The organism is Cellvibrionales bacterium, assembly GCA_016713115.1.
Lineage (GTDB): Bacteria > Pseudomonadota > Gammaproteobacteria > Pseudomonadales > UBA7239 > UBA7239.
This window is the reverse complement of the sequence record JADJPU010000001.1, coordinates 2,072,972-2,130,162: the sequence shown is the minus strand read 5'-3', so window position 1 is coordinate 2,130,162 and position 57,191 is coordinate 2,072,972. Positions and strand designations below refer to the sequence as shown.

Here is a 57,191-nt window from a genome sequence, read left to right as displayed (position 1 = left end):
GTCGGCTCATCCAGAATCAACAAATCCGGTTCGTGAATTAAAGAACAACACAAACTGAGTTTTTGTTTCATGCCGCCCGATAATTTTGCCGCGGGGCGATCAACAAAACGCGCCATGCCAGTGGCTTGCAATAAATGCGCGATGCGCTGCTCGCGCTCTGCGCCTTTTTCACCAAATAAATCAGCAAAAAAACTGATGTTTTCCATCACCGACAGCGTGGGATACAAATTCTTTCCCAGCCCTTGCGGCATGTAAGCCACGCGGCGACACATGCGCGCCCGCGCGGCAGCACTGTGCATGTCTTCGCCCAGCACTTCTACGCGGCTATCTTTTTGCACGCGGCGCGCACCGGCGATCAAACTCAGCAAAGTGGATTTGCCCACACCGTCAGGGCCGATGATGCCCGCCAAGCAACCAGCGGGAATGGCGAGATCAATACCGTCCAGCGCCACCACCTTGCCGTAGCGATGGTGCACATGGGTGAGCGTGGCAATGGCCACAGGGTTCATCGCCAGCCCCTAGCGCGGTGGCTGCTCAGACCACGCGGCACTGGCATCGGTGCGCAGCCAGCCCAAGCCGGGCATGCCGCTTTTGAGCCAGCTCTGCTCTGTCAACACCGCCGCATCAATACCGATGCGCGCACGAAACACCAAATTGCTGCGCTCAGTGGCCGTTTCTACCGATTTGGGGGTGAACTCCGCCTCCGCTGCCACAAAGGTGACTTTGGCCGGCACCCACTCCTCGGCTTTGGCATCCATCTGCAAGCGCGCTTCATCGCCCAGCGCCACTTTGCCCGCCACATCCGCTGGCAGGAAAACGGTGAGGTAAACATCGCTGTCGCTCACCAGCGTAAACAAGGGTGAACCGGCGGCGATCATTTCACCCGGCTCCGCCAAGCGGTAGAGGATGTAGCCGGAAAACGGCGCGCGGATGCTGCTGTCGGCCAAGTCCACGCTCAGGCGATTGCGCCCCGCTTGCGCCACTTTGCCTGCCGATTGCGCGGCGGCAACGGCAGCACTCGCGGCATTCACCACTGAGCCGCAACTGGTGGCGCGGGTGCGGGCGCTGTCGAGTTGATCTTTCGATACAAAGCTTTGTTTGCTAAGGGATTGCACGCGAGATAGCTGCGAGCGAGCGTAGTTGCACTCCGTTTCCGCTTGCACCAACTGCGCCTCAGCCAAACGCACCTGGTCATTGGCCTGCGCAATGGCGGCATCCGCGCGCACGATTTCTGCTTGCAGCGGCTGGCTGTCCAGCTCCGCCAACACTTGCCCTGCTGCAACACGGTCGCCCTCTTTCACCTTCACCGTTGCCAGCAGCCCCGGAATGCGCGTGGCGACGCGGCTCTGTGTGGCCTCCAAGCGACCATTGGTGTGAAAGAATCCGCGCTCACCCTGTTGTTGCCAATGCTGCCACAGCAAAAAACCGCCGCCAGCTACTGCCAACACCACAACAGCCACTCCCAACTTCGCTTTCATGATCCGTTTTCCTGCTACTTTTCCGCACAAACATTACAGTAATTGTCTGCATGAAACGATCAGCAATTCCTAGCACAAGCGCGGCTATCGACAGCACCAGCGAAAGCCCGCAACATAGCCAACTCCTTCGCTGTGACTATTTTGCAGAATCGCATGCAAGTCATTATCCCCGTCAAAGATTTTCGCAGTTGCAAAAGCCGCTTGGCGCATGCGCTGCCGCTGGAAGCGCGTCAAAGTTTGATGGCGGCGCTGCTGGCGGATTTACTGCACACCTTGCAGCACTGCGCAAAAGTTAGCGGCGTGGCGCTGATTACACGCTGCCCAGAAGTTGCACAGCTCGCCGCACAACAGCGCAGCGAAGTCTTAAACCTAGAAGATGACCGCTGCCTGAACAGTGGCATCACCGCCGCCGTTGCAGCAATCAGTGCACGCGGCACAACACAAACCCTGATTCTTCACGCGGATTTACCACTCGCCACCACGAGCGATATTGACGATGTCATTGCCGCACACCAAAACCACACTGCGGCTGTCACTTTAGTGCCAGACAATCAAAACAATGGCACCAACGCCATGCTGCTCACCCTGCCGACGCAAATGCAATTTTTCTACGGCAGCCACAGCTACAGCGCACACAGTGATTTTTGCCGCACGCAGGGTATTGCCATGCAAACCGTTTACAATGCACAACTGGGTAGCGACATTGATTTATGGCAGGATTTTGCACCGCTGTTGTCGCTGCGCACCGCAGGCACCAGACCCCATCTTTCACACTGGCTGGAACAGTACGGCGAATTGTTTGATTGGCCGCTCACCGCAACACGCTAAAAACTTTTTGATCGACAGCATGCAAACATCTGAAGATTTTTTATCACTGGCAGACTGCAATGACACCGCCGCCTTGATGGCGCAAGCACGCGCACTGCGCGATGCCGGTTTTCACAATGTCGTCACTTTTTCCAAAAAAGTTTTTATTCCGCTGACGCATTTGTGCCGCGATGTCTGCCACTACTGCACCTTCGCGCAGACACCAAAGAAAATTGACAGCGCCTACATGACGCGCGAGCAAGTATTGGAGATTGCACGCGCCGGTGCCGCCGCAGGCTGCAAGGAAGCGCTGTTTACCCTCGGTGAAAAACCGGAGTTGCGCTACAACGCGGCGCGCAAAGCCTTGGATGAAATGGGCTACGCCAGCACGGTGGATTATTTATACGCCATGGCCAAAGCCGTATTTGAAGAAACTGGATTATTTCCGCATGTGAATCCGGGCACGCTCACTGCCGATGAAATGGCCAAACTGCGCAGTGTTTCGCCGTCTATGGGCATCATGCTGGAAAGTTTGTCGGCGCGCCTGTGTGAAAAAGATATGCCGCATTACGGCTCGCCCGACAAAGTACCGACGGTGCGGCTCGCCACACTGGAAGAAGCCGGCAAACAAAAAATACCGTTCACCACCGGCATTTTGATCGGCATCGACGAAACGCGGCGCGAGCGCGTTGAATCCCTGCTCGCCATCAAAGCCCTGCACGCGCAGTACGGTCACATCCAAGAAATTATCGTGCAGAACTTTCGCGCCAAACCCGACACCAAAATGGCGCAAGCACCCGAACCGGATTTAGAAGATTTATTGTGGACGATAGCTGTCGCGCGCATTATTTTTGGCAGCGAGATGGCAATACAAGCGCCGCCCAATTTATCGCCAGGGGTGTTAGAAAAACTGGTGGATGCCGGCATCAATGACTGGGGCGGCGTTTCACCGCTCACACCGGATTTTGTCAATCCCGAAGCGCCGTGGCCGCACCTGCAAGACCTAGCAGAAGCCACCGCCAACGCAGGCAAATATTTGCAAGAGCGTTTGACCATCTACCCCGCTTTTGTGCGCCAGCTCGACATGTGGACCGACAAAGTTTTCCACACGCCTTTATTGCAACAAACCGATGGCGACGGTTTTCCGCGTATCGACACCTGGCAAACCGGCAGCAGCGAAACGCCGCCGCCAGAAATGCTGTCGCAGATACACAAGCCCGTGCGTACACAAACTGCTTCGCAAGATGTGCGCGATATTTTGACTGCTATTCATCAGGGGCACACGCCCAGCGAAGCAGAAATTGTGCGCCTGTTTCGCGCGCGCGGCGACGATGTGGGCGCAATCTGTCACGCAGCAAATGCGCTGCGAAAAAATCTGAATGGCGACACCGTCACTTATGTGGTCAACCGCAACATCAATTACACCAATGTCTGCTATTTCAAATGCCAGTTCTGCGCGTTTTCTAAGGGCAAAACGCATGAAAACTTGCGCGGCAAACCTTACGATATTTCATTAGAAGAAATTCAACGCCGCACCACCGAAGGCTGGCAGCGCGGCGCCACCGAAGTGTGTATGCAAGGCGGTATCCACCCCGATTACGATGGCAACACCTACATAGAAATTTTGGATGCGGTAAAAGCCGTGCAGCCAGACATGCACATCCACGCGTTTTCACCGCTGGAAATTTGGCAAGGCGCAGCCACACTCAATTTGCCGCTCACCGATTATCTGCAAACACTGAAAGCGCATGGCTTAGGCACGCTGCCGGGCACCGCCGCCGAAATTCTCGACGACGAAGTGCGCGCTACGCTGTGCCACGACAAGATCAATACCTCGCAATGGCTTGAGGTGATGCAAGCCGCGCACGCCGTGGGCTTGCGCTCCACCGCCACCATCATGTTTGGTCATATTGAACGCTACGAACATTGGGCGCGCCATTTCTTGCGCGTATTAAATTTACAAAAACAAACTGGCGGCTTTACCGAGTTTGTGCCGCTGCCGTTTGTGGCGGAAGAAGCGCCGATGTATTTGCGCGGTCGTGCGCGCAAAGGCCCCACCTTCCGCGAAGTGATTTTGATGCACGCCATTGCGCGTTTAGTGTTGTCACCGCACATCCACAATATCCAAGCTTCGTGGGTGAAATTGGGCAACGAAGGTGTTGTCGCCTGCCTCGCCGCTGGCGTAAATGATTTGGGCGGCACGCTAATGAATGAAAGCATCACACGCGCTGCCGGTGCCACACACGGACAGGAAAACTCACCTGAAAATCTCGACGCGATGATTAAAGCTGCGCAACGTCAACCACAACATCGCAGCACGCTGTACGGCGCAGTGGACGCAGCGCATATCCAACAATCTTATGGCGCGGAAGAATTACTGCCGCTGATTAACGACCTGGTAACACGCAGCAAAGTGGCGTAATTGGCTTAACTGTTTCGCACAATCCCGCTGCGACAATATGCCGCATTCTCTCCTCCGCTCCTCCCAACTAGAATCCGCGCCCGATACAGATCTGTCTGGAGAAAACAGTTCATGAAACGCGGATTAAATACACTGTCTTTGGCAATGGCCGCCGCCCTGTACGCAACGGCAACGGCACCGGTACTGGCCAATGAAGATGCAGGAGAAAGCCAAGACAACACGCGCTTAAAAACTGTTGTGGTTACTGCTGAAAAAACCAGCAAACCTCTGACCGTGGTGACAGACCCCAAAGCGCCACGTCAACCGCTACCCGCCCATGATGGTGCCGATTATCTGAAGGCAATCCCAGGGTTTAGCGTCATCCGTAAAGGCGGCACCGATGGTGACCCCGTTTTTCGCGGGATGGCCGGATCACGACTGAATATCCTACTGGATGGCGAAATGCTGTTCGGTGGTTGCGGCAGTCGCATGGACCCACCTACCGCGTACGTGTTCCCAGAAAGCTATGACAGCATCAGCATCATCAAAGGACCACAGACCGTACGCAATGGACCGGGCAACTCAGCCGGCACTATCCTGTTTGAGCGCCAGCTCCAACGCCTGCCAGAGACGAGCTTCAATGCTCACATCAGCACATTAGTAGGCAGTTTTGATCGCAACGATGAAATGGTCGACGTGCTGGCTGGCACGCCGGACTTCTATATACGCGGCACAGCTACCAACGCTCACCAAGGCGACTACCGCGATGGTGATGGTAAAAAAGTGCATTCTCAGTACCAGCGCTGGAGCGCCAATGCTGCCGCAGGTTGGACACCAGACGAGAACACCACACTGGAGTTGTCTATGGGGCACAGCGATGGCGAAGCTGCTTATGCCGACCGAGGTGTAGACGGCTCTCTGTTCAAACGCGACAACCTTGGCATCAAGTTGATAAAGGAAAATCTCACCGAGCGTTGGAAAAAACTGGAAGTGCAGGCGTATTACAACTATGTCGATCATGTAATGGACAACTACAGCCTTCGCACACCAACCGGCATGATGGCAACGCGCATGGCCATGAACCCTGACCGTGAAACGCTGGGCGCTCGTTTGGCGAATACCGTACTGCTCGGCGAGCGCACAGAACTGGTCTTCGGTAGCGATACGCAACAAAACCAGCACAGCAACCGCACGACCATGAACCAAGACATGATGCGTTTTCAGGACAAAGATCGCGTGGAAGATGCCAACATTGAGCAAGTGGGTGTCTTTGGTGAGATAACGCATCATTACAACGACAAGCAACGCATCATCAGCGGCTTGCGCCACGACCACTGGCATGCCGAAGACAAGCGCCAAACCGTCATGTTGAACATGATGATGAGCGCACCGAACCCGACAGCCGGTGACGAACGCGTGGAAGAATTAACCAGCGGCTTCATGCGCTACGAACATGACATTGCGGATGACACTGCTTATGTCGGTCTAGGTCGCAGCGAACGTTTCCCCGATTACTGGGAACTGATTTCCAAGGAAACAGCGGATTCCGTCAGCGCCTTCAACGCAGACCCTGAGGAAACCACACAACTGGATCTCGGCTATCTGTTTGCTCGCGGGCAATGGACAGGCAGTGTGTCCGCGTTCTACAACCACATCGATGATTACCTGCTGATCCAGTCCGGTGTCGTAAAGCCGATGGGCATGATGGGAAGGCGCACCACCACCATCACCCGCAATATCGAGGCGCACAGTTGGGGCGGTGAGGCAGAGCTGGGTTATGCAATCAACGACAACTGGAGGGTGGATGCGAGCCTCGCCTATGTGCGTGGCGAAAATGACACCGATGACAAGTCGCTGGCGCAGTTGCCACCGCTCGAAGCCCGTTTCGGACTGCATTATGACGACGGTACTTGGTCTTATGGCGCTTTGTGGCGTGCAGTAGCAAAACAGACACACGTCAGCGTCAACCAAGGCAACATCGCAGGGCAGGATATTGGCAATACACGTGGCTTCGGCGTGCTCTCATTGAACGCAGGCTGGAAAGTCATGCCGAATTTACAACTGACAACCGGCATCGACAATCTTCTCGATAAAACTTATGCCGAACACATCAGCCGTCGTGGAGATATGGTCGCGGGTTTTGATCAACTGGATCGCGTGAACGAGCCGGGGCGCACAGTGTGGTTAAAAGCACAATTTGATTTTGACTAACAGAAGGTATCGCCTAACGCCGCGCTCTATTTTCTACCAACTCGGCCGCAATCGCTTTGAGCTGCGCTAATTTTTCAGCGCCGATCAGTGCTTGATATTCGGCTTCCAGTTCATCGTAGGCGCACATGGAATCCTGTATTAGCTGTTTGCCGCGCGCGGTGAGTGCTATTTTTTTGGCGCGACCGTCTTCGGGGTCTTCCTGCTTGGTGATGTAACCCTGCTTCTCGATTTCCGCCACGATCTGACTCATCGCCTGCTTGGTCAGCCCATTCGCCTGAGCTAAATCCACAATGCGCGAGCCGTCGCGAAAATCCAAATTCAGAAACACGGTATCCCAATTCAGCTTCAGCCCTTTGTGCCCTTTCGCTGCACTTTTCGCCATCAAACCCCGACTCAAATCGCGGCTGAGAAAAGATAAATCGCGCCCCAAATTATTTTTGAAGGCGTGCTTCCCGTTGCCCGACACTTTGTTCATGCTCCGCTCCAACGGCTTGCTGTTCTATGCCGCAGATTAAACAAACTTTAGATAAATAGTAAAGCATTCTTGACCAAATCCCTGCGGCTCGCTAGTGTGAAGCATCTTAAAAAACGCACAGAGGCAAAGGGCATGACACAGCGCGCAGGCTTTATCGGGCTAGGCAACATCGGCAAACCCATGGCCGTTCAACTCGCCAAAAGTGAATTCTCCACCGTGGTGTATGACATCAATCCAAAAGCCTGCGAAGAGCTGGCTGCCGAGGGCGCGGCGATTGCCAGCAGCCCCGCCGAGCTGGCCGCGCAGTGCCATTACATCGGCATTTGTGTGCGCGACGATGCCGACACCTTTGCCGTGCTCAACGGTGAAAACGGCATTCTTGCGCGCGCGCAACCCAACACCGTGGTGGCTATACACAGCACGGTGAAAATCGACACCATTCAAAAACTCGCCGCCATTGCCGCAGAAAAAAATGTGCATGTATTTGACGCGCCCATCACTGGCGGTGCGCACGGCGCAGCCAGCAAGCAGCTCTACTACATGTGCGGCGGCGATGAAACGGTGATACGCAGCGTAGAAAAATACATGCTGACTTCTGGGCAAAAAGTGGTGCACGCAGGCGAACTGGGCAGCGGCATGAAATTAAAACTGTGCAACAACTTGATGACTTATATCGAATTCATGGCGGTACACGAAGGCATGAAGCTCGCCAAAGCCTCCGGGCTGAGTTTGGATGTTTTGAAAGAAGTCACCACCGGCAACGGCGTGCTCACACCGTCCATGAAAATGATTTTCGACACCAAAAAAGGTTTTGACGAAGAAACATTCGCACAAATCATGACTGGCTTTAAAGCGGTTGCGATTAAAGATTTATCCAGCGCACTGGATTTTGCCGATTCGTTGGATATTTGTTTACCCGGCACCGGTACCTGCCGCGAAGTGGTTAAGCAAGTGTTTGGGCGCGGTTAAAACAAATCGACAAATTAGTAATAAGAATGACTGCGGTCGGTGTGATCCGTCACATCGTGCACACCTTCCAACTGCGGCAGTTTTTCCATCAGGGTGCGCTCAACGCCGTCTTTCAGCGTGACATCCACCGAGGCACAACCTTGGCAGCCGCCGCCAAATTTCAGCACCGCGACATTGCCATCCATGTGATCTAAAGACACTTCACCGCTGTGCGCTGCCAGTTGCGGGTTGATGTCGTTGTACAACACATAATTCACTTTCTCAGACAGCGGACTGTCATCGCTCACTTGCGGCATTTTGGCATTCGGCGCTTTGATGGTGAGCTGCCCGCCCATGCGATCCGGCGAATAATCCACTTTGGCATCTTTCAAATACGGAATACTGCGCGCATCGAAATAGCAGCGAAACTGCTTGAACTCGACAAACTCGTCGCCCTCTTTTTCTTCACCAGGGCGGCAGTAAGCAATGCAAGTTTCGGCGCGCGAGGTACCCGGATCATTCACAAACATACGCACGCTGATATCCGGCGTATTTTGTTTGGCCAGCAAACCCGCCAAATAATCTTGTGCAGATTCGGTGATATCAACTTCCAACATGGTGTGTACTCACAACAGAAAACAGTAGGCGTTCATTGTAAAACGATCGCCTCATCAGATATACAGACAAAAAATCAGGGTATAAAAAACGCGGGCATCTATGCGTCAGGCGGTTGCTGGTTCTTCAAGCGCGTGGCGGCGCTCAGCAGGAATTTAAGCAATCGATCGCGGTCGTAGTTTTTGACTTTCTCCAGATCCAAGTGCATGGAGAAACCTTCCGCGCGCTGTTCAAAATAGGTCTGCTTGGCACCGAGGTTTTTACGGAAATCGATCACCGTGTAAACCTTCACTGGTTGGCTAAAGCCTTTGACATTGATCGTGCCCTTCTCTTCACACAGCACGATATCTTTGATCAGCGAATAGGTTTCGTGCGAGATCAAAATTTCGCCCGCCGGTGCCGCAGTTTCCAAGCGGCTGGCCAAATTCACTTCCGTCCCCAACACGGTGTAATCCAAGCGCTGCTCCGTGCCAAAGTTGCCCACGGTGCAGTAGCCGGTATTGATACCCATGCGAATTTCTAGCGGCGTTTCTATGCCTTTGCTGCCCCAGTGTTTTTGCATGATGCGCATGTGTTTCTTCATTTCGATCGCCATCGAAATACAGGCCAAACAATCGGTCTGCGCACCGCGCGTGGTGGGGTCGCCAAAAAACACCATGATGGCATCGCCAATAAACTTGTCGATGGTGCCACCGTATTTGTGGATGATCTGCGACATCTCGCTCAAATAGTGGTTGAGCATGTCGGTCATTTGATCGGCTTCCAAACTCTCCGACAGTTCAGTGAAACCTTTTATATCGGAGAAAAATACCGTCAAGCGTTTACGGCTGGTCTCTAACTTCACTTCACTGCCGGAATACACCGAACGCCAAATCTGCGGCGAGACATAGCGCGACAACTTCCACAATTTCATGCGCATGGCTTGGTGTTCGCCCGCCGTTCTTTCAACACGCAGCGTCAAATCTTTGGTGCGGCGATACATAAAGAACGAGAGCAAGCCAAAATAAATACTGACGCCAATCATCACCGGCAAGCCCGCGCTGACATGCCCCTGCCACAACCACAACTGCTTGTGAAACAGCAAGCTGACGAGAAAGCCTATTGCTAACGAGCCCACCGTTTGCGCCCAGTAGCGCACACCGTTATTCATTAAAGACTGCGCTTGAATCAGCGTGAAAAACATAAAGGCAGGCAGCAAATTGAAATCGATCACGCCGATCATCAGGCCCACTAAAAAGGCATCGCTATAACCCGCGTAATGAATCACATCCTCCACACGCTTTTCTAAATAGCGCGTAGCTAAAAAATAAATACCGTGTGGATACACCAACCAAAGCGCGGCGAGGAAATGCTGTTGCGTAAAAGTTTGCCAAGATGAATTGAGCAACAAAGTACCAAACGCCGCCAATGCCAATAGCAGACGAAAATAATAGTCATTCAACGGATTTGGCGCGTGCAGATCATCTTCTGCAGCGACAGGGGTATTTTGTTCGACAGGGCTGGACATCGCGTCTACTTACCGCATCTCTATATTTATTGTGTATGGCGCAGCGAGCGCGCCCATCAGGTTAGCCGCTGCATCAAGGCTTGGCAATGTCTATCCCGTATTTACCCCAAAGCCAGTCCAAGCTTCCCGCGGCTTCTGCTGCTAGAATCTTGCGCCTATAGAGCGCCGGCTCACACCTCCACACAGGGACAAAATAAAAGCCAAGGCGCAGCCCGATTTCCTTTCCAACTACTCGCAAGAGGTCACTATGCAACTATCGTTTACACCTGAACAGGAAGCGCTGCGCCAGCAGTTGCGCGACTACTTCAAAACGCTGATGACGCCGGCACTCAAAGCCGAACTGAATCAGGATTTCAAACACGAAGGCGGCGGCCCGCTGTGGCGCGCAGCCATGAAGCAACTGGGCAGCGACGGCTGGATCGGTCTAGGCTGGGAAAAGGCCTACGGCGGGCAAGAAAAATCCGCCATCGAGCAATACATTTTCTTCTCGGAAATTATGAAAGCCGGTTTTCCATTTCCTTTTCTGACCTCGGAATCCGTAGGGCCTGCCCTCGCACAATTCGGCAGCCCAGACCTGAAAGCCGAGATCATTCCCAAAATCCTCGCCGGCGAAATTTGTATTTGTATCGGCTACTCCGAGCCAGGATCCGGCACTGACCTGGCCTCCATGAAAACCCGCGCGGTAAAAGATGGCGATGACCACTACATCATCAACGGGCAAAAAATGTGGACCTCGCTGGCCGAGTTTTCTGATTATGTGTGGCTGGCCTGTCGCACCGGCGATGTGGAAGAAAAAGGCAAACACGGTTCTATCTCCATGTTTTTGATTCCGATGAATCACCCAGGCATTTCTATCACGCAAGTGAAAACACTCGGCTCGGTGCGCACCAATGCCACTTACTACGAAAATGTGCGCGTACCAAAAGAGTGGATGATCGGCAAAGAAAATCGCGGCTGGGGCGTCATTATGAGCCAGCTCAACCGTGAGCGTCTTGCACTCGTTACGCACGGCCCTATCGTCGGCATTTTTCGCAAAGTGTGTGAATACGCAGAAAAAACAAAATTGGCGAATGGTCAGCGTTTGATCGATCAAGATTGGGTAAAAATGAAACTTGCCAAAGTGCGCGCCGGTGCCGAAGCCATCAAATTGATTTGCTACAAACAGGCTTGGTCGATTGCGCAAGGCGGTTTGGATATGGCGGAAGCCTCGGCCGCAAAAGTGTACGGCTCGGAATACATGATCGAAGCCTGCCGCGACATGATGGAAATTCTCGGTCAATCCTCCACTTTGCACTCGCACTCCGAAGCGATAGTGCTGGAAGGCGAACTGGAGCGCTTGTATCGCACGCTGTCGATTCTGACATTCGGCGGCGGCACCAACGAAATCCAACGCGACATTATTTCCATCTTCGGCCTCAACATGCCGCGCCCACTGCGCGCTTGAGCCTATAGGAGAACAGTTTATGAATTTTGGTTTAACTGACGAACAGAAAGATATTCAAAATTTGGCGAATGAAATTCTCGGCAATGAAGTCACGCCCGATGAATTGCATCAATACGATATGTGGGCCAAAGAGCGCTACAACAGCGCACTGTGGGCGCAATTGGCAGACGCCGGCTTACTCGGTATTGCTGTGCCTGCTGACAACGGCGGCATGGGTTTTGGTTTTGCAGAACTCGCGCTATTTCTCGAAGAATGTGGTCGTGTGCTGGCTCCTGTGCCTGCTGTGCCTTCTCTCGTTTCTGCACTCGCTGTGCAAAAATTTGGTGATGCGGCACTGCAAGCCATGTTGGGCGGCGTAGCCACGGGCGAAGTGGTATTAACCGCCGCTTTCCACGAAGAACACACTTACGATGCCTTTGAAGCACAACTGTCTGCCAAAGACGGAAAATTGCACGGCACAAAACTGTGCGTGCCTTACGCCAATATCGCCACGCGCATGTTGGTGGTGGCAAAAGAAGGCAATGAAGTCGCGCTGTTTGTTGTCGACCCTAAAGACAGCAGCGTCACTCTCACCGCACTGAAAGCCACCACTTACGAGCCGCAATTTATTGTGCAGTTCAACAACACGCCCGCGCAAAAACTTGGCGGTCGCGATGCGGTGAAATTTTTGGTGGATCACTACACCCTCGCACTGTGCGCCTACCAAACTGGCGCGCTGGAAAAAATGGTGCAGATGACGGCGCAGTACACCTCAGAGCGCGAACAGTTCAATGTCAAAATTGCCACCTTCCAAGCCGTTGGGCACCGCGTTGCCAACTGCTATATGGATGCCAAATGTTTGAAGCTGGTCACGCTGCAAGCGATAGATCGCCTCGCTAGCGGTGCTGATGCCAGCGCAGAAATTCACGCGGCAAAAATGTGGTTGGGCGATGCCGCACACCGCACCAGCTACGCCACGCAACATTTGCACGGCGGCATGGGCGTAGATCGCGACTACCCACTGTGGCGTTTTGCACTGTGGGCGAAACAAAATGAATTGACCTTGGGTTCCAGTACGCAGCACCAAATCAAACTCGCGGAGTTGATTGCTGCCGGTGATTACGACATTGACTGGTAACCCCCTCTCTCTATTTATTCATTTTTTATCTTTTTTATTTTTTAACTTGAGGAAACTTTAATGGCAACAGAACTCGATATCAGCACTAAGAATTGCACGATTGAAAAAGACGGTCATGTTTTGATCGTCACGCTCAATCGTCCAGAAGCCAAAAATGCGCTGTCCTCACAAATGTTGGTGGGCATGTACCGCGCGTGGCGTTTGCTGGACAGCGACCCAGACCTGCGCGTTGCTGTACTCACTGGCAAGGGCGACACCTTTTGCTCCGGCATGGATTTGAAATCCGGTACTGACGGCGATGCCGATGCAGAATTGATTCAAAAAATGATGCAAGAAGTGCCAGATTTACACTGGCAAGCTCTGTTGCGTCACAACCAACCCATGAAACCGATTGTGATGGCGGTGGAAGGTTATGCACTGGCTGGCGGCACAGAAATTCTGCAAGGCACGGACATTCGCGTAGGCGCAGAAGATGCCATTTTTGGCGTCACCGAATGCAAACGCGGCCTGTTCCCACTCGGCGGCTCCACCATTCGTCTGCGTCGTCAAATTCCTTACGCACTGGCGGCAGAAATTTTGTTGCTCGGCCGTCACATCACCGCGCAAGAAGCACTGAGCTGGGGCTTAATCAACCGCGTAGTGCCGAAAGGCACCGCACTGGAATCCGGCTTAAAAATCGCACACGAAATTGCCGATGAAAATGGCCCTATCGCCGTGCAAGCAATTTTGAAATCGCTGCGTGAAAACCAACAACATTTGAGCGAAAAAGAAGCACTGGCCAATGAAGAACAACTCGGCTGGCCCGTGTTCGCTTCGGCCGATGCCAAAGAAGGCATGAAAGCGTTCAAAGAGAAACGCAAACCGGTTTTCACTGGCCAATAATCACCCTACTGCACCGAGGCCAGTTTTACACTGGCCTTTTTTTACACGGACAGACACACAGAGAAAACATCATGGAAACCACATCTGCCCATCAAAAAATAGCCGTCACCGGCGCTAGCGGTTTTGTCGGTCGCTACTTGGTGAAAGAATTATTAGATGCTGGTAAACAAGTGGTCGCCGTGGTGCGCAATCCAAACAAAGTGCCGGAATTAAAACGCGCCGGCATTGAATTGCGTGTAGCTGATTTGTCAGACACCGCAGCCATGACGCAAGCATTTTTCGGTTGCGATGCGGTGATCGCCAATGCGGGGCAAGTGTCTTTCAATCGAGATTACGACGCACTGATTCGTCAAAATCTCGAAGGCACCAAAAACACACTGCAAGCCTGCAAAGACGCCGGCGTTACGCGCGTGGTGGCTATGTCATCGGCCAGCGTGTACCAAAAAGTATTTGCCGAGCATGCGGTTGATGAAACTGCCGCGCTGCGCACTGCGCAAGACAAACGCCATCGCTTCAGTATTTATTCCATTTCTAAAGCCATGGCAGAACAAGAGGCATGGGAGTTGGCGCAAGCGTGGTCATTGCAACTCACCACACTGCGCCCTTATGTGATTTTTGGCGCGTTTGATCAAAACTCTTTTTCACATTGGTTTGATTGGCTTATGCGCTGGCATATCGTCACGCCCTACCCTACTCGCTTAAATTTGCCGATGGTGTACGCCGGTGATTTAGCGCGCGCAGCGATTTTATCGCTAGACAATGCAAGCACCGTGGGCGAGGCGTTTAATATCAGCGGTGACAATCACGACTTCTGGGCGTTTTACGATGCTTGGGTAGCCGCCAACGGCGATCACCCATTTTTTCGCCTGCCACTGCCCGTGCCTTTCAAACGCTTGCTGGATGACAGCAAAATGCGTCGCATAACAGGATGGCAACCGCGCCCGCTGCATGAAACCCTGCAAGAAACCATTCTTGCGCAACAAAATAACGGACACTTTGCATGACTCAAACAGAAAATAATTATGTACTCACTGATATTCATCAACGCATTTGCACTATTACCTTTAATCGCCCAGAAAGAAAAAATGCGTTTAACCGCGCGGCATGGTTGAGCTTGCGCGACACACTAAAAGCCGTGCGTGAAGATGACAAAGTGTCTGTCGTGGTTTTCACTGGCGCCGGCAAAGATTTTTCTTCCGGTGTAGATCTATCCGACTTAACCGGCGAGCCGAATGAAAAACCGCCATTTGAACAGATGATGGACGAGTTAGTGCAACTCGATAAGCCCTTACTCGCCGCCGCCAAAGGCGCAGCCATTGGTTTTGGTGCCACTGCCTTGCTGCACTGTGATGTGGTGTTCGTCGGTGAATCCCTGAAATTGCGCTTTCCGTTTGTCAATTTGGGTTTGGTGCCGGAAGCCGCTTGCAGTTATACCTTGGCGCGCAGCCTTGGCTATCAACAAGCTGCAGAATTACTGTTCACAGCCGAATGGATAAACGCTGAAAAAGCAGTGGGAACCGGCATTGCACGCGCTGTGTTTGCCGATGATGCGCTGCTCGCTAAAACACAGGAAAAAGCGGCAGAAATGGCGCAGTGGCCGCGCAATTCTCTGCGCGAAACCAAACGTTTGATGATGCAGGCACACCGTCAGCACATTCAAGAAACGCGCGACCTCGAATTGGCGGCGATGATGCGGCAAGTCGGCACACCGGAAAACATAGAAGCTGTGACCGCTTTTTTTGAAAAGCGCGCACCGCGTTTTGATTGATGCACGCTAAAAACAACATCCTCACTTCACGCTACTGGTACGCACTGGCAGCGTTAAGTGTTATTGGCTATTTGATCACCGCCTGCTGGCTGACGGACAACACGCCCAAGTTTGATGACCTCAATGATGTTTTTGGTTTTTTCAAACAACTGGCGCTGACACACACGCTGCCAGAAAAAATTGGCGCGTTTTTTTATCCCAATAACGAGCATGTCACTGCATTCAGTCATCTCATTTATTTTTTGCAGTATCAATTACTGGGCGAAGTGCATTTTTACGGTTTAACCCTGATTGGCCATCTCATTATTGTCGCCACCGGCTGCCTGCTCGGATGCTCCATAAAAAGCGAACGCAAGCCGTTTTATCTTGCAGTGATTGTGATTGGTTACATCAATCTGTATTACTGGGATAGCTCCTTCAAAGCCATGACGGCCATTTCCAATCAAGCCGTTATTCTTTTTAGCCTCGCCACACTGTTTACCTTGGCGCGCTGCAAAAACTTTGCGCTAGGTATTTTTTTCGCGCTGCTGGCCACTTTTTCGCAGGGCAACGGCGTGTTGATTTGGCCCGTTGGCGCCGTGATTTTGTTATTCGATACGCAATACCAAACGCAGCGACTTCGCTATGTCATGCTGTGGCTATTAACCGCTGCCTGTGCCGCGTTGCTGTACGCATGGGCAAAACGCACCTACGGTACGCCATCGCCAATCACGCTGGCTGATGTCATCGAACACTGGGAAGCGCATTTTATTGGGCGCATGCTTGGCGCAGTGCTGGTATTTCTCGGCAGCACGGTGTTTTCCACTGCGCACCTTGGTTTAGCAATGACTGTAGGCGCACTGGCACTGTTCGCTGCTTTATTTTGGTTGCTGCGTTATCGCGCAGTAGATTGGCTAATCAGCGGTATTCTGCTGTTTGCACTCGCATCCGCACTTACAGCTGGCGCAACGCGCGGCTTGGCGTTTGGTGCCGCAGGTGCAGTGGAATCGCGTTACAAAATGTATTCCCTACTTGCCACACTGCTGCTGAGTACGGTTTGTATCGAATACTGGTTGCCCGCGCGCTGGCGTAATCGTGCCGCAATGCTTTTGTTAGCTGTAGCAATGAGTATTCAGCTCTCTGCCTTTCGTATGGTGCCTTTTATCCAATCGCAAGCGCAGCGCTTTCAGGAAACTTACCGCCTCTGGATTGAAGATGGCGACTTTCGCCGCCTAGCGATCTACTTCCCGCCAATGAGTGACCACTTCCTGTTTGTGGCCGATCATCTGGGCATCATCAAGCTCATGCAATTTGCGCCCGAGGCGGCTATACTGCCGCGCCTGCCTGTGGTGGCAGGGCAATTTTGCCCACCTACCTCCACCCCTGCAGCCCCCTGTTCCATAGCCATCCGGCACCGCGGCAACGCTCTTGCTGTCGTTGTTAGTGCCGATAGCACGCTGCCTGCCCTACCGGCAACCATCACCTTGTGTGATACGCAGACAACAGATGCGGCTATGGCATTTGCTATCCCGGAAACGGCCGCTGCCTTGCAGACTTGGCTGATTCCCGAAGCAGAGATACCTGCCGGACAGTACCGCGTGATGATTCAGCCCGCCCAACAGGCCGCCTGCGAAACCACGCTGATTAAAAAACCGCGCAAAGTCGCTAGCGAGATGCGCACTCTGTTCAAAGAACAGACTCAAAACTGACATTGGAGTTTTATGGCATTTTCCTCACTTGGCTTGGCCGATACGCTCGTGCAAGCGGTCAATGATCGCGGCTACACCCAACCCACCCCTATCCAACTACAAGCCATCCCCGCCGTACTCACCGGCAAAGATTTACTCGCCGGCGCTCAAACGGGCACCGGCAAAACGGCCGCCTTCACGCTCCCTATCCTGCAGCTGCTCTCTACGAGACCCGCACCTGCCACCCGCCAAGCGAACAGTATTCGCGCACTCGTTCTCACCCCAACCCGCGAACTGGCGGCGCAAGTGCAAGACAATGTGCGCCACTACGGCGCGCACCTGCCGCTGAAATCCATGGTGATGTTCGGTGGTGTGAGCATCAATCCTCAGCTTGAACAGCTGGTAAACATCGATATCCTCGTCGCCACCCCAGGCCGCCTGCTCGACCATGTCAGCCAAGGCACACTGGATTTGTCGCAACTCGAAATTCTAGTGCTGGACGAAGCGGACCGCATGCTGGACATGGGCTTCATTCACGACATTCGCCGTATATTAAAGTTACTTCCAGCAAAGCGTCAGAACTTATTGTTTTCAGCAACTTTTTCCGACGAAATTAAAGCACTGGCTGAAGGTTTACTCGATGAGCCGGTGTTGATTGAAGTGGCGCGTCGCAACGCCGCTGCTGACACCGTGGCACAGAGCGTGTACTTGGTCGATCGCGAGCGGAAACGCGAGCTGCTGATGAAGCTCATCCAAGACAACAACTGGTATCAGGTGCTGGTGTTCACGCGCACCAAGCACGGCGCCAACCGCTTGGCCGAGCAACTGGACAAAGCCGGCATCAGCGCGATGGCCATCCACGGCAACAAAAGCCAAGGCGCACGCACCAAGGCGCTGGGCGATTTCCGCCTCGGTAAATTGCAAGTGTTGGTAGCTACCGATATTGCCGCGCGCGGTATCGACATCAGCGAGCTGCCCCATGTCATCAACTTTGAGCTGCCGCATGTGCCGGAAGATTATGTACACCGCATCGGCCGCACCGGTCGCGCCGGCGTGGAAGGCGAAGCGCTGTCACTGGTCTGCATCGACGAACATAAACTCTTGGTTGGCATCGAGCGCCTGCTGAAACGCGAGCTGGAAAAGAAAACTGTTGAGGGCTTTGAGCCAGACCCCTCCATTCGCGCCGAGCCCATCCCCAACGGCCGCCAGCAAAACATGCGCCCACACCGCCCGCAGCAGCAAGGTCAGCGTCCGCAGGGTGAACGCCCACAAGGCGAGCGCACACAGAGAGAAAGACCGCAGGGTGATCGCCCGCGCAGCAACAACAATGGTCAACAGCAACAAAATCGCCGTCCGCAACAGCAGCGCGACGGCGCGCCGCAAGGCCAAAACCGCCAGCAGCGCCCTTACGGCCAGCAGCAAGCACAGCCGCAACAGCAACAGCGCCGCCGCACCGGCGACGAACAGCCGCTTACCAACGAAAACCGCAATCCGTTTGAAGGCGTGAAAGCCGCACGCCCTTATCGCCACAAACGCCCACAGCAACAAGGACAAGGCAACGGCGGCGGTGGCAGCTATTGGCAGAACAACGGCAGCAGTAACAACAACCGAAACCGCAGTGGCAGCGGAAGTGGCAACGGCAACCATCACCACAGCGGCTCGCGCGGCAACAGCAACAGCAATCGCCACCGCAACGACGACTTCGGCAATCGTTAATCCGCCGCTAATACGCGTAAAAGCGTTTGGAAAAACACGGCCGCATCGTTACAATGCGCGCCTGTTTTTCACCACAGCAAAAACACCGGAGGGGTGGCAGAGTGGTTGAATGCACCGGTCTTGAAAACCGGCGAAGGTGAAAGCCTTCCGTGGGTTCAAATCCCACCTCCTCCGCCAGATGCCTGTTCACCACTGTTCGTGAACGTTCTAAAACCAGCCTAAGTGCTGGTTTTTTTTCGCCTTTTTGTCCATGATTGTTCGCACGCATTCGCCCCAAGCCGCAAAATCTGGGGGCACATATGGGGGCACGTGCGAAATCATGCTGGGGGCACAATGGCAAACAGTCTAAACAAGCTGACAGAACTAGCCGTTCGCAAGGCTGCCCCCATGGCCAAGCCTTACAAACTGGCTGATGGTGGCGGCCTGTATCTGGAAGTCATGCCAAATGGCTCGAAATACTGGCGAATGAAATACCGATTTCTCAAACGTGAAGACCGTCTTGCCTTGGGTGTGTACCCCCGGCGAAGTACTGGAGTACGAGCTGGATACTCGCAAGATGACCAAGGCGGAGCTGGCAAAGCGTACCGGGATCACTGAAAAGCACCTGAATACAATCATCAAGAGCACAGGAACTTCAGTTATTACCCCGGAGACGGCCATCAAGCTGGAGCGGGCTTTGGGTATGCCTGTCCAGTACTGGCTGAACCTGGAGGCTAACTACCAGGCGGCCAAAGCCCGCGCGGATGAACAAAAGCGGCTGGTAATGGATCTGGGTTGGCTCCAGCGCATCCCGGTGGCAGCCATGGTCAAGATGGGCTGGTTGCCTGGCCATAAAGAGAAAAGCCAGCAGTTGGGGGAAGTGTTGCCGTGGTGTTTGTGCCAGCATTACCCAAAACCGGGGTGAGCGGCGCCACCCGCTGGATCAACCCGGATATCTTGGACTTCTTTTCTGGATCCGGCACTACTGCCCATGCAGTAATGCGCCTGAACCGCCAAGATGGCGGTAGTCGTCAGTGTATCTCTGTCACTAACAACGAGGTTGCCGCAGATGAGCAGAAAGCGCTGCGTGAGAATGGTTTACGCCCCGGCGATGCCGATTGGGAAAAGTACGGAACCCGACACTGACAGCCGCCTGTGCAGCCATATAGGCCTCGACATGCAGGTCAAGCTGACTGTAGAAAACAGCCAGATGATGCAACGCATCGATATGCAAGGGAAATTGGCGCAAAAGGCGTTTGAGGATGTCCTCTGCCCGCTCACAGTAACCGGCCTCCCAGGCATCAATGGCCTTGTCCAACTGGGGGTCAGCTGCCCGGTACTTTTCATCCCAGTGGAATACCCAGCAGTTCTCTTCAACTTCTTCCATTGCCAACATGCCAAGCCACCTAACTATCTACAACAAATCGCGTCGGACATTGTCTGCGGTTTCAGGAGAATTCCCAAGAAAAGAGGTTTGAGGCATCATGGCACCCTGAGTGAATATGCAACTGATGCTTTAACCGGCGAGCCTCCGGAAATTACTGATACGGATTTGAACCCGCGAAGGAATCCAATTTGGGGGCACAAGTGGGGGCACATTTTGCAAGATAAATAATAATATTTACTTATTTATCAATGTGATATTCCTTTAATTTAACGGTCACCTCCCCGCCATATTTATCAATAAGTTACAGCGCTTATTACAGTCGGCAGGTTAGGAAACGTTAACGGGGCAATATCGGCGGACAAAGCAAGATATTGTAGGGTGTGATCAATTACGCCTTACAGCTTCAGGATGGTCAACTCGATACTGCCAACATTGAAGCCCCACTTCGACAACGTGGAGCGGTTGATCACCACCTTGTCATTCACGCGGAACATCCAGTCATCCACTGTCAACGCAAGCGGCTTGCCGTTGTACTGGATCTGCAAGGTGTAATCGAGATGGAAGGCATTGCCGGCGGTTTCTGCACTGCCGTTGCCGAGCACATCACCGGCGGTGGCAATATAGCGGCCATTGTCCTGCGGGGTGAGCGTCCAGTTGCGAAACTGTATCTCGCCGTCGTTGAATTCGAAGCGTTCTTCCAGTGTACCAACACCGTTTTTCCAGTAGGCATGGATGGTGGCGTTGAACGTGCGCGTTACCTCACCGCTGCGGTTTTTCAGCACACCGTGTGCTGTGAGTTGACCATTAAAAAACTGCTCGGCATGAAAGGCAGGTTGCAAGGCGTTGTACTGCTGGATGTCCGGGCCGGTGCAAGCTGCGAGTAGCAGGATGGACAGAATGACAAGCAAGATTTTCATGCGAGCTCCTCAGAATTCGCGCGTATCACTCATGCGCTGCTGGTAATCCCAGCCGTTGATGTAGATCGGGCACAGACGAATGGCGACTTCATCGTCCGAACGCGCCAGTAACCACTGTGCCAGACGGCTCTCCTCGCGAATCAGGTAGCGTTTCAACAGTTTTGGCAGCATATCGCGGCCTTTTTCCGGGATGATCTCCACCATACCGTGGCCACGTGCGCCGGCGTAGGGCGGATCATTATTGGCGATCTCGAAACCCACTCGCTGATCACGATAGAGATATTTCAGCAATTTCGCATCCTTGTGCGTAACACACCAGAATGCCTGGCCGTCAAACAGGAACCACAGCGGTACAATCAGCGGGAAATATTTGTCGGTGTTGCAGGCAATGCGCAGTGGTGTGCGGGAGGCTTCAATAAAGTTGGCCAGACGGCTGTCACTGTATATTTTCTCGAGTACGTCATTGTTGGTAGACAAACTGCTGATGGTGACATTAGTCATTGCCCTGCTCTCCTGGCGCAATCGTTGGCGCAAAATCGTATCGGTAGCGTATTAGCACATTCTGGCGCTTGTCATTGTCATCGGTGATGTTGGACAAGCCCTGGTACATTCGCAGCAGTTTTTCTTTTTCGTCATAGGCGACATGAATTTCAGGCACTGCCCAGCTGATCAGCCGATGGCTGCTGCTGGCGACAAAGTAGCGGTAGTCGTCGCGCTTCTCGACAATCGGGGAGTCGGCAGCAGGGATTTGCTGCAACTGCATGTCCAGTGCCACCAGCGGATCCGCCACCACAAAGGTAAACGGCAGCACCTCGCCCGCGACCAGTGCATCCCATTGGGAGCGGATGAAATGGTCAAAGCCGGCATCGATCACCAGCTTGTTGTCCGGAGGAAAAGTGTCTTCATGGCGTTTACCGGTTTGTTCCTGCTGGAACACCACAAACGCGCCATCCTGCCAGAGGCTACCGGTCTGGCGCGCAAAGCGTGTGTCTTCCAGGGTGTATACCGGCGTGTTGTAGCCGTGCGTGTAATGCAGGTTTTTGCTGGCCAGCAGGCTGTCATCAGTGCCGAGATAGCGCACGCTGTGTTGTTCGCGTGTGATGGTGTGATGTTCGCTGTAGGCCGGCTGCCGGTTGCCTGTGTGGGTGGCGATGCCTGTCACCCGCAGCGGTTGTGGCGATGCAGCCAGCCAGCCACTAACGAACAGCGCGCAGGTTGCGATAACAACAGGCAGGAGGTTACGCATGGTTCTTCCCTTTTGCCAGCAGGGCAAACAGCGGTGTCATGATGGCCCACAGCGCGGCGTGGCAAACCAGGAATTCCGGAATGTTGATACCCGACCGTGCACCACTGAGGCCGGCACCGACGTAGTAGGTGCCCGCACCGACGATAGCGCCCAGTGCAGCAGCCAGCAGCAGGCGGTGTTGCAGCCACTGCAGGCCGTACAGGAACAGCGTGGCAAACGAACACCACAGTGCAGCCATCCATAACGGAGCGATGTGCCAGTCACTGAGAAGATGCGCCGGGTAGACAAGATAACCGAGCCAGGAAATAGTGCTGTCGACGGCAAAACCGATGGCGGCGATCAGCGCAATACAAGGCCATTGCTTCTGCAGCGGACCAATCCACAGCTGGTACACCAGCAGGTGCAGCAGCAGAACGATACTTCCCGGATCACCAACCAGTACACAGACAAACCACACCACTTGCGTGGCGAAAATGTTGATGATGTTGCGCCGGATGTTGTCCTTGTTCATGCAGGGTTATTACGGACAAACAGCAACTGGTGCGTACCGATGCTGCCTTCAAGAAACCCGCCCTCGCAGTAGCACAGGTAGAACTCCCACATGCGGATGAAGGACAAGTCAAACCCCAGTGTCATCACCTGTGGCACATTGAACAGGAAGCGCTGGCGCCAGTGGTCCAAGGTGCGCGCGTAATCCAGCGTGATGTCAGTCAGTCCGTGCAATTCCAGATTGGTGTGTTCGCGGGTCAGTTCTTTCATACGCTGCACGGTGGGCAGGCAGCCGCCGGGGAAAATGTACTGGCGGATGAAGTCGGTGTCGTCAAGATAGGCGTCATACAGATCTTCGCGGATGGTGATGGCCTGGATCAGCGCCTTGCCGCCCGGTTTCAACAGCTGGCTGCAGATCTCGAAATAGCCTTGCTGGAACTCGGCACCGACGGCCTCGATCATCTCAATGGACACCAGCTTGTCATAGCTGCCGGTCAGCTCGCGGTAATCCTGCAGCAACAGGGTGATGCGGTCAGCCAGACCCTCACGCTCGATGCGCGCTTTGGCAAAATCGTATTGTTCCTGCGAGATGGTGGTGGTGGTCACGCGGCAGCCATAGTGTTTCACAGCGTGGATGGCCATGCCGCCCCAGCCGGCGCCAATCTCGATCAGGTGATCTTCCGCCCTCAACTCCAACTGCTGGCAGATCATGTCCAGTTTGTATGCCGAGGCTTCTGCCAGCGGTTCGGCTGGATGACGGAACACGGCAGAGGAATACATCATCGACGGATCGAGAAACAGCTGAAAAAAATCGTTGTTGAGATCGTAATGCGCGCGGATGTTTTTCTGTGCGCCTTCGCGTGTATTGCGGTTCATGGCATGTATGGCTTTCAGTGCCAGTCGAGCCATCAGGCTTTGCTGGCCGTCCAGGGCATTCAGCACCTCGCGGTTGCGCACCAGCAAGCGCACCACTTGTGTCAGGTCGGGTGATGTCCAGTAGCCCTCCATGTAGGCCTCACCGGCACCGATCGAGCCACGCGTCACCATCATCTGCCAAGCGCCGGCATCGTGAATGTTGATACTGGCATTGATGTCACCCTCGTTCGCCAACTGGCCATAAACGTGCACCTGGTCGTTTTCAAACACGGCCAGCCTGCCGCCCTGCAATTTTTTCAGCAGACTGATCACCACACTGCGGTAAAAGCTTTCTTTCTGGTTGGATGTGCCGCGCTCTGTCGGTACCAGTGTCAGCGGTGATTTGTTGATGAGTGACATTCCCCATTGGAGGACTGCGTTCATGGTTGGATCTCCTTCGGTGCGGAAACGGTATTGGAGGTTGGGATGCGGGTTTGCAGCGGGCTGTGATGATGAAAACGGGCGCCACGCAGCCACAGGCGCAAGGCCTGCCAGTAAATGCCGGCGGCGACTTGCACGGTCTGCAGCGGGAACTGCCACAACAGCCGCAGCAAGACCTGACGCGTCACAGGCTGTTCGTGCAGGGTCAGTGTGGCATCGGTAATGCACTCACTGTCTTGCCGGTTTTCCAGATGCAGGTACAGCAACTGCTCCGGCGCGTTGAAGTACGCGAGATAATCCATGTTCATCGGATTGAACGGCGACACATGCATTTGTTTGGCGAAACGCACATGCTGTTTCTTGTTAGCGGGGTCGCAGGGCAAGACATAGGCGATGCGCTCACGCCACGGCGTGTTGGTCACTTCTGCCACCAGGTATTGCAGGGAAATGCCATCGGGCTTGAAGCAGTAGAAGCAGCTGATCGGATTCATGCCGAAACCCATGTAGCGCGGATGCGTGAGCAGGCGCACCGGGCCGGCCGGGTATTTGCCGGTGGCCTGGAACACGGCATTGTTCACCCGCTGGCGCAAGGTGTCGCCGGAAACGTTGGCGAGATAATCCTTCTCGCGCAGCCAGCCAACAGCTGGGCGGCGTGCAGACCAGAACGGTACATCGGTGAACAGTGTGCCGGTTTCATCGAGATCGACATACAGCAAGGTAATCGGGTAGGTGAAGGCGTGTTGGCCGTCGCGGTGACGACGGTGACGGATCTGCCCGCTGTAGAGACGGCTGTGCACAGTGGCAGCTGTCATAAGGATTCACCGAAGGCTTCAGCAATGCGCAGCGCACTGTCCACGCCGTCTTCATGAAAGCCGTTGCGCCAGTAAGCACCGCAAAACCAGGTGTGGTTGATGCCGTTGATCTCGTGCCAGCGTTCCTGGGCAGCAATGCCGGGCAGAGTGAACACCGGGTGGGCGTAGTGGAAGCTGTGCAGGATTTTTGCCGGATCAATCGCCTGCGTGTGGTTCAGGGTCACGCAGTAGGTGTGTTGGGACTGCAAACCCTGCAGGATATTCATGTCATACGTCAGCACGGCATGTGACTGCTCACAGGATCCGGATTGTCCATCGGTCGCGAGGTGATAGTTCCAGCTGGACCAAGCGCGGCGGTGTGTGGGCAGCAAGCGGGTATCGGTGTGCAGCACCACTTCGTTGGACTGATAGGGGATCGCTGACAGAATTTCCTGCTCTTGTGGCGATGAATCCTGCAGCATCGCGAGTGCCTGATCGCTGTGTGCAGCGATGATGACAGCGTCGAAGCGTTCGTCGCCGTGGCGGCTGCTCACGGTAGCGCCCGTCTTGTCGCGCCGTACTGCTGTCACCGCGCTGTCTGTACGGATGCGCTCGGAAAAATTACGCGTCAGCGGTGCCAGATATGTGCGCGAGCCACCGGGAATCACAAACCACTGCGGCCTGTGTGTGACACTGAGAAGACCATGGTTGCGAAAGAAACGTACGAAGAACAGCAGCGGGAATGCCAGCATCGTCCGGGTACTGGCCGACCAGATCGCTGCACCCATCGGTACCAGATAGTGAGTGATGAACTCGTGGCTGTAGCGGCGGTCGCGCAGGTACTGGCCGAGTGTCATGCCTGGCGCCAGTATGCCGGCATCGAGATCGGCAATGCTCTCCTTGTTGAAGCGCAGGATATCTTTCACCATGCGCAGGAAAGACGGGCGCAACAAGTTCAACCGCTGAGTGAACAAGGTATTGAGGTTGTTGCCGCCATATTCCAGACTGCTGCGCGCGTCACGCACACTGAACGACATCTCGGTCGGCTGGCCGGTGATACCGAGTTGTGACAACAGCTTGATGAAATTCGGGTACGTCCATTCGTTGTAGACAATAAAACCGGTGTCGATGGCCTGCTGTTCGCCGTCCGGCATGGTGATATCGACAGTGGCGGTGTGGCCGCCAATCGTACTGCCGGCTTCAAACACGGTGATGTCGTGCTTTCGGTTGAGCAGGTAGGCGGCGGTGAGGCCGGCGATGCCGGTACCGATAATCGCGATTTTCATCAGTGTGCATTCTCCGCAGGTTTTCTCATCGATTGCGCCAGCGATGCCCACCGGGTGTGTGGCAGGCAGGCCAGCAGCGACAACAGGGCATGCAGTGCCAGCGGGAAAGTCATTTCTGCACGGCGACGGTCAATGCCGCGCAGGATATGGCGCGCGGCTTTTTCAGCAGTCCACAGCCACGGCATGGAAAAATCGTTGCGGTCGGTCAGCGGTGTTTTCACAAAACCGGGTCGGATGATGCCGACAAAGATACCGGCAGGCAGCAGGTCAATGCGCAGGCAGCGGCAGAAATATTCCAATGCAGCCTTGGAGGCGCCATAGGCTCCGGAGCGGGTCAGCGCCAGCGTGGTGACCTGACTGCTCACTACATACAACGCCGGTTGTGAAGCATGCTTCAACAGTGACAGTGCCAACGCGGCAGCCTGCAGGGTGCCAGTGAAATTCACCGACATCACCCTGTTGATCAACGCCATATCAAGTGCGCCGTCATTGAGGTACTCACAGGTGCCAGCGTTGAGGATCACCAGATCGAGCGCGGGCGCCAGCGCAGCCAGTTGGGCGCTGGCTTCTGCCATGGCGCTGTTATCGGCAATATCGACAGGCAGTGGCAACAACTGTTGTGGATACTGTGTTGCCATTGCTTGCAGTGCCTCGGCATTGCGCGCGCTGATCACCACGCGGTGGCCTGCTTGCGCCAGCTGCAGCGCGAGTTCGCGGCCGATGCCGGAACTGGCGCCGGTGATCCAGGCGGTGCGCGGTTGCGAGAGAAACTGTGCAAAACGCGCACTCATGACGACATTCCTTTCTTGAGGCGGCGGTTGAGTGCGCCGAGTACCGGCACGTTCTCGTACAACAGCTGGCCGAGGTCGAAGTAGTCGCGGTGCATCGCAATCCGCTGGTTGCCGTCGGTCTGTACACGGCACTGCAGTTGTGACAGGCCGTTGACAGTGATCATGCGCCCGCCGTTGAGTTTCGGGTGACGTACCTGCATATCCCATTGCAGAAACAGGCAGGCTACGCCGGATTTCTGGCTGCTGGTCACTTCGCCTGTCGCCCACTCGCCTGTCGCGATGAAACGGCAGTTGGTGACGTTGCTGTACTGGTGGTTCAGGTAAGCGCAGAGTGCTGGCAAGCCGTGGATGCTGTGTGCGGGATCAGTAAACACGATGTCCTGGCTGTACACCGCAGCCAGTTGTTCCGGTGTGTAGCTGCCACCACGGTTATACAGTGCCAGTAGTGCCTGGGTGAGCGCCGAGAGAGTCATGCCGGCTTCCTCAGTGCTGTGCCGACGGTGCTGACCGCCAGACGCAGGGTGTGATCCAGTGGCGTTGTGCCTGCAGTTGTGCGCAAGCCGGGCAGGATATCCAGCCACTGGCCGCTGATAAAAAACGGCACATGGGCTTTGCTGGCAGCACGAGCCAGTTCCTGCTCCAGTTGCTGCACATCGGGCTTGCTGTCGCAGTGGCAAATCACCGCTGCCAGTGCTGCGCCGCCAGAAGCCTGTTCGATGATGTAAGGAATTTCGCGCAGGCTGCAGGCATTCAACAGCAGGTGCAGACGGTAACCGGCTTCCAGAAGCGCCAGCGCCAGCAACAGCGACTGGATGCTGTATTGCTGACCATCCAGGGCCATTAGCAACAGCCGTTGGCCATTGTTGTTGCTGTTGGCGTGACGGATGCGTGCCAGCAGGTCAGTATGCAGTTCGCTGTCGAAAAAGATTTTTTCTGCTGTAGCGCCGAAGCGCAGTGCTGCCTGATTGCCCAACCGGTCTTGCAGCGGTGTGAGGTAATTGCGAGCCAGCGTATCAAGTGGGTAGTTGGCGAACAGTTCATTCATCTGCTGCGCCAGTTTTTCGCGCTGGAAGACGTTGATCAGCCCCAGAGATTGCTGCAGGGTTTCCTGCCAGTGACTGCCATCGTCACTGATCATGTCTGCTGGCGGTTGTTCCGTGTCCAGCAGCGGCCGCACCTTGCTGATGGCCACGCCGCGATCCAGCCAGTTGAGAATGTTGCGGACGTGTTCAACATCATCCACGGTGTAGTAGCGATGGCCTTTTTCCGTGCGGCTGGGTTTCAGCAGGCCATAACGGCGCTCCCAGGCGCGCAGCGTCACTGCATTAACGCCAGTAATTTCCGACAGGTCGCGTATCGAGAATTGTTTGATTGTTTTCATATTCATGTCATTTCCGGTTGCGCAGGCCAAGTGCATCGGGGTACGGATTCAGGAAACGCTGGTCATTGGCATAGGCATCGGGGTAGCGCGCCAGCAGGTGGCGCAACATCGCCAGCGGCACAATCAAGGGCACATGACCTGCGCGATACTGGTTGATCAGCGTATTGATTGTCTGTTTTTCAACATCGTCAATGGAGTTCTTGATAAAGCCGCGCAAGTGTTGCAGGGCATTGGTGTTGCTCGCGCGGGTGGACGGTTTTTCCAAGGCGCGCATAAGCATTTCAAACACCTCATTGGCGAGGGCCGGGAAATTGTCGACCGCGAGATTGGCCAGGCGCGGGCCGATCTGGCGATAGGTTTTCTCATCGTGCGCCAGCACCAGGTACTTGTAGCTGGACCAGAAGCGGATCAGCACATGCGGTGTAACGGAGGGCAGCACCGTGTTGTGCCACTCATGGAAGGCGTACACACGCAACACGAAGTTCTCGCACAGATCCACGTCATTCAGGCGGCCGGATTCTTCCACCGGCAGCAGCGGCCAGCGCTCGGTGATACGGCGGGCAAAGACACCGCGCGAGCTGTCGTTGAGCGTGTTGCCTTTCCCGTTGTAGGCGCGCACCCGGAACAGGCCGCAGCTGGGGGATTTCTCGGTGAATACAAAGCCGCACAGCTGTATCTGCTGGCTGAGCACGGTATCGGCATAAAGCGCCAGATCGTCCGTCACATCGCGCGGGGTCTCGGTGGCCTGGATGGCACGCAGGTCGCCCGGTTGGCCCACCAGACGGATGGTCGGACGGGGTGCGCCCAGCCCTATGGCCATTTCCGGGCAGAACGGCTGGAATGCAAAGTACTGCGACAACACCTCGTTACAGAAGGCGGATCGCTTGTGCTGGGCGTCGTAGCGGACCTTCTCACCGAGCAGGCAGGCGCTGATTCCGACCGGAATGCGTGCTGTAACGGGTTTTGCTGTCGTGCTATCCATGTTGTACAAGCCAAATAATTTGTATACCTGATATTCAAGGTAGGCTATTGAGTTGTACAAGTCAAATAGTTTGTATAAGTATTTGCTGAAAACCAACGCAGATACAAGAGCGCCTAACGCAACCGATACTCACTCATCGGCACGCATTCAAATCCGGCAAAATCGATAAAACGCATCACACTCTCGATCATCGCCTGCTCATTGGCTTTGTAACGCGCAGTGTCACCCGGCGCAGCATAGAACGCCGAGCGATCAGTCATCGCAGCAGCAGGAAATTGCTCTTCCACAATCGCGTCATAAACAGGCCCGACATAAGTGGCATCGCCTGCCAGCGGCAACACCGCCGCCACAACATTCTGCCGATACGAAAACGTCGACTGCGTATCTATCGCCACCTGCGTATGGCTGTTCAGCCAGATATCGAGCCATTGCTCGCGCGTCAGGTGCGCAGGCTTTCTGAACATCGCCACCTGGCACATGCCCTCAACCCGCCCCGGTGCTGCTTCGTAATGCAACGGCTCGCGCTCATCCACCTGATAGGCGCAGATACCGGCTGCCAGCGGGCGCAAGCCTTCCATCAATAAAGCACTATCCACACCGTCAGCCACCTTCACCGACACCATCGCATCATGCGGATGCGCGGTCGACAACATCGCCAACGGCTGCGCCGGAGCGACGGCCTCATCGGCCAAGGCCAAACGTATGGCAGTGAACGCCTCCGGCAGCGCATCCAAAAAAGACAACAGCGACTCGCGGAAGGCATCCGTTGATTGTGGCGCAGGGCGATTGAGAAAAAGCATGAGTTTCATATTTGTGCTCGATGATTCAGTAGCTCGCCAGACCTATGGCAACTGGTACGTTACTTTGCCGTCCGTCACGACGACGTAAGTTTTCTTCAACAACCTGGCCATCACCGCATCCAATTCTTTATCGGAATATTGCCCACCGCACAGTGTTTTTACCGTAGAGCGCAAAGTCTTTTCTGTGCGCGGCCTGCCAGTGACACGTTTTGTAAAATTTGCCACTACCAGCGCCACCAGTTCATCTGCTTTCTTTTTGGTGGATGGTTTAGCCGCTACCTTGGCAGACGCAGCCACTTTCGCAACCGCTTGCTTCGGCAGACAAGACATCGCTTCAATTGAATCCACCCGTTCGCACGCAACGCCGCTCTTGCTCACATGCGCCACCAGCGCATCAAAACCTTTGTCTTTCGAAATGATGTGATAGCTGTCGGCTGCTTTCGCCTCCAGCAAACGCCCCAGATAGTAGGCAATGTGAAAATCCAGTGCATTCGGCCCACCCGCATCCAACTGGATGTAATTGCCCTGCTCGCCCAGCTCGCGCATCGCCAGCACAAATTCCGTAGCGAGACGCGTGTTTTTCGGGCCGAGAAAAACACCAACGCGAAAGCGATCACCTTTCAATAAAGCGAGCGATTTAACGGGAACGTTTTCGTAATCGATGAGGATGTAGTGGGTTGTCATAGCATGATCTCTGTAGGAGCGCTGCTTGTTGCGCCTTGTCTTCCAAATAAAATTGCCAATGTCCGCAACATGGCAGGATAACAACTTAACTCGGAGCAATTTTCAACGTGAATATCACCCCTAAAAAGATTAGTTTCGGATGCTAGTCAACACTAATACAACCGACCACTTGCACTCAGGAAAGAATAGCAACCAATTCACCAATAACAGTGAGTTCTGAAATGTCAGCAGTCAAAACAATATCTTTATATCCAAGTGCCGTGGTGCTAGGACTCAAAACAATTCTGGAATGTTGCCAGCCATCAATATCATTTCCGGTCTTTTCACTCATATAGTTTTTAACCGTGTAATGACCGCCCATATCACCGTCTTGTATATCCCTGTGCTGGACAAGTACTACCTTGCCATTCCTCGAACCCGCTGCATCCGCACGAAATAAACACCAAGAACCATCAGGAATCTTTTTATTCATTGATTCACCCACCACCTGAACAATAAAGTAGCCTTTTTTCGGTGTAAAAGGCTCTGGCAACTCAACCCAATCAAAGTTGCCAGCCTGCTGGTATTCACTAAATCCACCAGCAGCTACCTTCAGATCATATAGGGGCACGGCATTAACAAAGGGCTTAACCAGATTTTCTGGCAGAATTTGCAAATTGAGCCTTGGATACATTTCATCGATAAAAATCTGCTCTTCCCTTTTTGAGTTTTCTATTAACCTCCTGAAATATTCACCCGTTTCTTTATCATCGCAATAAATATAGCAACCCTTTTGGCCACGAGTCATTAATGTGCGATAAGTATTTTTTATAATCACATCCGCTTCTTTAAGTGCTGACACACGATGACTTTTCAGGCGACTCTTGAAACCACTGATAGATTTATCTCCTCTCGCCCTCTTGTTGCCGTCTGTAATAATTTTTCCATCACGCACAACGAGGTCAGAGCCAACAATCACCCCGATATAATCCACTTCAAGACCTTGGCAGGTATGAATGCAGCCAACTTGATGGACTGAGTCTCTCCCCATAATCCACAGACTACCATCTTCCATCAAATTCCATTTGGCTTCGAAATCATGTTCTTCGATGACAATATCCATAGCCCTAGGGTTTTTCTTGCTTTTCCATTGCCAGCAATATCCGGCCACAAGCCTAGCTTTGTTGTGCGTACTATTTTTCTTGAGAATTGCCTCTCTCAACTCATTGGGGGAATTAAAAACCCTGAAGTCATAATCAACGCCATCAAGTGTGGCGTTGGCCGTTTCCTTTATTTGCAATGAGTTATCCAGCCAAGACAAGTAGCCATCTGATCCGTTACAGCGAAACTGCGATTTCAATTCCAATGCATGAACAACAGCTCCTTGTTGCGCCGCAAACCTCTCAATCTCTTCCTTTGAACCAATGTCCTTGAGCGTAACCCGCTGGTTTTCATCAATAAAAAATATTGAACATTTAGATGCAGCAATAACCTCCTTGATCTGGTTATCACCCATATTCTGGTAAAGACCAGACTTCTCATTCATTCTATGCGCTTCATCCACCACCAGAACATCAAAGAAATTATTTTCTGACTCCATATATGAACCGGAGCCTTTGAATAAATTATTGATTTTTGTTTTTGTCATTGTTCCGGCAAGTTTTGCGGCGTAAACAGCCCTCGGTGCGGCATTCTTGGAAACATACTGGACAAGCATTTCCCTATTAGTCAATGCAACCAGCAAGTTAATAGCCACCACAGATTTACCGGTTCCAGGGCCACCTTCAACGATCAAAACCTGCTTCTTCCCCTTTTGGGCTTTATGAGCCAAGTCCACAGCCGTCTCATACACTAGCTTCTGATCGTCGATCATCAGAAACTCACGATTGCCTTTCATCATAGACACAAGACTGTCAGCCAAAGCCTTGGATGGCTTTATTTTCCCATGCTCAATGCGATACATAATGCATTTTGTATCGCCAAACTTGACATGTAATTTAAAGAATTCAGCAAGCTTTTTTGCATCAGAAGAGATAAAGACTGGCGCTTTGTTGATGTGATCCGCGTAAAACTGGTCGTTGATAGCCGTATCAACATCAAGATTGTGCAGATAGGCACACGGCCGTAATGCAATATTATCGTTACGGACAGCTTCGTTGTAATCTTCAATCAATGCAGCATAAGTCCATGCCTGATAGGAAGGATGACTGGTTTCTCTTTCATTTTTTCCCAGCCAGGTTCTTACCACCCCATCCTTTTCTGTTTTCTTAACATCACTCCACTGTTTAAGCTCTACAATCACAGCGGTATCACAACCATCTGCATTCTGGCCTGTCAATATGAAGTCTATGCGCTTGCTCGTCAGTGGCAATGTGTACTCAATAGAAACACCTGCATTTGATGGAATATCAGGATCAATCAATATCTTGAACATGTATTCCATGGAGTTTTTCCATGAGTCGATTTCGTTTGCCGCCGGTCTCCTGAACAACCGCCTTTCAAACTCAGCTAGAATTTTCTTATGTATGGAATTTTCTTTTACATCATCGATAAACTTGTTCTTATCCGCCACGTATACAATCACTTCCTACTTTCCTTCTTCCTGATATTCAGTGTACTTTCTGGCGCTTCCCCTGACTTTATCCGCAGGGTATCTCGTTTCATTTTTTCTGAATTTTCTTTCTACCGCAGAAAGAACATCTATATCCAGCTTGTCCGCCAACCGGATCAGGTATAGCTGGATATCCGCTATCTCCTCTTCCACTGCCTGCTTTATTTCCGCATCAAGACCGGCAGACTGCTGCTCTGACAACCACTGGAAATGCTCCATCAATTCGGCCACCTCAACGCTGAGTGCCATAACCAGATTCTTTGGTGAATGAAACTGATCCCAGTCCCTGTCTGCTGCAAACTTACGCAGCGCCATTCTGATTTCGTTGATGTCTTTCAAGCAGCCAGCCCGTTTTGTGAATTCGATTCGACTTTTGATTTATACCACAACTCATTCCATTTCATTGGGCTATTGATAGCAGAGTCAAAGCTCACCTGATGCGCCTCTTGCCCTCTATCATTGGCTGTGCACCCGATCCAGACAGGAGGAACCGACCCATGTACATTGAATTCAAGCATGCGCAGACTCGCAGCTTCCTCAACACACTGGCGCTGGACTGGGATGAAACCACCAGCGATTACCCGCTGGCTTTTCAAGAATTAGCACGGCGCTTTGATCGCGTAATCATTGTCACCGTCAACGATGAACTGACATTGGATTATGTGTGCCAACATCTTGGCATTACGCCCGATGTAACTGAAATCCATTGTTGCCCAGCAGATGCTTTGGAAAATGTCGGGCAGTGGAAAGCTCAGGTTTGTGCAGAGCAGCAAGTGGCATTGATGTTCGACGACAACCCGGATGTAGTCCGCGCTTGCCATGCACTCGGAGTGAATGCCATTTGCGTGCGTGAACGCAGCTGGAAGTTTGAAAAGTAACCCCCAATAGAACATGGCAAAAACTCGTTTGAAAAAATAATTGCCGGTATCTTTTGTAGTATTTTGAATCGGTACAACGCTGAATAGACACATGGACACCATCCTCCAGATCAAAGTCACACCGCGCGCAAAAGTTTCTTCGCTGACGCAAACCAGTGACGGCTCATGGGTGGCAAAACTGAAATCTCCGCCTGTGGATGGCAAGGCCAATGTGGAGCTGATAGCGCTGGTAGCCGAGTATTTTCACTGCGCAAAAAAAATGGTCAGCATCAAGACCGGTGAAACCAGCCGGATCAAGCGGGTTGTTATCAAATCCCGATAATGTGATGCCAATCCAGCCTGTTTATCAATACCGAGATTTAATGCATCCAATATCAGTAACTGGACACGGCATGTATCATAGCCAATTGCTGATCCAATGCATTTTCCTGCCCGAATAACCCGTATATGAGTAACCCTCACATGACAGACACCAACTCTACAGCACATTTACAACAAGTATTGGTTGGCTATTTAGTCGCCGCAAAAACATCACTGGATGATGCGCAGTACGAATCGGTAAAAGCACTGCTGCCCGCTTACATCGCGCTCGCCAATGAAATGGTAACCCTGGATGTACTCGCTGACCGCAGCATCATGCAACAAGCTGTTCACGCGATGGCGGCTGGCTATCAACGTTTTGCTACTCAAGGCGATGGTGGCGGCACAGCTTCTTGAGCCTATGATGCCTCATGCGCTTTTAATGCTTCCTGTAATTGATCTTCTGCTGTTTTATTGAGTGCATCACTGGTTGCTTGCACGGCTGCATCCGTGAGTTTTTTCTTTAAAGCATCTCGATCGAGATAGGTTTGCAGCTCTGTAGGCCATTGCGGCACTACTTTGCCATTTGCTGATTGGCCTGCTGTTTGATTAATCGCTCGGCAATCACCGTTGTCGAACCGCCACTAATGAGCATAACCGCCATTTGATTAGTGTCTGAATTCCAGACAAATCCCGCCTTCTCTGCTATTTGAGGAATAGGTGTATAGCGCGATACCACATAAAACAGCGGCCCTTCTTCTTGTACTTTATCGGCTGTGCGCAATAACTGCATAGTGGGATCGTAGTAATCCCCCAAAAAAGATTGCATGCGATTTTTGATGATCGGCTGCTGAAACAAGCCGTTACTGTTAGGGTCCAGGCCAACCATGGGCTTGAGTATCGCCAACATCACTTGTGTGCCGGCGCTGGCAATTAGCCCGCCCAAGCATGCACTGAGCAATGCAGCAAGGCTCACAACTAACAGAACGTTTGAAACACGGCGGGAAGTTTTCATGGGCTGACAACGGCAAAAAATCAGCCATAATTGTAGCGCACACTATTCGAGGACACGCGCATGGATCAGGACACGAACAGCACACCCGGCACCAATACCGAAGCCTCTTCAGCTACCTCACAAGAAAGCAAAAATCTCGCTCTGCTGTGTTGGCTAGGCAGCACCCTATTGGCCTTTATTCCAGGCTTGGCTTTTTATCTGGCTAAAAAAGATGATGCGTATGTGCAAGACCAGGCAAAAGAGGCGTTGAATTGGGGCATCACCTTTGTACTGATGCTGATTGTCGGCAACGTACTCACCATTATTCTGGTGGGATTTTTTAGTGATTATTGCTGTGTGGCTGTGTCACATTGTGTTTTGTGTGATGGGCGCTGTGGCTGTCTCTGATGGAAAACCATTTCGCGTACCGTTCGCACTGCGACTCATCAAATAGCGATTTTTAAATAACTATTCTTTTTTGTCCATGCCTTGCTGCAAATCAGGCCAAGCTGCCTTGATGTAGGCCAGCATGGACCACAAAGTCAGCACCGCAGCCACATAAAGGCACGCAATACCTGCACTGGCTAACCAGCCCAGTTCTTTATTTGCACCTAACAACAATAACAGCGCCAACATTTGCATGGCTGTTTTTACTTTACCCACGTAAGAAACAGCCACACTGGCGCGCTTGCCCAACTCTGCCATCCATTCGCGCAATGCCGACACCACAATTTCACGACAAATAATCACAATCGTCGGCAATACAAACCAGACATGCGGATAGCGATTTACCAGCAGTACCAACGCCACCACCACCATCAATTTATCTGCAACGGGATCAATAAAAGCACCAAACGGCGTGGCTTGATTCCATTTGCGAGCTAAATAACCATCCAGCCAATCTGTCACTCCCGCCAAACCAAATACCGCTGCACACAAAAAATTAGTCCACTGCATCGGCAAATAAAATAACAGCACGAACAGTGGAATCAATAAAATGCGTAGCAGTGATAAAAGGTTTGGGAGATTCATCACCAAACACCCACTTGTTGCATCATGGTTTTAAAACGCTCCATAGCTTTGAATTTCACTGCCAGTTCACGATGGTCTTCACCTTCTTCCACCCAGAACGCCTTGCCCCAGGGTGAGGGTGTCCACGGCAACACGCTGGAATGATAGGTGGCGGCAGGATCAAGCGAATCCAGAAACTCTTTGGTCATCAATTCCATGGGGCTTAACACCACATCAAAAGGCTGACCGTATTTTCCGTTAGCTTTGCGTAAATCCATCAAGATGTTAACAATTTCTGCGAGACGTTTATTTTTAGATGGCACGCCGAGCCAGCCATCATTATTTGCAGCGCGTTGAAATGCCGCTTTACTCGCACCACCCACCCACCCCGGCAGAACCCTGTTCCATAACCATCCGACACCGTGGCAACGCACTTGCTGTTGTTGTCAGTGCCGATAGCACGCTGTCTGCCTTTCCGGCAACCATCACCTTGTGTGATACGCAGACAGATGCGGTTATGACGTTTGCCATTGAGGAAACCCCCACAGCGCTACAGCAGTGGTGGATTCCGGAAGCAGACATACCCGCCGGACATTACCGTGTGTTGTTTCAGCCCGCACAACAGGCTGTTTGCGAAACTGCGTTGATAAAAAACCGCGCAAATCTGCGAATGAGATGCGCACGCTGTTTGGAAAATAACTCGCTGATCCGAGTGCGCCAGCAGCTGCACCGGCCACAGCACCGACAGCACTGCCGGCCTTGCGACCGTAATTGCGGGTTATAACTTGATGAGGCGATTTACAGAGAGGACATTGCAATGACATAAAAATTCTCCTTTGAAGGGGTGAATGTCATTGCGGTGATATATATCCAAGGAAAATTGGAGTGCCCAATTGGCCCAACAACGGTAAAACGGATGTCAGTATTGGAGTAGCTGATATGATTACCGCTCCAATTCATCCCCTCATCTGCGAAAGCGCTATAATTTAAAAAATAGTTTGAACCCGCGAAGGCATCCAATTTGGGGGCACAAGTGGGGGCACATCTGGCTGGATTTAGAATGATATTTACCTATATATCAATAAGATATTCTATTAATTCAACGGTCACCTCCTCCGCCATCTTCTAAAACCAGCCTTGCGCTGGTTTTTTATTGCTTTCCCAACTAACGAACCTGCATCAATTCTCTGGCTTATCACGCGTCCAATGGCTGGCATCGGGATACACGGGATATCGAGCCCAATCCGCAAAATCCTGGCGCGTCATCAATTGCGTTTTTCCTTTGCCTTTGCCCGCCACGGTTTTGACAATCACTTGTGGCTTGCGCGCATCGGCAGCATTGGCGTCCACTATCTGTCTAACGCCCCATTGCTCGCCGCGCAAACCGTTGCTGTAAAAAAGCGCCGGCCTCCAGTGCGTCTGCCGTCAACTTCGGCAAGCTGGATTCGATATTCGACAAGGCTTCATACAACAGTTGTATTTGCTCGTCGCTGATATCAAATGTTTCGTCCATGCCATCCAGCGCCAATGCCAATTCTTTTTCTGTAAACGGCGCTTCATGCAATAACTGCTGCAGTTGTTGTGGTGCGGGCGAGCTGTGACGAAAAGCCAAATACGCGGGATAACGACGCCATGCGAACGGGTAGTTCAATGCCACCGCAGCCAACAGGATAGACGCCACATTCAACAGCACGGGAGATAACAACAGATCCAACCCTGCGGCAGCTGTTGAAGCAGACTGCACCACAAACAAAGTTGTCGCTCCGCCTGGGGGGTGGATACAACGCGTTACATGCATCACGCCAATAGACAAACTGACCGCCACAGCACACGCCAGCACGCCCTGTCCCAATACATGCAATACCAGCAGCCCTGACAACGCCGAGAAAGTATGCCCGCCTAATACCGCCCAAGGTTGAGACAACATGCCGTGCGGCACGGTGAATACCAGCACCGCCGTAGCGCCCATGGAGGTCAGCAACCAAGGGGAAGCACCCAGTGATTCCGTCCATCCCAACACGGCCACCAGCGCGATACCTGCCAGCGCCGTGACGGAACCTACCAGCTGTTCACGCCAAGAAGGCACATGCTGAGGCACGCCCATGACATGCCGTAAACGCCAAATCCATGAACGCATCTCAAACTAATCCATCGATCAAAGATTCAGACCGCAAACACATACCACCGCCCAAGACCACGATTCTCAAAAGGCGCGAAATATATATATCTTTAAGGAAGATTCAAGCAGATAGGCGAGCTAGTCTGCACGGAGACAGACTTTCAGTTCATCGCGAGTAACACAAACCATGCTCATGCCAACAACAGCCTCTTAGGCAAATAAAACTTCACCGCCTATCGCCGTACACTTACCAAGGCTGATTTACAAACTTGGAAAAACAGCCGACAACCATGACCACCATCCTGCAAATCAAAGTTACACCGCGCGCAAAATCTGCCTCACTCACGCAAAACAGTGACGGCACATGGATCGCCAAATTGAAGTCACCGCCCGTGGATGGCAAAGCCAACGAGGAATTGATTGCGCTGGTGGCCGCGCATTTTGATTGCCGCAAGAAAGCCGTATCGATTAAATCCGGAGAATCTAGCCGCTTAAAACGGGTAGTTGTGGACCTAAGCTAATCCATATCAATAAATGATAATAATTATCATTTACAAGGCAGCGCTGGCGTCATAGGATGTGGCTCTACTTCTCAAACACGGACAGTACACCATGCACAACACCACCAATACCTCTTGCCTGTACCCCCAAACCCTACCTATTAGCGAGCTGGGGCAAGCAGAAACTCTGCTGCTGATGACACTACGCCTATGGGCCCTGCCGCATCGCAACCCCGGAAAACAATACCCAGACTGGCGCACAGGCTTGCTGCAGATAGGTGCGGGTACAGAGGCTTGTGCCGCTTTTGATGCGCTGGGTAGCCTATTCCTAAACTACAGCGAACGCGCCATGGATATACGCTGCACCTGCAACACCGAGCTGGGCGTCGACGAGGCGTGGTTCTTGCAAATTCTCGCCCAGCTCCATGAATACCGCTATTGGGACGCACAGGAAATTTTGGCGGATTGGCTGTCGACCGCCGTTGCAGACATGGCGCTGATGTGTGCCATGCACTTTGCACAATGTTTGAAAAAAGCTGGGGTTGTCATACCACTATTCGCGCGCGCTCCTGCTGAAATTATTGATTTTGCCGCTTTTCGAGCTTCGCGCCAGGTCGATGAACCGGCACCATCACGCAGTACATTAGCTACGCTGCATTAATGGAAACAACCATCAGCCAATATGTTTCTGCCGCAATAATTCAGCAATATCAGACAACGGTAAGACACTGCGCACTACACCTGCCGCGATGGCAGCTGCTGGCATACCAAACACCACACAACTGCTTTCTGCTTCTGCGATAGTCTGCGCGCCCTGCCGGTAAAGATGATGCATACCGGCGGTGCCATCGTTGCCCATGCCCGTCAAAATTATCGCTGCCACTTGCCCCGTGTGATGTGTGGCAATGGAATCAAACAACATATCGACACTCGGTGTAAAACGCGCAGCGGGATTTTCTACATGAAATAACACTCCGCCTGCACCGTACACCAAATGCCTGTCATCGGGTGCGAGATACACTTTGCCAGCCTGTGCTTTTTCACCGTGCTCTGGAATACAAATTGGGCAGCCTGTTTTTGCCAGCCATTCGCACAATGTTGCACCAAAACCTGGCGCAATATGTTGCGCGATCAACACAGGAAAATTAAATGCAGCACCCAAGGCTTCCAACAAACTGTATAAAGCAGCAGGGCCTCCGGTGGATGAACCAATCGCCAATAAATCCCAACGATCACCAGAAGCCAATAGCGAAGGCTCAACGGCTGGCGACACCGCCGCCGTGGGCAACCAGCGGCGCGTCACTTTTACTTGCGCCATGAGTTGCACGGTTTTACACAAGTTGTCGCTGAAGGCTTGGAACTGCGCTGGCTCCATGCCTTGCGGTTTGGCCAACACCGACACCGCACCCGAGCGCTGCGCTTCAAATGTTAAGTCTTGGTCTTTTCTATCCAGCTCTGCACTGAGCACCACAATCGGGCACGGCGCCTCCGACATCACATGGCGAATCACATCCATGCCATCCATGCCTGGCAAAAACAAATCCAGCAAAATGACATCCGGCTTCATGCGAATGGCAGCTTTTAATGCATCAATTCCATTATCAACAATCGCCAGAATTTCATTTTTTGAATCAACAGACAAAGCGCTGCGCACATAGTGTTGTACAACTAAATTATCCTCAACAACTAGGATGCGAATGCTCATGAATTAAACGTTAACAAAACGCCGGACGGTAGATAAGAAATAATCCTGCTGGAAGTTGCCTTTGACGATATAAGCATCTGCACCTGCAGCTATACCTTTTTTCATTTCCGCTTCACTGCCAACAGAAGTAACCATGATGATGGGAAGATTTTTATGTTGCCCGCTGCGAATATGCCGGCACAGCTCCAAGCCGTTCATGCGCCGCATTTCCAAATCGGTCACCACCAAAGAAATGCCATCTTCAATGCGCAGAATATCTGCTGCCTCTTCACCATCGGTTGCCACTAAAACACGATAGCCAGCCGCCTCCAAAATATTGCGTTCTAAAGTGCGCGTCGTGATGGAATCATCCACCACTAAAATAGCGCGCTGTGTTGCAAAACTGGCATCGACGGCCTGCTGATCTCCGTCATTATTTTCATCACTCTGCCACTGCACACCTGTGGAAACACTGCTTGCGCCAGAAATGGAATTGATTAAATAGCGCGCCTCCAACACCGGCATCACACTGCCATCCGCAAGAATAGCGCCACCGGCGTAGGCTTTAATATTTTCAAATTGTGGCCCCAGCGGTTTGACGATCATCGGAATTTCCCCAGGGATATCATCAACGATCAATGCCAACCGCTGCGTACCTGCACGCAAAATTACGATGGGATAAGCGCGCTGTCGCTGCTGCGGAATAAGTGCCGATAAATTCAACATCAAGGCTAAACTGGTAATAGCGATGGGGTTGTCATCCAAAAATAACACTTCGCGTCCTTCCACCATTGCTAAACTATCCAAACGCGTGCGCACTATGCGTTCTACCAAATCCAGCACCACGCCATAGCGTTCATTGCCAATTTGCAAAATTAAACCTTGCGTGGCTGCCAAACTGGTAGGCACGCGCAAAGTGATACAACTGCCGCCGCCTTCAAAAGTTTCCAAACCCACTGTGCCACCCAACTCACTAATCATGGTGGACACCACATCCATGCCAATACCACGACCAGAAACGGTATCAACACCCGCAGCAGTGCTAAAACCTGGGCGACAAACAATATCAATCAAATGTTCATCGGTCAGTTCATCCAGTGTGCGCGCCATGCCCAACGCATTGGCTTTTTGCAGAATTTTTTGTCGATTAAAACCCGCACCGTCATCGCTGATAGCGATATTGACATAGTCGCCGCGCAACTCCGCCGACAAACGAATAGAACCCGTTTCCGGTTTGCCAGCAGCAAGACGCTGCTCAGATTTTTCAATGCCGTGCCCTACAGAATTGCGCACCAAATGCAGCAAAGGTTCACGAATATGCTCCAACACCAGCCGATCAATTTCTATGCCTTTGTCATCGCACTCCAGCACCACAGATTTACCCAAGGAGCGCGCTGCATCTCTCGCCACAGCACGAAAAGATTCCAAAAAAGGCGCCAATGGCATCATGCGCACCGCGCGCAAACCGTTATCCATCGCATCGCACAACAAACTCAATTGCCCAGTCTGACTGCCAATTTGATGCGCCAAATGAAACAACTGTCTTTCTGTTTGTTTGATGTGGCCAGAAAACGATGAGATTTTGTTGTCAAACTTTGCTGCTGTGCGCGAAGGCAAAAATTGGCGGCATTCGCGAATATCGCTGCCAAGCAACCTCCACTGTGAAGTCAGTTCCGCCATTTGCAATTGCAATTCCTTGAGCTGCAACAGGCTATCATCCTGCTGCAAGCGAATAGCCACCAACTCGCCTACACTGGATTGCAAATTATCAATTTTAGATACCGCGACGCGAATCGTTTCACTCAAACCTGTTGCGGCATCCGTTGTATTGGTTTTCTGAACAGAATTTTTAGCACTCACTACATCCACTGTTGATGGCACTTCTGCAACGGTTTCCATTGCTTTCGGTGCAACAGCGCGTGCAGAAAGTTGCGCCGCAATGGCACTGCTATCCGTGCTTTTCAGCAAGGCCAGCGTCACTTCTGGTGCGTGTCGCTCACCTGGCGTGGCTGCTGCCTCGTGCAAAAATTGCAAACCTGCATGCAATAAATCCAACTGAAATGCTTGCACGCCCTCCTGCAACATGTGAAGCACCAAATCTTCCATGGCATGGCAGACATCGCGCAGATCATCTCTGCCAATAGCACTGGCAGAGCCTTTCAAAGAATGCAGCGCCCGCTTCAAAGCCTCCGCCGGCGCTTGCCTGTCTTGATCGGGAGCATCTTCTAAATCCAGCAGCGCCTGCTCTGCCTTTCGCAACAAATCAGGCGCTTCTTCAGAAAATGCCTGCAACAACGTATTGCGCAGTTCATTGGGATCCATAACCTACCTTCACCTCGTCAACTGTTTTATCAATAGTCACAGTGCTGTGAGTGAAATTAGGCGAGTCGCCATTCAACCTTGTGTTTTTGTACCGTTTTGAAAGAATCAATCAATGCGTTCATGTTTTCAGACAACTCGCGCAAATTGTGCGCAACCGCTTCTGTTTTCTTCACTGCCGCCAGCGCATCTTTAGAAGCCTGGCTGATTTGCTGCATCGCCACGGCAATTTGCTCAACACCCGCTGTTTGTTGCTGCGATGAAGACAAAATCAAGCGACCCGAATCGGCTGATTCGTTAATGGTTTGTGACAGACGGTGTATATTTTCACCCGCCATATTGGCCAAGCCCACACCGGCATCCACTTTCTTGCCACCCTCTTCTGTGGCAATCACCGCGCTGTTAGTGGCTTTCTGAATTTCACCCAAAATTCCTTTTACTTGATTGGTTGCCTGCTTGCTTTGATCCGCCAGCGTGCGAATTTCCGATGCCACCACAGAAAAACCTTTTCCGTGTTCGCCGGCGCGCGCCGCTTCAATCGCCGCATTCAAAGCCAACAGTTTGGACTGCTCGGCAATTTCATTAACCGATTGAATAATTTCACCAATCTGCTGTGTTTGCTCACTCAAACCCAGTATTTTTTCCGCAATCGCTTCCACTTGTTTCTGAATATCGTGCATACCGTGAATGGATTCCTCCACGGCCTTGGTGCCGTCTTTAGAAGCCAGCACTGCACCTTCCGATGAAGCAATTACTTTGGAAGCATTATCCAAGGCTTGCAGCGAAGTTTGTTTTACCTCGGCAACGGTGGCGGAAACTTCTTGCACAGAAGTCGCCTGTTCATTGGAAGTGGCACTCTGTTGCGTGGTGGCCGTTACAATCGCACCCGTCGCCTCAGACAGGCTAGAAGAAAACCCAGACAAACTATCAATAAATTTTTTCTTGAGTTCCTTCTCGCGGATATTCATTGCCTCAATATAAGTATCAATCGCAAGTTCCATATCCAAGAACACAAACTTAATTAAACTATTAATGCACTGCACCATCACTTGCGGCTTGGCTTTTTTGTCTTCCACAATAAATGGAATAATTAAGTTCAAATATCGAGAATACGCGCCGATATACCATTGCGGTTCCAAGCCGATACGCTCGTGCGTTCTACCCACACTCAAGCGACTCGCCAAATATTCCTCATCGTATTTACCACCCACCAAGGCCATAAAGAACCTAGCCTGCGCCTCTTTTAAGTTCTTGATGTGCTTATCGCTTTGCAAGAAGGCTTTTGTTTCTGCGTAGGCAAGAAAATGCTCATACAGATGATCCAGTATGACGGCAGAATTATTCTCCGCAATGGGTCGAATACCCACCATGCGCTCTTCATCTTCTTTATCAATCAGCAAAAAAGATTTGCGTTGATTGATGTCATAACCTTCCGTAGAGATTTGATCGCTATTGTGTTTCATTGCCTTACCTCACGCCATGTAGAATTGTGAATTATTAACGAGCTTTTCCATGTCTAAAAAAATCATGCCATCACTGCCTACACCAGCAATATAGTCATAAGCAGATAAAGAAATAGGTACTGCACAAATTTCAGCGTGACTGACATTGATGGTTTCCACCACGCTCTCGGCGAATAGCGCCACATGCCCTGCTACGCCATAACCAATCAGTGCCGAGCTTTGCTGTTTTGCCGCTGTGCTGGTATCTGCACTTTTATTCAAACTGCTCGCCAAACTGTAAATTGCGACAATTTTTCCTCGAAAGTTAATCAAGCCGCGAATATTGTTCGACACCAAGGGCAGCGCCGTCATCTTGGTGATGGGTCTAATTTCCGCCAACATACGCAAAGGCACTGCGTAACGCGTGCCGCACTCTTCAAAGACAATCATCTCTTCTTTGTCTTCATGGGAGTGATTTTCTTCACGGCGAAACCGCGCCGCTCTCTCCGCAAGAACTTCATGACTGTTTTTATCGAGTTTTTTATCTTCAACCGGCAATGCCAAATCCAGCATGGATAACCTCCTTCAGTTGGCCGGCATTTATTTCTTCGCAATAGCGCACAGGCTTTTCATCATTGCCGTCGTTTAATTGCTCGTACACCCATTGCGCTTCTGATTTGGCTACTGCTGTGTCACCTTGGCGCAAACGAATGCTCGCCAATAAATAAGCGGGAAACACAGCCGCAGGCTCAATAAAGGAAGCATTGCGCGCAGACTGCCACGCCAAATCGTATTCGTTGAGGTCCATCAACAACAATGCCAGCATCACATGGCTTTTCACATCAAAAGGATTGGCGGCTAAACGCGCATCCAATACTTCTCTGGCCTTGGTGTAGTAACCGCCATGAATCAAGGTTTCAATCGCATCGTGGTCGTGAAAAACTGGTTTTTCTTGCTGCTTAGAATGAACAACAACGTGCGTCTTTGGCGCACTATGAGCAGCAACAAACACTGCACTTTTTTCTGGCAACACGGGTTGCTCATGCGCTCTGTGCAGCAATCGAACGCCCTGCTGCCAAGTGACTTGCAAACCCATATCGGCGGGTGGATTGGGATCGCTGGGACCCAAAATCAATATGCCATTTTTGCTCAAGCAAGCCATCAAGTTTTTTACAATATGCGCAATGGCTGCCTCATGCATATAAATCAATACATTGCGGCAAAAAATCACATCGTACTGATGCGCAGAAACCAAAGGCTGCGTTAAATTGTGTTGCCGAAACTGCACAGCATTGCGCACCCAATCCACTACTTCTACCGAACGCGCTCCCACCTTTAACCACGATTGTTCGTGATGCACATCTACACCGCGCAATGACCACAAACCGTAATGTCCGCGCTGTGCAACTGCCAAGGCGCGCGAGCTAATATCCACGGCTTCTACAATTAATGACTTACCCGCTTGCGCTAATAGCGAATGCAGTGCAGCCGCCACAGAATACGGCTCCTCACCGGTTGCGCAGCCCGCACTTAAAATGCGCAGCGGCGCTGTGCTGTGCGCATGTTCCGCCAACCACTGCGGCAACCAGCAAGTTTTCAGCCACGCCAGTTGATCGGGGTGGCGCAAAAAATAAGTTTCGTGTACGGCAATTAACGAAGCGACAGCAGAGGCGTAATCTTCAAAACTTTCAAATTCGTTCGCTTGAATGGATAGACCAGATAAAATCTGATCGAGATTGACGCTCTCCAAATGAAAGCCCAAGTTCTGCTGCAAATGCATGCGCAGTACTTCGTTATCAATAGAAGCGACACTCCATTCATCATGCGCCATAGCAGAGATCACGCCACAAATTCCTGTAAATTCACGACGCGCACCATCTCTCCTTCCACTTTTGCCACTTCAAAGTGTGCAAGGTTAGCGGGTGCTATTATTTGTACTGCTTCATCCATCAATTCGTAGATTTGGTTAACTTCGCAGGCAATCAATGCCACATCTGAGCCATTGCACTGCGTTACAATCAAAAAGGCCTTGATATCCAAGTAGGCGTTTTCATCGGCACGCAACAAATCAAAAACTGGAATAATTTTTCCGCGATAGTTCAACAAGCCGCAGAATTGATTGCTGTCTGTCTGTTCATGCTGTAACGCCACCATGGGGATAACTTCCACCACTTGGCTTACGCGCACTAAACGAGAACCGGCACTGGATTGAAAATGAAGAAAGCTTTCCATTGCGACACCACAACTACTGAACAACTACCAAGCGCTAGGCGCCCACCTTTTCTTTTGCTGATGAATGCAACGCCTGACGAATGCCCTGTAGCAGGCGCTCCTCGCTACCTTCCTTGGGCAAATACCCGTCCGCACCACAGCTTTTGGCCATCTCCGCCAACGCCGCCGACGGCTCTGACGAATGCAGTAAAATTTTTATGCCGCTGCAAAAATTGCGCTTGCGCAAGGCTGTCACCGCAGCCACACCGCTGACCGCCCCCAACTGCACATCCATTAAAATTAAATCGGGTCGCTCCTGATTGACGATATTGGTCACCCACGCATTGCTGGCAGACAGCACTTCATAACCAGCTTTTGTCAGCACGCCGGTGACGAACTGCAAGTAAGTCTTGCTGTCTTCAACGACCAGTATTTTGGGTTTGTGCATGACCGCTTCCCTCGTCATCCCTCATCAGGTGACGGTCACGATAGCTAACAACGCACCTCTTCTCATTATGCGCGTGACAGGCAAATCACAAAAAACATGACAGCTTTCTCATTTTTTTCCTGACAAATCGATAACAATACGGTTCATGCCGTAATTTTTTAAAAATGTAGTAAGATTTTTTTGAATTACCTAAAAAATAAAAGGAAGCCCATATGGCAGATAAGGATATTAGCCACGCATTCAGCCTTAGGCTCAAGGAAGCACTACAGCGGCGCCGCTTAAAGGCCACAGATTTGGCAAGACTGACCGATGTTAGCGATGCCAAAGTGTCCGGCTGGATACACGGCAAAGGGCTGACCCTTACCAACCTCATTCATATTGCCGAAGCGCTACAGGTGTCACTCAACTGGCTGGTTCACGGCATAGGCAGCGAGCAATTGGCCGCCAACGGTCGGCTCAACCCGCTGGAAAAAGACCTCGTGCTCGCCTTACGACACTTCGGCACCGAGTCTGTCGATCACCTCAACCGCTTTCTCTCGCGTTTTTACTTGGCCAGCCTCGGCTCTTCTCTCAAACAATTTCACGCGCATAATCTTGCTGTGGATATGAATCCACCCTTTGCCATTCTCGACACACACGGCAAACTGCTGACCGCCAACCTAGCCTTCAACCAATTGCTGCGCTTGTCTGACGAACACATTACGCAAGCCATTCAGCAGGAATACACGCAATGGCTACCGCGTCATCTGCATACGCCAGTGCGTCATCTCATGAAAGAAACCCTGCAAAACGGTCACGCCGGCACTAAGAAAATTCAAATAACTCGCAACAGCTGAGAACAGTTTTTTTATTATCAAATCCAGAATGTTAGACATGCCAGATATACAGGCTGGCTGCGGTGTGCAAATGGTATTTTTCCCTTTGGAGGAAAAATAAATGCTCGATACCAAAGTAATGGAACGACTTAAAACAGCGATGGATTTTAGACACACCTCCATCACCGCACTCGCCATTGATATGAGTGTGTCTAAAGCCTCTGTTTCCGATTGGTTAAAAACGGGGAAAATTGCCTTTGAGCATCTAGCTAGACTGTCCTTATTGCTCAATATTTCACTGGATTGGCTCTTGCTAGGGCAAGGAAAAATGGAGCTGCACGGCCCCATACATCCATCCCGTGCAGAGCGCGAGCTCATCACGCTGCTACATGAAAATGGTGGCTCTCAAGCCTTAAACAGCCTGCATCACTTCATCAACAGCCTATTGCAATCCCAGCTCAGCAACGCCCCTATGCAGCAAATACTGGATTACAAAATGCTAGAAGACATGCACTGCCCTCTCTGCGTTATCAATACGCAAGGGATAGTGTGCGATGCCAATGATGCCTGCTTAACCATGCTGGGATTAGAAACTACCAAAAAAACTCGCTTCGTTAGCAACAATATTAGCAAATGGATTCGGCAAAAATATCTATTGCAAGCTATTGATCGTCTCAAGATCGTCACAGAAGATGGTGTAAAATCCTCCATGTATTGCGAGCTTATAAAAGCTGACTCTACGCAACAATTTATCCCTGTTACCATCGTTGCCAAGACGCGACAATATCACGGCGAAACACTCATCGACTGTCTTTTTTTGCAGGAATAATTGACTTATGACATCACAGCCATCGCCTGCGCATCTGCAACAACTGCTCATCGGCTATTTGGTCGCCGCAAAAACATCACTCGATGATGCGCAATACGAAACCGTAAAAAACATGCTGCCAAGCTACTTGGCACTCGCCAATGAAATGGTGACCGTGGAAGTGCTGGCTGATCGCAGCATCATGCAACAAGCTGTCCACTCACTAGCAGCGGGCAATAACATCGAAGAAACCCTGATGTACACACTGATGCTGCACATCTATGTGTTGCTGCGCAACGGCACGCGCCATCCTTTAGAAATGGGCATTATTCGACAAAAAATTATTGGCCTTTTGCCTGTTTTTAATCGCGCGCGTGAAAAAGGTTTTATTCGCGATGAGATATTTAACAGCAATGAATCACTGCTGATGAGCATTGCTGATAAAACAGAAGATATGGAAGAAGCTGTGAATATACTCGCAGCTGGTTATGCGCGTTTTACCTAACGAGGACACAGACATGGAACAAGACTCAAACCAAACCGTTACCACGCCTACTGACACCGAAATCACAGCACCCAATCAAGACAGCAAAAACCTCGCTCTGCTGTGCTGGCTAGGCAGCACTCTGCTCGCGTTTATTCCCGGTTTGGCGTTTTATCTAGCAAAAAAAGATGACGCGTATTTGCAAGATCAAGCCAAAGAAGCCTTGAACTGGGGTATCACCTTTACGCTGATGCTGATTATCGGCAATGTACTGGCAATTATTTTGGTGGGCTTTTTAGTAATTGTCGTTGCGTGGCTGATCCACATTGTGTTCTGCATCATGGGCGCTGTTGCCGCCTCAGATGGCAAACCATTTTGCGTACCGTTTGCACTGCGCTTGATTAAATAATTATTCTTTTTAAATAGTTATTCTTTTTTGTCCATGCCCTGTTGCAAATCAGGCCATGCGGCTTTGAGGTAAGCGAGCATAGACCACAGCGTAAGTGCCGCAGCAATGTACAAACAAACAATTCCTGCAATTGCTATCCAAGCGGATTCTTTATATGCGCCCAGTAGCAGCAGCAATGCCAACATCTGCATCGCTGTTTTTACTTTACCGATATAAGAAACCGCTACGCTGGCGCGTTTGCCTAGTTCTGCCATCCATTCACGCAGAGCAGACACCACAATTTCTCGACAAATAATAACGATGGTGGGCAACACAAACCAAACATGCGGATAGCGGTTGACCAATAAAACCAATGCCACCACCACCATCAACTTATCGGCCACTGGATCAATAAACGCACCAAACGGCGTGGACTGATTCCACTTGCGCGCCAAGTAGCCATCCAACCAATCGGTGACACCCGCCAAACCAAACACCGCCGCGCACAGCCAATTCGTCCACTGCATTGGCATATAAAACAGCAACACAAACAGCGGAACGAGCAGGATGCGCAACAGTGATAAAAGGTTAGGTAGATTCATGGCTGCATTCTATAGGGCAACACGCCACTCACCAAACGCCCACTTGCTGCATCATGGCTTTGAAGCGCTCCATGGCGCGGAATTTCACCGCCAGTTCGCGGTGATCTTCACCCTCTTCCACCCAGAAGGCTTTGCCCCAAGGTGACGGCGTCCACGGCAACACGCTGGAATGGTAAGTAGCGGTTGGGTCGAGTGAATCCAAAAACTCTTTGGTCATCAATTCCATCGGGCTCAACACCACATCAAACGACTGACCGTATTTGCCGTTGGCTTTGCGCAGCTCCATCAAAATATTGACGATTTCCGCCAAGCGTTTGTTTTTCGATGGCACACCGAGCCAACCGTCATTATTCGCCGCGCGCTGGAAAGCCGCTTTACTGGCACCACCCACCCACACCGGCACTTTTTGTGTCGGCGCTGGAGAATGAATGACTTGATCGTATTGAAAAAATTCACCGCTGTGCGATACCACTTCGCCGCTGTGCAATTGTTGCATGCAAGCGATAACTTCATCCAAACGCCGACCGCGCGCAGAAAAATCAATGCCCATCAAATCAAACTCTTCTTTGATCCAACCGGCGGATACGCCGCACACCACACGATTCTGAGTAAACAGCGCAGCCGCAGCCGTAGCGCGCGCCACGGTGAATGGGTCGCGCAATGCCGCTAAATAAATATTGGTTGCAAGACGCAAAGTTTTTGTCGCCACACCCATGGCCGTTAATGTTACCCACGGATCTGCCCACGGATTGGTTTTTGGCCACCACACTTTGCCGTCCGGCGTGTACGGATACGGCGTTTCAATTTGCGTGGGATACACCAAATGATCCGGCACCGTGATGCCTTCATAACCCAACTCCTCAGCTTTTTGCGCAATAGCAATAAATTGATCCACTTCCGTGGTGTTGACGAGCGAAATCCAATACTTCATTGCGGTGTACTCCAGTAAAAAATATTCCAATAAAAAACATTACGCATGCAAATGCGCATAAATAACTTCCGCCAATTCTGCGCTAATGCCCTGCACACGCGCAATATCATCAGCACTGGCGCGAATAATTTCTTGTAACCCACCAAAATGCCGCAACAGTGCGCGCCGACGCGTAGGCCCCACACCGGCAATACCTTCCAGCGGCGATGCGCTGCGTTTTTTATCGCGCCGAGCAGTGTGGCCTGCCACGGCAAAGCGATGCGCTTCATCGCGTATCTGTTGAATCAAATGCAGCGCGGGTGAATCATCCGGCAAAATGCGCGCCGTTGCTTCGCCGTGTACAAAAAGCTGCTCAAAACCGGCTTTGCGCGTGCTGCCTTTGGCTACACCCACCAACAACATATCGGCAATTTGCAATTCGTTTAATACTTCAATGGCTTGCGTAAGCTGCCCTTTGCCGCCGTCGATCAACAAAATATCAGGGAATACGCTGTCATTTTCTTGCAAACGGCGATAGCGGCGCGTTAGTGCTTGTTTCATGGCAGCGTAATCATCACCCGCTGTAATGCCTTCAATATTGAAGCGCCGATAATCACTTTTGCGCGCGCCCTGCCGATCAAACACCACGCAAGAAGCCACCGTTGCTTCACCGGAGGAATGACTAATATCAAAACATTCCACGCGTTCTGGCACAGCATCCAAACCTAACGCTTCACGCAGCGCTTCAAAACGCGCTTCGATATTTTGTTTGCTCGCCAATTTTTGCAACAGGTTTTCTTGCGCAGCCTTGCCTGCCATTGTGAGCCACTGTTGGCGATGTGTGCGCACCTGCGTACTCACCATTACTTTGCGCTCTATGCGCGCACTCAGCGCCTCTTGCAATACCTGAAGTGCATTGGCTTCAGCCGATGAAAAAATCACTTCATTGGGAATTTCGCGCTCACTGCCGAGATAAAACTGTGCCGCAAAATCCACCAACATATTCTCAGAATCTTCCTCCACCGATAACGCAGGAAAATAACTGCGACTGCCCAGTATGCGACCCTGCCGCACAAATAACACATGCACACACACCAAACCGGCTTGTTGCGCGCAAGCTAAAATATCGGCATTTATCAATACGCCATTTTCTATCGCCTGCTGTTCTTGCACGGAGCGCAGGCTGGCGATGCGGTCGCGCAATTCTGCGGCGCGCTCAAATTGCAGAGATTCTGCGGCAGCTTCCATATCGCTCGCCAATATATTCATCACCCGCTGTTCCTGCCCAGACAAAAACAGCGCCGTGATTTCCACATCTTTCTCATACTGCGCTGGCGTCACCATGCCCACGCAAGGCCCAGAACAGCGCTGAATTTGATACTGCAAACAGGGGCGGCTGCGATTGCGAAAAAAAGAATCTTCGCACTGGCGCACGCGCGTAAACTTTTGCAAAAAATTGAGACTCTCGCGCACCGCGCCGCTGTGCGGGAACGGGCCAAAATAGCGCCCTTTCTTTTGCTTCGCACCGCGATGAAAAGCGAGACGCGGATAAGCCTCCCCTTCGCTCAAAAAAATATACGGGTAGGATTTATCGTCGCGCAGCAGAATATTGTACGGCGGGTGATGTGCTTTGATGAGATTCTGTTCGAGTATCAGTGCCTCGGTTTCACTGGCTGTAACAGTGAGTTCGATGCGCGTGATGCGCGCCACCAACGCCTGTGTTTTTGGCCCCAAACCTGTCGCGCGAAAATAACTCGCCAAGCGTTTTTTCAAGTTGGCCGCTTTGCCCACATACAACAGCGTTTCTATTTCGTTGGCGTTTTTAACACCGTACATTTGATACACGCCGGGGCGTGTGGTGGCAGCCGCGAGAAAGTTTCGGCTATCAAAAACTGATGACGATTCAGCCATCGCCGTCCGGCACAAACAACTTATGGCGCAGTGCCAACAGTGTCAGCCCCACATCATTTTCTACGCCCAATTTTTCAAACATGCGGTAGCGATAGGTGTTGACGGTTTTCGGGCTGACATTGAGTTGATCGGCAATATCTTGCGCGCTTTGGCAGCCAACAATCATCAGCGCCACTTGCATCTCGCGTTCGGACAATTCATCAAACGGTGATTGATTGGCGCCACTGCGTTTGCGCAGCGGCTTCAATGCCAATTCCTGCGCAATTTTTCTGCACACATAATGATTGCCGCTGTGCACTTCATGGATTGCATGCACCAACTCATCCATAGCACTGTCTTTCGTCACAAATCCGCGTGCACCTGCTTCCAACAACAAATCGGGAAACGGGTCATCCGCGCAAGCGGTAATCACCACCACTTTGCTATCGGGCGAACGGCGCTGCATGCGCTGCGTGGCTTCAATACCGCCGATCCCAGGCATACGCACATCCATCAACACCACATGCGGTTTTAATGCTTCCGCTTTATCCAGCGCATCTTCACCGCTGGCCGCTTCTGCAACAATGGAAAAGTTTTCCACACTGCTCAACGCGTGTCGCAAACCCACACGCACTAAATCGTGATCGTCTACCAGCAAAATATTGACAGTTTCCGTTGTCATAACAGTCCTTACTTCAACCAATGCCGCGCATTGCGAAATAAACGCAACCAAGAGCCATCTTCCTGCCAACCGTCTGGGTGCCAAGAATGTTGCACCGCGCGAATCACACGCTCGGGATGCGGCATCATGATAGTGTGGCGACCATCGCTATTGGTGACAGCGGTAATACCGCGCGGCGAACCGTTTGGGTTAGCGGGGAATGTTTCAGTGACATGGCCGCTGTTGTCGATATAACGCAGCGCCACTTGCCCGCTAGCATCCAGATTTTTCAAGGCAGTGACATCAGCAAACTCTGCGCGCCCTTCACCATGCGCCACGATAATCGGCATTTTGGAACCCGCCATGCCACTCAACAAAATAGAGGGCGACGGCTCCACTTCCACCATCACTAAGCGCGCTTCAAATTGCTCGCTGGTGTTGCGCACAAAACGCGGCCAATGCTCCGCACCGGGAATTAAATCTTTCAAGTGCGACATCATCTGACAGCCGTTGCACACACCCAAACTGAACGCATCATCGCGCTGAAAAAATTGCGCAAACATCTCGCGCACGCGCGCGTTGAACAAAATGCTTTTTGCCCAACCACCGCCCGCGCCAAGTACATCACCGTAAGAAAAACCACCGCAAGCGGCAAAGCCTTTGAAATCTTTTAAGTCGATGCGCCCACTCAGTAAATCACTCATGTGCACATCCACAGCAGCAAAACCGGCGCGATCAAACGCCGCTGCCATTTCTACCTGACCGTTCACGCCCTGCTCACGCAAAATTGCCACACGCGGACGCACGCCAGTAGCGATCATCGGCGCGGCAATATCATGGTTTTGATCGAATGTGAGCGCAACAGACAGGCCAGGATTGTTGTCATCCAACACGGTTTGTTTTTCTTGCTCCGCGCAAACTGGATTGTCACGCAATGCTTGCAGGCGATAACTAGTTTCCCACCACAGCGCCAAAGCATCGCGGCGCGGCATTTCCAACACTGTGTTGCCGCCGTCCAGCACGCGCAAATAATCGTCACCGTTGATAAAACCGATGCGATGCAAGCACGCCGACAATTGATATTTTTCTGCCAGTTGTTGCAGCGTATCTATGGCATCTACATGCACTTGCAACACGGCACCCGGCTCTTCGGCAAACAGCGCCGCCAGCGGATCCTCGCCCAAACCAACGAGAGAAATATCCACACCGCAGCGACCGGTAAACGCCATTTCTGCCACGGTGGCCCACAAACCGCCATCGGAGCGGTCGTGATACGCCAGCAATAAATCCTGCTCCAATGTTTCTTGCAGCAGTGCAAAAAATTGCGCGAGTTGTTGCGGCTGATCGAGATCTGGCGCTTCACAGCCAATTTCCCCGAACACTTGCGCGAAAGCAGAAGCGCCGAGACGATTTTTGCCGTTGCCCAAATCCAATAAAAATAATGCCGTATTGCCTTTGTCCGTGCGTAATTGTGGCGTGACGGTTTTGCGCACATCCAACACCGGCGCGAACGCAGAAATAATGAGCGACATCGGCGCCGTCACCGATTTTTCTACGCCGTTTTCTTGCCAGCGCGTGCGCATGGACATGGAATCTTTGCCCACCGGCACTGTAATCCCCAATTGCGGACACAGCTCCATACCCACCGTGCGCACGGCATCAAACAATTTTTCATCTTCATCCGCGTGACCAGCGGCGCACATCCAATTGGCTGACAATTTAATGTCGGATAATTTTGCAATGCGCGTAGCGGCAATATTGGTGATCGCTTCCGCTATCGCCAAGCGCGCCGAAGCCGGTGCAGAAATTAACGCCGCCGGCGTGCGCTCACCCATAGACATTGCTTCGCCAGCGTTGGTGTCATAGCTCACCACCGTCACTGCGCAGTCGGCGACCGGCATCTGCCACGGGCCTACCAGTTGATCGCGCGCCACCATGCCCGTGACCGAACGATCACCTATCGTAATCAAAAAGTTTTTTGAGGCGACAGACGGCAATTGCAACACGCGCATTGCCGCATCGCGCAATTTAATGCCGCTGTAATCGAAAGCTTTTTGCACCACTGATTTGCGCTCAATGCTGCGCGTCATTTTTGGCGGTTTGCCAAACAGCAGCGACATCGGCAAATCCACGGGCGCGTTATTAAAATGTGCATCGTCCACGCGCAAATGTTTTTCTTCTGTCGCCGTACCCACCACCGCATACGGGCAGCGTTCGCGTGCGCAAATCGCATCAAACTGCGCGAGGTCTGCTTCTTTGACGGCCAACACATAACGCTCTTGCGCTTCGTTGCACCAGATAGCCAGCGGGCTCATGCCCGGCTCATCACTCGGCACGGCACGCAAATTAAACACACCGCCCGTGCCGCCGTCTTTCACCAATTCCGGCAGCGCATTCGACAAACCACCCGCGCCAACATCATGAATAAATTGAATAGGATTTTTTTCACCCAGTTGCCAACAACGGTCGATGACTTCCTGACAGCGGCGTTCAATTTCTGGGTTTTGGCGCTGCACAGAAGCAAAATCCAAATCAGCGCTGCTCTGCCCAGATGCCATAGAAGAGGCTGCGCCGCCACCCAAACCAATCTGCATGGCGGGGCCGCCGAGCACGATCAATTTTGCACCGGCAGCAAACGGTTTTTTCTCGACATGCTCTTCACGAATATTGCCGTAACCGCCGGCAATCATGATCGGCTTGTGATAGCCGCGCATTTCTTCGCCATTCGCACCGGCGGCGGGCAATTCAAAACTGCGGAAATAGCCGCATAAATTCGGGCGACCAAATTCGTTATTGAAAGCAGCTCCACCCAAAGGGCCTTCGGTCATGATATCTAGCGCGGACACGATGCGTTCGGGTTTGCCGTAACTTTCACCCTTGGCATTTTTTTCCCACGGCTGTTCGTAATCGGGAATGCGCAAGTTGGAAACAGAAAAACCTGTCAAACCCGCTTTCGGTTTGGAGCCGCGACCCACGGCGCCTTCATCGCGAATTTCACCACCGGCACCCGTGCCCGCCCCTGGAAACGGCGCGATTGCAGTGGGATGGTTGTGTGTTTCCACTTTCATCAAC

Annotated in this window: 60 protein-coding genes, 1 tRNA gene and 3 pseudogenes (2 of these 64 running past the window's edge); 26 read left to right on the top strand and 38 right to left on the bottom strand. The window is 52.0% G+C overall.

Features of this window, described 5'->3' with window-relative positions; genetic code table 11:
• Positions 1–509: the beginning of a ribosome-associated ATPase/putative transporter RbbA gene (gene rbbA / locus IPK30_10490; protein MBK8103674.1), read on the bottom strand. Its footprint begins 2,233 nt before the window's first position; 509 of the gene's 2,742 nt are visible here — the first part of the coding sequence; its start codon is at positions 507–509; its stop codon lies off the left edge, out of view.
• Positions 510–518: 9 nt separating this feature from the next.
• Positions 519–1,478 (bottom strand): HlyD family efflux transporter periplasmic adaptor subunit, encoded by a 960-nt coding sequence (locus tag IPK30_10485; GenBank protein MBK8103673.1) that lies wholly within the window; start codon positions 1,476–1,478, stop codon positions 519–521.
• Positions 1,479–1,631: 153 nt separating this feature from the next.
• On the opposite strand from IPK30_10485, the gene cofC reads away from it, so the two are divergent.
• The 3 genes from cofC to IPK30_10470 all read left to right on the top strand — a co-directional run bounded on the left by cofC (position 1,632) and on the right by IPK30_10470 (position 6,897).
• On the top strand, positions 1,632–2,306 hold the full coding sequence (cofC, locus tag IPK30_10480; protein ID MBK8103672.1) for a 2-phospho-L-lactate guanylyltransferase: 675 nt from the start codon (positions 1,632–1,634) through the stop codon (positions 2,304–2,306).
• Between the two features lie 19 nt (positions 2,307–2,325).
• Positions 2,326–4,707, top strand: a complete 2,382-nt coding sequence (gene cofH, locus IPK30_10475) for a 5-amino-6-(D-ribitylamino)uracil--L-tyrosine 4-hydroxyphenyl transferase CofH (protein ID MBK8103671.1) — start codon at positions 2,326–2,328, stop codon at positions 4,705–4,707.
• Positions 4,708–4,818: 111 nt separating this feature from the next.
• Positions 4,819–6,897 (top strand): TonB-dependent copper receptor, encoded by a 2,079-nt coding sequence (locus IPK30_10470; GenBank protein ID MBK8103670.1) that lies wholly within the window; start codon positions 4,819–4,821, stop codon positions 6,895–6,897.
• Positions 6,898–6,910: 13 nt separating this feature from the next.
• Here IPK30_10470 and IPK30_10465 read toward each other — a convergent pair whose 3' ends face one another.
• Positions 6,911–7,372: a winged helix-turn-helix transcriptional regulator gene (locus tag IPK30_10465; protein MBK8103669.1), complete on the bottom strand. Its 462-nt coding sequence runs from the start codon at positions 7,370–7,372 to the stop codon at positions 6,911–6,913.
• Positions 7,373–7,504: 132 nt separating this feature from the next.
• On the opposite strand from IPK30_10465, the gene IPK30_10460 reads away from it, so the two are divergent.
• Positions 7,505–8,341: an NAD(P)-dependent oxidoreductase gene (locus IPK30_10460; protein MBK8103668.1), complete on the top strand. Its 837-nt coding sequence runs from the start codon at positions 7,505–7,507 to the stop codon at positions 8,339–8,341.
• Between the two features lie 14 nt (positions 8,342–8,355).
• Here the strand turns inward: IPK30_10460 and nfuA are convergent, their stop codons facing one another.
• Positions 8,356–8,937: a Fe-S biogenesis protein NfuA gene (gene nfuA, locus IPK30_10455; GenBank protein MBK8103667.1), complete on the bottom strand. Its 582-nt coding sequence runs from the start codon at positions 8,935–8,937 to the stop codon at positions 8,356–8,358.
• Between the two features lie 98 nt (positions 8,938–9,035).
• Positions 9,036–10,442 carry an adenylate/guanylate cyclase domain-containing protein gene (locus IPK30_10450; protein MBK8103666.1) on the bottom strand — a complete coding sequence of 469 codons (1,407 nt, stop codon included), beginning with the start codon at positions 10,440–10,442 and terminating at the stop codon, positions 9,036–9,038.
• 247 nt (positions 10,443–10,689) lie between these two features.
• Here IPK30_10450 and IPK30_10445 point away from each other — a divergent pair, with 247 nt between their 5' ends.
• From IPK30_10445 to IPK30_10390, 12 genes and pseudogenes are all read left to right on the top strand, one after another.
• Positions 10,690–11,886, top strand: a complete 1,197-nt coding sequence (locus tag IPK30_10445) for an acyl-CoA dehydrogenase family protein (protein MBK8103665.1) — start codon at positions 10,690–10,692, stop codon at positions 11,884–11,886.
• Positions 11,887–11,905: 19 nt separating this feature from the next.
• Positions 11,906–13,003, top strand: a complete 1,098-nt coding sequence (locus IPK30_10440) for an acyl-CoA/acyl-ACP dehydrogenase (GenBank protein ID MBK8103664.1) — start codon at positions 11,906–11,908, stop codon at positions 13,001–13,003.
• 60 nt (positions 13,004–13,063) lie between these two features.
• A complete protein-coding gene (locus IPK30_10435; GenBank protein ID MBK8103663.1) occupies positions 13,064–13,885 on the top strand; it encodes a crotonase/enoyl-CoA hydratase family protein in 822 nt (273 codons plus the stop codon).
• A 71-nt stretch (positions 13,886–13,956) separates the two neighbouring features.
• The gene (locus IPK30_10430; GenBank protein MBK8103662.1) at positions 13,957–14,889 is read left to right on the top strand and encodes an SDR family NAD(P)-dependent oxidoreductase; all 933 of its coding nucleotides are present in this window, start codon (positions 13,957–13,959) and stop codon (positions 14,887–14,889) included.
• Positions 14,886–15,653, top strand: a complete 768-nt coding sequence (locus IPK30_10425; protein MBK8103661.1) for an enoyl-CoA hydratase/isomerase family protein — start codon at positions 14,886–14,888, stop codon at positions 15,651–15,653. Before IPK30_10430 ends, IPK30_10425 begins: the two co-directional genes overlap by 4 nt.
• Entirely contained in the window at positions 15,653–17,341 is a 1,689-nt protein-coding gene (locus IPK30_10420) for a hypothetical protein (protein ID MBK8103660.1), read from the top strand. The genes IPK30_10425 and IPK30_10420 overlap by 1 nt, the downstream gene beginning before the upstream one ends.
• A 12-nt stretch (positions 17,342–17,353) precedes the next feature.
• Positions 17,354–19,036, top strand: coding sequence for a DEAD/DEAH box helicase (locus IPK30_10415; GenBank protein MBK8103659.1), 1,683 nt, complete (start codon positions 17,354–17,356; stop codon positions 19,034–19,036).
• 87 nt (positions 19,037–19,123) lie between these two features.
• Positions 19,124–19,213: transfer RNA gene (locus IPK30_10410), tRNA-Ser, on the top strand.
• Between the two features lie 156 nt (positions 19,214–19,369).
• Positions 19,370–19,633, top strand: coding sequence for a DUF4102 domain-containing protein (locus tag IPK30_10405; protein MBK8103658.1), 264 nt, complete (start codon positions 19,370–19,372; stop codon positions 19,631–19,633).
• The gene (locus IPK30_10400; GenBank protein MBK8103657.1) at positions 19,593–19,940 is read left to right on the top strand and encodes a helix-turn-helix domain-containing protein; all 348 of its coding nucleotides are present in this window, start codon (positions 19,593–19,595) and stop codon (positions 19,938–19,940) included. Before IPK30_10405 ends, IPK30_10400 begins: the two co-directional genes overlap by 41 nt.
• A gap of 74 nt (positions 19,941–20,014) precedes the next feature.
• Positions 20,015–20,149 (top strand): annotated as a pseudogene (locus IPK30_10395) (DNA methylase).
• Positions 20,085–20,630 carry a hypothetical protein gene (locus IPK30_10390; protein MBK8103656.1) on the top strand — a complete coding sequence of 182 codons (546 nt, stop codon included), beginning with the start codon at positions 20,085–20,087 and terminating at the stop codon, positions 20,628–20,630. The pseudogene IPK30_10395 and the gene IPK30_10390 overlap by 65 nt, the downstream one beginning before the upstream one ends.
• Before the next feature lie 167 nt (positions 20,631–20,797).
• On the opposite strand, the gene IPK30_10385 is transcribed toward IPK30_10390, so the two are convergent.
• From IPK30_10385 to IPK30_10315, 15 genes are all read right to left on the bottom strand, one after another.
• Entirely contained in the window at positions 20,798–21,319 is a 522-nt protein-coding gene (locus IPK30_10385; protein ID MBK8103655.1) for a DUF3833 domain-containing protein, read from the bottom strand.
• Between the two features lie 9 nt (positions 21,320–21,328).
• Complete coding sequence (locus IPK30_10380; GenBank protein ID MBK8103654.1) at positions 21,329–21,820, bottom strand: pyridoxamine 5'-phosphate oxidase family protein; 492 nt, start codon at positions 21,818–21,820, stop codon at positions 21,329–21,331.
• Positions 21,813–22,565 (bottom strand): hypothetical protein, encoded by a 753-nt coding sequence (locus IPK30_10375; protein MBK8103653.1) that lies wholly within the window; start codon positions 22,563–22,565, stop codon positions 21,813–21,815. Before IPK30_10375 ends, IPK30_10380 begins: the two co-directional genes overlap by 8 nt.
• Entirely contained in the window at positions 22,558–23,076 is a 519-nt protein-coding gene (locus IPK30_10370; protein ID MBK8103652.1) for a DUF2878 domain-containing protein, read from the bottom strand. Before IPK30_10370 ends, IPK30_10375 begins: the two co-directional genes overlap by 8 nt.
• A complete protein-coding gene (locus IPK30_10365) occupies positions 23,073–24,329 on the bottom strand; it encodes a class I SAM-dependent methyltransferase (GenBank protein MBK8103651.1) in 1,257 nt (418 codons plus the stop codon). Before IPK30_10365 ends, IPK30_10370 begins: the two co-directional genes overlap by 4 nt.
• Before the next feature lie 20 nt (positions 24,330–24,349).
• Positions 24,350–25,162: a DUF1365 domain-containing protein gene (locus tag IPK30_10360; protein MBK8103650.1), complete on the bottom strand. Its 813-nt coding sequence runs from the start codon at positions 25,160–25,162 to the stop codon at positions 24,350–24,352.
• A complete protein-coding gene (locus IPK30_10355) occupies positions 25,159–26,427 on the bottom strand; it encodes an FAD-dependent oxidoreductase (protein MBK8103649.1) in 1,269 nt (422 codons plus the stop codon). Before IPK30_10355 ends, IPK30_10360 begins: the two co-directional genes overlap by 4 nt.
• The gene (locus tag IPK30_10350; protein MBK8103648.1) at positions 26,427–27,218 is read right to left on the bottom strand and encodes an SDR family NAD(P)-dependent oxidoreductase; all 792 of its coding nucleotides are present in this window, start codon (positions 27,216–27,218) and stop codon (positions 26,427–26,429) included. The genes IPK30_10355 and IPK30_10350 overlap by 1 nt, the downstream gene beginning before the upstream one ends.
• Positions 27,215–27,691 (bottom strand): nuclear transport factor 2 family protein, encoded by a 477-nt coding sequence (locus IPK30_10345; GenBank protein ID MBK8103647.1) that lies wholly within the window; start codon positions 27,689–27,691, stop codon positions 27,215–27,217. Before IPK30_10345 ends, IPK30_10350 begins: the two co-directional genes overlap by 4 nt.
• Positions 27,688–28,605, bottom strand: coding sequence for a MerR family transcriptional regulator (locus IPK30_10340; protein ID MBK8103646.1), 918 nt, complete (start codon positions 28,603–28,605; stop codon positions 27,688–27,690). The genes IPK30_10345 and IPK30_10340 overlap by 4 nt, the downstream gene beginning before the upstream one ends.
• A gap of 1 nt (position 28,606) precedes the next feature.
• Positions 28,607–29,581 (bottom strand): DUF523 and DUF1722 domain-containing protein, encoded by a 975-nt coding sequence (locus IPK30_10335; protein ID MBK8103645.1) that lies wholly within the window; start codon positions 29,579–29,581, stop codon positions 28,607–28,609.
• A 113-nt stretch (positions 29,582–29,694) separates the two neighbouring features.
• The gene (locus IPK30_10330) at positions 29,695–30,390 is read right to left on the bottom strand and encodes an EthD domain-containing protein (protein MBK8103644.1); all 696 of its coding nucleotides are present in this window, start codon (positions 30,388–30,390) and stop codon (positions 29,695–29,697) included.
• Between the two features lie 33 nt (positions 30,391–30,423).
• Positions 30,424–31,065 carry a hypothetical protein gene (locus tag IPK30_10325; protein MBK8103643.1) on the bottom strand — a complete coding sequence of 214 codons (642 nt, stop codon included), beginning with the start codon at positions 31,063–31,065 and terminating at the stop codon, positions 30,424–30,426.
• 175 nt (positions 31,066–31,240) lie between these two features.
• Positions 31,241–33,628, bottom strand: coding sequence for a DUF2075 domain-containing protein (locus IPK30_10320; GenBank protein MBK8103642.1), 2,388 nt, complete (start codon positions 33,626–33,628; stop codon positions 31,241–31,243).
• A gap of 3 nt (positions 33,629–33,631) precedes the next feature.
• Positions 33,632–33,970 (bottom strand): nucleotide pyrophosphohydrolase, encoded by a 339-nt coding sequence (locus IPK30_10315; protein ID MBK8103641.1) that lies wholly within the window; start codon positions 33,968–33,970, stop codon positions 33,632–33,634.
• Between the two features lie 182 nt (positions 33,971–34,152).
• Between IPK30_10315 and IPK30_10310 the strand changes: the two genes are divergently transcribed.
• The 3 genes from IPK30_10310 to IPK30_10300 all read left to right on the top strand — a co-directional run bounded on the left by IPK30_10310 (position 34,153) and on the right by IPK30_10300 (position 35,250).
• Positions 34,153–34,533, top strand: a complete 381-nt coding sequence (locus IPK30_10310) for an HAD family hydrolase (GenBank protein MBK8103640.1) — start codon at positions 34,153–34,155, stop codon at positions 34,531–34,533.
• Between the two features lie 91 nt (positions 34,534–34,624).
• Positions 34,625–34,855, top strand: a complete 231-nt coding sequence (locus IPK30_10305; GenBank protein ID MBK8103639.1) for a DUF167 domain-containing protein — start codon at positions 34,625–34,627, stop codon at positions 34,853–34,855.
• Positions 34,856–34,995: 140 nt separating this feature from the next.
• Positions 34,996–35,250: a hypothetical protein gene (locus IPK30_10300; GenBank protein MBK8103638.1), complete on the top strand. Its 255-nt coding sequence runs from the start codon at positions 34,996–34,998 to the stop codon at positions 35,248–35,250.
• A gap of 2 nt (positions 35,251–35,252) precedes the next feature.
• Here IPK30_10300 and IPK30_10295 read toward each other — a convergent pair whose 3' ends face one another.
• Both IPK30_10295 and IPK30_10290 read right to left on the bottom strand, forming a co-directional pair.
• The gene (locus IPK30_10295) at positions 35,253–35,408 is read right to left on the bottom strand and encodes a hypothetical protein (GenBank protein ID MBK8103637.1); all 156 of its coding nucleotides are present in this window, start codon (positions 35,406–35,408) and stop codon (positions 35,253–35,255) included.
• Positions 35,408–35,809, bottom strand: a complete 402-nt coding sequence (locus IPK30_10290) for a hypothetical protein (protein ID MBK8103636.1) — start codon at positions 35,807–35,809, stop codon at positions 35,408–35,410. Before IPK30_10290 ends, IPK30_10295 begins: the two co-directional genes overlap by 1 nt.
• 99 nt (positions 35,810–35,908) lie before the next feature.
• Between IPK30_10290 and IPK30_10285 the strand changes: the two are divergent.
• Positions 35,909–36,281: pseudogene (locus IPK30_10285) on the top strand (DUF4870 domain-containing protein).
• A gap of 14 nt (positions 36,282–36,295) precedes the next feature.
• Here the strand turns inward: IPK30_10285 and pgsA (IPK30_10280) are convergent.
• From pgsA (IPK30_10280) to IPK30_10265, 4 genes are all read right to left on the bottom strand, one after another.
• Entirely contained in the window at positions 36,296–36,859 is a 564-nt protein-coding gene (gene pgsA / locus IPK30_10280) for a CDP-diacylglycerol--glycerol-3-phosphate 3-phosphatidyltransferase (GenBank protein ID MBK8103635.1), read from the bottom strand.
• Entirely contained in the window at positions 36,859–37,221 is a 363-nt protein-coding gene (locus tag IPK30_10275) for a hypothetical protein (protein MBK8103634.1), read from the bottom strand. Before IPK30_10275 ends, pgsA (IPK30_10280) begins: the two co-directional genes overlap by 1 nt.
• A 796-nt stretch (positions 37,222–38,017) precedes the next feature.
• The gene (locus IPK30_10270; GenBank protein MBK8103633.1) at positions 38,018–38,188 is read right to left on the bottom strand and encodes a hypothetical protein; all 171 of its coding nucleotides are present in this window, start codon (positions 38,186–38,188) and stop codon (positions 38,018–38,020) included.
• Between the two features lie 7 nt (positions 38,189–38,195).
• A complete protein-coding gene (locus tag IPK30_10265; protein ID MBK8103632.1) occupies positions 38,196–38,975 on the bottom strand; it encodes an HPP family protein in 780 nt (259 codons plus the stop codon).
• A 272-nt stretch (positions 38,976–39,247) separates the two neighbouring features.
• Between IPK30_10265 and IPK30_10260 the strand changes: the two genes are divergently transcribed.
• Positions 39,248–39,478, top strand: coding sequence for a DUF167 domain-containing protein (locus IPK30_10260; protein ID MBK8103631.1), 231 nt, complete (start codon positions 39,248–39,250; stop codon positions 39,476–39,478).
• Positions 39,479–39,536: 58 nt separating this feature from the next.
• Complete coding sequence (locus IPK30_10255; protein MBK8103630.1) at positions 39,537–40,118, top strand: hypothetical protein; 582 nt, start codon at positions 39,537–39,539, stop codon at positions 40,116–40,118.
• Between the two features lie 12 nt (positions 40,119–40,130).
• On the opposite strand, the gene IPK30_10250 is transcribed toward IPK30_10255, so the two are convergent.
• The 7 genes from IPK30_10250 to IPK30_10220 are packed head-to-tail and all read right to left on the bottom strand — an operon-like array spanning position 40,131 to position 47,561.
• Positions 40,131–41,162, bottom strand: a complete 1,032-nt coding sequence (locus tag IPK30_10250; GenBank protein MBK8103629.1) for a chemotaxis protein CheB — start codon at positions 41,160–41,162, stop codon at positions 40,131–40,133.
• Positions 41,163–41,165: 3 nt separating this feature from the next.
• Positions 41,166–43,463 carry a response regulator gene (locus tag IPK30_10245; GenBank protein MBK8103628.1) on the bottom strand — a complete coding sequence of 766 codons (2,298 nt, stop codon included), beginning with the start codon at positions 43,461–43,463 and terminating at the stop codon, positions 41,166–41,168.
• A 56-nt stretch (positions 43,464–43,519) separates the two neighbouring features.
• Positions 43,520–44,923: a globin-coupled sensor protein gene (locus IPK30_10240; protein ID MBK8103627.1), complete on the bottom strand. Its 1,404-nt coding sequence runs from the start codon at positions 44,921–44,923 to the stop codon at positions 43,520–43,522.
• Between the two features lie 9 nt (positions 44,924–44,932).
• Positions 44,933–45,475: a chemotaxis protein CheW gene (locus tag IPK30_10235; GenBank protein MBK8103626.1), complete on the bottom strand. Its 543-nt coding sequence runs from the start codon at positions 45,473–45,475 to the stop codon at positions 44,933–44,935.
• Entirely contained in the window at positions 45,450–46,745 is a 1,296-nt protein-coding gene (locus IPK30_10230; GenBank protein MBK8103625.1) for a methyltransferase domain-containing protein, read from the bottom strand. The genes IPK30_10235 and IPK30_10230 overlap by 26 nt, the downstream gene beginning before the upstream one ends.
• A complete protein-coding gene (locus tag IPK30_10225; GenBank protein ID MBK8103624.1) occupies positions 46,742–47,134 on the bottom strand; it encodes a chemotaxis protein CheW in 393 nt (130 codons plus the stop codon). The genes IPK30_10230 and IPK30_10225 overlap by 4 nt, the downstream gene beginning before the upstream one ends.
• A 34-nt stretch (positions 47,135–47,168) precedes the next feature.
• Complete coding sequence (locus tag IPK30_10220) at positions 47,169–47,561, bottom strand: response regulator (protein MBK8103623.1); 393 nt, start codon at positions 47,559–47,561, stop codon at positions 47,169–47,171.
• A 212-nt stretch (positions 47,562–47,773) separates the two neighbouring features.
• Here IPK30_10220 and IPK30_10215 point away from each other — a divergent pair, with 212 nt between their 5' ends.
• The 4 genes from IPK30_10215 to IPK30_10200 all read left to right on the top strand — a co-directional run bounded on the left by IPK30_10215 (position 47,774) and on the right by IPK30_10200 (position 50,077).
• Entirely contained in the window at positions 47,774–48,397 is a 624-nt protein-coding gene (locus tag IPK30_10215; GenBank protein MBK8103622.1) for a helix-turn-helix transcriptional regulator, read from the top strand.
• 100 nt (positions 48,398–48,497) lie between these two features.
• On the top strand, positions 48,498–49,205 hold the full coding sequence (locus IPK30_10210; GenBank protein MBK8103621.1) for a helix-turn-helix domain-containing protein: 708 nt from the start codon (positions 48,498–48,500) through the stop codon (positions 49,203–49,205).
• A gap of 7 nt (positions 49,206–49,212) precedes the next feature.
• Positions 49,213–49,689, top strand: a complete 477-nt coding sequence (locus IPK30_10205) for a hypothetical protein (protein MBK8103620.1) — start codon at positions 49,213–49,215, stop codon at positions 49,687–49,689.
• Positions 49,690–49,702: 13 nt separating this feature from the next.
• On the top strand, positions 49,703–50,077 hold the full coding sequence (locus IPK30_10200; protein MBK8103619.1) for a DUF4870 domain-containing protein: 375 nt from the start codon (positions 49,703–49,705) through the stop codon (positions 50,075–50,077).
• 17 nt (positions 50,078–50,094) lie between these two features.
• Here the strand turns inward: IPK30_10200 and pgsA (IPK30_10195) are convergent, their stop codons facing one another.
• From pgsA (IPK30_10195) to purL, 5 genes and pseudogenes are all read right to left on the bottom strand, one after another.
• Complete coding sequence (pgsA, locus tag IPK30_10195; protein ID MBK8103618.1) at positions 50,095–50,658, bottom strand: CDP-diacylglycerol--glycerol-3-phosphate 3-phosphatidyltransferase; 564 nt, start codon at positions 50,656–50,658, stop codon at positions 50,095–50,097.
• Positions 50,659–50,686: 28 nt separating this feature from the next.
• Positions 50,687–51,589: a TIGR03619 family F420-dependent LLM class oxidoreductase gene (locus IPK30_10190; protein ID MBK8103617.1), complete on the bottom strand. Its 903-nt coding sequence runs from the start codon at positions 51,587–51,589 to the stop codon at positions 50,687–50,689.
• Between the two features lie 39 nt (positions 51,590–51,628).
• Entirely contained in the window at positions 51,629–53,479 is a 1,851-nt protein-coding gene (gene uvrC / locus IPK30_10185) for an excinuclease ABC subunit UvrC (GenBank protein MBK8103616.1), read from the bottom strand.
• Complete coding sequence (locus IPK30_10180) at positions 53,472–54,140, bottom strand: response regulator (protein ID MBK8103615.1); 669 nt, start codon at positions 54,138–54,140, stop codon at positions 53,472–53,474. The genes uvrC and IPK30_10180 overlap by 8 nt, the downstream gene beginning before the upstream one ends.
• A gap of 8 nt (positions 54,141–54,148) precedes the next feature.
• A pseudogene (gene purL, locus IPK30_10175) lies at positions 54,149–57,191 on the bottom strand (phosphoribosylformylglycinamidine synthase) (it continues 861 nt past the right edge of the window).

Bases quoted from the DNA above. Each gene is read 5' to 3' on its own strand.
- IPK30_10465 (MBK8103669.1), bottom strand. From the start codon at position 7,372: ATGAACAAAGTGTCGGGCAACGGGAAGCACGCCTTCAAAAATAATTTG.
- IPK30_10245 (MBK8103628.1), bottom strand. From the start codon at position 43,463: ATGGATCCCAATGAACTGCGCAATACGTTGTTGCAGGCATTTTCTGAA.
- IPK30_10315 (MBK8103641.1), bottom strand. From the start codon at position 33,970: ATGGCGCTGCGTAAGTTTGCAGCAGACAGGGACTGGGATCAGTTTCAT.
- cofC (MBK8103672.1), top strand. From the start codon at position 1,632: ATGCAAGTCATTATCCCCGTCAAAGATTTTCGCAGTTGCAAAAGCCGC.
- IPK30_10365 (MBK8103651.1), bottom strand. From the start codon at position 24,329: ATGTCACTCATCAACAAATCACCGCTGACACTGGTACCGACAGAGCGC.
- IPK30_10225 (MBK8103624.1), bottom strand. From the start codon at position 47,134: ATGGAAAGCTTTCTTCATTTTCAATCCAGTGCCGGTTCTCGTTTAGTG.
- IPK30_10265 (MBK8103632.1), bottom strand. From the start codon at position 38,975: ATGCGTTCATGGATTTGGCGTTTACGGCATGTCATGGGCGTGCCTCAG.
- IPK30_10450 (MBK8103666.1), bottom strand. From the start codon at position 10,442: ATGTCCAGCCCTGTCGAACAAAATACCCCTGTCGCTGCAGAAGATGAT.
- pgsA (MBK8103618.1), bottom strand. From the start codon at position 50,658: ATGAATCTACCTAACCTTTTATCACTGTTGCGCATCCTGCTCGTTCCG.
- IPK30_10390 (MBK8103656.1), top strand. From the start codon at position 20,085: ATGAGCAGAAAGCGCTGCGTGAGAATGGTTTACGCCCCGGCGATGCCG.
- IPK30_10380 (MBK8103654.1), bottom strand. From the start codon at position 21,820: ATGACTAATGTCACCATCAGCAGTTTGTCTACCAACAATGACGTACTC.
- IPK30_10340 (MBK8103646.1), bottom strand. From the start codon at position 28,605: ATGAATATGAAAACAATCAAACAATTCTCGATACGCGACCTGTCGGAA.
- IPK30_10485 (MBK8103673.1), bottom strand. From the start codon at position 1,478: ATGAAAGCGAAGTTGGGAGTGGCTGTTGTGGTGTTGGCAGTAGCTGGC.
- IPK30_10250 (MBK8103629.1), bottom strand. From the start codon at position 41,162: ATGAGCATTCGCATCCTAGTTGTTGAGGATAATTTAGTTGTACAACAC.
- IPK30_10180 (MBK8103615.1), bottom strand. From the start codon at position 54,140: ATGACAACGGAAACTGTCAATATTTTGCTGGTAGACGATCACGATTTA.
- nfuA (MBK8103667.1), bottom strand. From the start codon at position 8,937: ATGTTGGAAGTTGATATCACCGAATCTGCACAAGATTATTTGGCGGGT.
- IPK30_10440 (MBK8103664.1), top strand. From the start codon at position 11,906: ATGAATTTTGGTTTAACTGACGAACAGAAAGATATTCAAAATTTGGCG.
- IPK30_10235 (MBK8103626.1), bottom strand. From the start codon at position 45,475: ATGCTGGATTTGGCATTGCCGGTTGAAGATAAAAAACTCGATAAAAAC.
- IPK30_10205 (MBK8103620.1), top strand. From the start codon at position 49,213: ATGACATCACAGCCATCGCCTGCGCATCTGCAACAACTGCTCATCGGC.
- IPK30_10260 (MBK8103631.1), top strand. From the start codon at position 39,248: ATGACCACCATCCTGCAAATCAAAGTTACACCGCGCGCAAAATCTGCC.
- IPK30_10215 (MBK8103622.1), top strand. From the start codon at position 47,774: ATGGCAGATAAGGATATTAGCCACGCATTCAGCCTTAGGCTCAAGGAA.
- IPK30_10435 (MBK8103663.1), top strand. From the start codon at position 13,064: ATGGCAACAGAACTCGATATCAGCACTAAGAATTGCACGATTGAAAAA.
- IPK30_10345 (MBK8103647.1), bottom strand. From the start codon at position 27,691: ATGACTCTCTCGGCGCTCACCCAGGCACTACTGGCACTGTATAACCGT.
- IPK30_10190 (MBK8103617.1), bottom strand. From the start codon at position 51,589: ATGAAGTATTGGATTTCGCTCGTCAACACCACGGAAGTGGATCAATTT.
- IPK30_10355 (MBK8103649.1), bottom strand. From the start codon at position 26,427: ATGAAAATCGCGATTATCGGTACCGGCATCGCCGGCCTCACCGCCGCC.
- IPK30_10350 (MBK8103648.1), bottom strand. From the start codon at position 27,218: ATGAGTGCGCGTTTTGCACAGTTTCTCTCGCAACCGCGCACCGCCTGG.
- IPK30_10310 (MBK8103640.1), top strand. From the start codon at position 34,153: ATGTACATTGAATTCAAGCATGCGCAGACTCGCAGCTTCCTCAACACA.
- IPK30_10335 (MBK8103645.1), bottom strand. From the start codon at position 29,581: ATGGATAGCACGACAGCAAAACCCGTTACAGCACGCATTCCGGTCGGA.
- uvrC (MBK8103616.1), bottom strand. From the start codon at position 53,479: ATGGCTGAATCGTCATCAGTTTTTGATAGCCGAAACTTTCTCGCGGCT.
- IPK30_10385 (MBK8103655.1), bottom strand. From the start codon at position 21,319: ATGAAAATCTTGCTTGTCATTCTGTCCATCCTGCTACTCGCAGCTTGC.
- pgsA (MBK8103635.1), bottom strand. From the start codon at position 36,859: ATGAATCTCCCAAACCTTTTATCACTGCTACGCATTTTATTGATTCCA.
- IPK30_10330 (MBK8103644.1), bottom strand. From the start codon at position 30,390: ATGAAACTCATGCTTTTTCTCAATCGCCCTGCGCCACAATCAACGGAT.
- cofH (MBK8103671.1), top strand. From the start codon at position 2,326: ATGCAAACATCTGAAGATTTTTTATCACTGGCAGACTGCAATGACACC.
- IPK30_10430 (MBK8103662.1), top strand. From the start codon at position 13,957: ATGGAAACCACATCTGCCCATCAAAAAATAGCCGTCACCGGCGCTAGC.
- IPK30_10360 (MBK8103650.1), bottom strand. From the start codon at position 25,162: ATGACAGCTGCCACTGTGCACAGCCGTCTCTACAGCGGGCAGATCCGT.
- IPK30_10405 (MBK8103658.1), top strand. From the start codon at position 19,370: ATGGCAAACAGTCTAAACAAGCTGACAGAACTAGCCGTTCGCAAGGCT.
- IPK30_10305 (MBK8103639.1), top strand. From the start codon at position 34,625: ATGGACACCATCCTCCAGATCAAAGTCACACCGCGCGCAAAAGTTTCT.
- IPK30_10460 (MBK8103668.1), top strand. From the start codon at position 7,505: ATGACACAGCGCGCAGGCTTTATCGGGCTAGGCAACATCGGCAAACCC.
- IPK30_10220 (MBK8103623.1), bottom strand. From the start codon at position 47,561: ATGCACAAACCCAAAATACTGGTCGTTGAAGACAGCAAGACTTACTTG.
- IPK30_10400 (MBK8103657.1), top strand. From the start codon at position 19,593: ATGACCAAGGCGGAGCTGGCAAAGCGTACCGGGATCACTGAAAAGCAC.
- IPK30_10300 (MBK8103638.1), top strand. From the start codon at position 34,996: ATGACAGACACCAACTCTACAGCACATTTACAACAAGTATTGGTTGGC.
- IPK30_10470 (MBK8103670.1), top strand. From the start codon at position 4,819: ATGAAACGCGGATTAAATACACTGTCTTTGGCAATGGCCGCCGCCCTG.
- IPK30_10375 (MBK8103653.1), bottom strand. From the start codon at position 22,565: ATGCGTAACCTCCTGCCTGTTGTTATCGCAACCTGCGCGCTGTTCGTT.
- IPK30_10415 (MBK8103659.1), top strand. From the start codon at position 17,354: ATGGCATTTTCCTCACTTGGCTTGGCCGATACGCTCGTGCAAGCGGTC.
- IPK30_10240 (MBK8103627.1), bottom strand. From the start codon at position 44,923: ATGAAACACAATAGCGATCAAATCTCTACGGAAGGTTATGACATCAAT.
- IPK30_10210 (MBK8103621.1), top strand. From the start codon at position 48,498: ATGCTCGATACCAAAGTAATGGAACGACTTAAAACAGCGATGGATTTT.
- IPK30_10200 (MBK8103619.1), top strand. From the start codon at position 49,703: ATGGAACAAGACTCAAACCAAACCGTTACCACGCCTACTGACACCGAA.
- IPK30_10425 (MBK8103661.1), top strand. From the start codon at position 14,886: ATGACTCAAACAGAAAATAATTATGTACTCACTGATATTCATCAACGC.
- IPK30_10370 (MBK8103652.1), bottom strand. From the start codon at position 23,076: ATGAACAAGGACAACATCCGGCGCAACATCATCAACATTTTCGCCACG.
- IPK30_10325 (MBK8103643.1), bottom strand. From the start codon at position 31,065: ATGACAACCCACTACATCCTCATCGATTACGAAAACGTTCCCGTTAAA.
- IPK30_10420 (MBK8103660.1), top strand. From the start codon at position 15,653: ATGCACGCTAAAAACAACATCCTCACTTCACGCTACTGGTACGCACTG.
- IPK30_10445 (MBK8103665.1), top strand. From the start codon at position 10,690: ATGCAACTATCGTTTACACCTGAACAGGAAGCGCTGCGCCAGCAGTTG.